Origin of the sequence: Streptomyces griseoruber (assembly GCF_001514205.1) — a bacterium.
Lineage (GTDB): Bacteria > Actinomycetota > Actinomycetes > Streptomycetales > Streptomycetaceae > Streptomyces > Streptomyces griseoruber.
This window is the reverse complement of the sequence record NZ_KQ948781.1, coordinates 113050-168862: the sequence shown is the minus strand read 5'-3', so window position 1 is coordinate 168862 and position 55813 is coordinate 113050. Positions and strand designations below refer to the sequence as shown.

General features: G+C 69.1%; 55 protein-coding genes and 6 pseudogenes (2 of these 61 running past the window's edge). 23 read left to right on the top strand and 38 right to left on the bottom strand.

Translation table 11 applies throughout. The features are described 5' to 3' along the window. Positions 1–105, top strand: the 3' end of a protein-coding gene (locus AQJ64_RS37330) for a class I SAM-dependent methyltransferase (protein WP_055634630.1). The gene continues 687 nt to the left of window position 1, outside the view; 105 of the gene's 792 nt are visible here — the last part of the coding sequence; its start codon lies off the left edge, out of view; it ends in the stop codon at positions 103–105. A 100-nt stretch (positions 106–205) separates the two neighbouring features. Here AQJ64_RS37330 and AQJ64_RS37325 read toward each other — a convergent pair. From AQJ64_RS37325 to AQJ64_RS52505, 10 genes and pseudogenes are all read right to left on the bottom strand, one after another. Further along, positions 206–1420: pseudogene (locus tag AQJ64_RS37325) on the bottom strand (IS701 family transposase); the annotation flags it as partial. 264 nt (positions 1421–1684) lie between these two features. Further along, positions 1685–2476: an MBL fold metallo-hydrolase gene (locus tag AQJ64_RS37320; RefSeq protein ID WP_055634631.1), complete on the bottom strand. Its 792-nt coding sequence runs from the start codon at positions 2474–2476 to the stop codon at positions 1685–1687. A gap of 65 nt (positions 2477–2541) precedes the next feature. Next, positions 2542–3333 (bottom strand): alpha/beta hydrolase, encoded by a 792-nt coding sequence (locus AQJ64_RS37315; protein WP_055634632.1) that lies wholly within the window; start codon positions 3331–3333, stop codon positions 2542–2544. Positions 3334–3344: 11 nt separating this feature from the next. Continuing rightward, positions 3345–4184, bottom strand: coding sequence for an alpha/beta fold hydrolase (locus AQJ64_RS37310; RefSeq protein WP_055634633.1), 840 nt, complete (start codon positions 4182–4184; stop codon positions 3345–3347). Between the two features lie 71 nt (positions 4185–4255). Then, positions 4256–5080: an alpha/beta fold hydrolase gene (locus AQJ64_RS37305; RefSeq protein ID WP_055634634.1), complete on the bottom strand. Its 825-nt coding sequence runs from the start codon at positions 5078–5080 to the stop codon at positions 4256–4258. Between the two features lie 94 nt (positions 5081–5174). Continuing rightward, complete coding sequence (locus AQJ64_RS37300) at positions 5175–5441, bottom strand: helix-turn-helix domain-containing protein (protein WP_244902711.1); 267 nt, start codon at positions 5439–5441, stop codon at positions 5175–5177. 412 nt (positions 5442–5853) lie between these two features. Then, positions 5854–6432 carry a DUF4253 domain-containing protein gene (locus AQJ64_RS37295; protein WP_244902710.1) on the bottom strand — a complete coding sequence of 193 codons (579 nt, stop codon included), beginning with the start codon at positions 6430–6432 and terminating at the stop codon, positions 5854–5856. Between the two features lie 243 nt (positions 6433–6675). Next, positions 6676–7089 carry a hypothetical protein gene (locus tag AQJ64_RS37290; RefSeq protein WP_055634637.1) on the bottom strand — a complete coding sequence of 138 codons (414 nt, stop codon included), beginning with the start codon at positions 7087–7089 and terminating at the stop codon, positions 6676–6678. 42 nt (positions 7090–7131) lie between these two features. Then, complete coding sequence (locus AQJ64_RS51890) at positions 7132–7260, bottom strand: hypothetical protein (protein WP_276206666.1); 129 nt, start codon at positions 7258–7260, stop codon at positions 7132–7134. Positions 7261–7321: 61 nt separating this feature from the next. Further along, positions 7322–7749: pseudogene (locus tag AQJ64_RS52505) on the bottom strand (winged helix-turn-helix domain-containing protein); the annotation flags it as partial. 63 nt (positions 7750–7812) lie between these two features. Between AQJ64_RS52505 and AQJ64_RS48615 the strand changes: the two are divergent. Beyond that, positions 7813–7917: pseudogene (locus AQJ64_RS48615) on the top strand (ATP-binding protein); the annotation flags it as partial. A gap of 33 nt (positions 7918–7950) precedes the next feature. On the opposite strand, the gene AQJ64_RS37285 reads toward AQJ64_RS48615, so the two are convergent. Both AQJ64_RS37285 and AQJ64_RS37280 read right to left on the bottom strand, forming a co-directional pair. After that, a complete protein-coding gene (locus AQJ64_RS37285; RefSeq protein ID WP_055634638.1) occupies positions 7951–8319 on the bottom strand; it encodes a hypothetical protein in 369 nt (122 codons plus the stop codon). 447 nt (positions 8320–8766) lie between these two features. Beyond that, complete coding sequence (locus tag AQJ64_RS37280) at positions 8767–9618, bottom strand: helix-turn-helix transcriptional regulator (RefSeq protein ID WP_055634639.1); 852 nt, start codon at positions 9616–9618, stop codon at positions 8767–8769. Positions 9619–9704: 86 nt separating this feature from the next. Here AQJ64_RS37280 and AQJ64_RS37275 point away from each other — a divergent pair, with 86 nt between their 5' ends. Next, the gene (locus AQJ64_RS37275; RefSeq protein ID WP_055634640.1) at positions 9705–10499 is read left to right on the top strand and encodes an SDR family NAD(P)-dependent oxidoreductase; all 795 of its coding nucleotides are present in this window, start codon (positions 9705–9707) and stop codon (positions 10497–10499) included. Positions 10500–10841: 342 nt separating this feature from the next. Here the strand turns inward: AQJ64_RS37275 and AQJ64_RS37270 are convergent, their stop codons facing one another. Continuing rightward, the gene (locus AQJ64_RS37270) at positions 10842–11267 is read right to left on the bottom strand and encodes a hypothetical protein (RefSeq protein ID WP_157880956.1); all 426 of its coding nucleotides are present in this window, start codon (positions 11265–11267) and stop codon (positions 10842–10844) included. Positions 11268–11594: 327 nt separating this feature from the next. Between AQJ64_RS37270 and AQJ64_RS37265 the strand changes: the two genes are divergently transcribed. The 3 genes from AQJ64_RS37265 (at position 11595) to AQJ64_RS37255 (ending at position 15966) form a co-directional block, all read left to right on the top strand. Further along, positions 11595–12743 (top strand): tyrosine-type recombinase/integrase, encoded by a 1149-nt coding sequence (locus AQJ64_RS37265; RefSeq protein WP_240512673.1) that lies wholly within the window; start codon positions 11595–11597, stop codon positions 12741–12743. Positions 12744–13135: 392 nt separating this feature from the next. Next, entirely contained in the window at positions 13136–15334 is a 2199-nt protein-coding gene (locus AQJ64_RS37260) for a site-specific integrase (RefSeq protein WP_159060331.1), read from the top strand. After that, the gene (locus tag AQJ64_RS37255) at positions 15331–15966 is read left to right on the top strand and encodes a hypothetical protein (protein WP_055634644.1); all 636 of its coding nucleotides are present in this window, start codon (positions 15331–15333) and stop codon (positions 15964–15966) included. Before AQJ64_RS37260 ends, AQJ64_RS37255 begins: the two co-directional genes overlap by 4 nt. An 87-nt stretch (positions 15967–16053) precedes the next feature. Here the strand turns inward: AQJ64_RS37255 and AQJ64_RS37250 are convergent, their stop codons facing one another. Further along, positions 16054–16914: an oxidoreductase gene (locus AQJ64_RS37250; protein ID WP_055634645.1), complete on the bottom strand. Its 861-nt coding sequence runs from the start codon at positions 16912–16914 to the stop codon at positions 16054–16056. Continuing rightward, a complete protein-coding gene (locus tag AQJ64_RS37245; RefSeq protein ID WP_055634674.1) occupies positions 16911–17132 on the bottom strand; it encodes an Atu4866 domain-containing protein in 222 nt (73 codons plus the stop codon). Before AQJ64_RS37245 ends, AQJ64_RS37250 begins: the two co-directional genes overlap by 4 nt. 208 nt (positions 17133–17340) lie before the next feature. Between AQJ64_RS37245 and AQJ64_RS37240 the strand changes: the two genes are divergently transcribed. Further along, the gene (locus AQJ64_RS37240; protein WP_055634646.1) at positions 17341–18183 is read left to right on the top strand and encodes a helix-turn-helix transcriptional regulator; all 843 of its coding nucleotides are present in this window, start codon (positions 17341–17343) and stop codon (positions 18181–18183) included. Positions 18184–18252: 69 nt separating this feature from the next. On the opposite strand, the pseudogene AQJ64_RS37235 reads toward AQJ64_RS37240, so the two are convergent. Both AQJ64_RS37235 and AQJ64_RS37230 read right to left on the bottom strand, forming a co-directional pair. Next, positions 18253–19290, bottom strand: a pseudogene (locus tag AQJ64_RS37235) (MFS transporter); the annotation flags it as partial. Between the two features lie 34 nt (positions 19291–19324). Further along, a complete protein-coding gene (locus AQJ64_RS37230) occupies positions 19325–19885 on the bottom strand; it encodes a site-specific integrase (protein ID WP_397805430.1) in 561 nt (186 codons plus the stop codon). 84 nt (positions 19886–19969) lie between these two features. Here AQJ64_RS37230 and AQJ64_RS49330 point away from each other — a divergent pair, with 84 nt between their 5' ends. After that, positions 19970–20194 carry a transposase gene (locus AQJ64_RS49330; protein WP_055634647.1) on the top strand — a complete coding sequence of 75 codons (225 nt, stop codon included), beginning with the start codon at positions 19970–19972 and terminating at the stop codon, positions 20192–20194. Positions 20195–20419: 225 nt separating this feature from the next. On the opposite strand, the gene AQJ64_RS37220 is transcribed toward AQJ64_RS49330, so the two are convergent. Then, complete coding sequence (locus AQJ64_RS37220; protein ID WP_055634648.1) at positions 20420–21277, bottom strand: helix-turn-helix transcriptional regulator; 858 nt, start codon at positions 21275–21277, stop codon at positions 20420–20422. 133 nt (positions 21278–21410) lie between these two features. Here AQJ64_RS37220 and AQJ64_RS37215 point away from each other — a divergent pair, with 133 nt between their 5' ends. Continuing rightward, the gene (locus AQJ64_RS37215) at positions 21411–22106 is read left to right on the top strand and encodes an SDR family NAD(P)-dependent oxidoreductase (RefSeq protein ID WP_055634649.1); all 696 of its coding nucleotides are present in this window, start codon (positions 21411–21413) and stop codon (positions 22104–22106) included. Position 22107: 1 nt separating this feature from the next. Here the strand turns inward: AQJ64_RS37215 and AQJ64_RS49860 are convergent. The 5 genes and pseudogenes from AQJ64_RS49860 to AQJ64_RS37195 form a co-directional block, all read right to left on the bottom strand. Further along, a pseudogene (locus tag AQJ64_RS49860) lies at positions 22108–22235 on the bottom strand (IS5/IS1182 family transposase); the annotation flags it as partial. 14 nt (positions 22236–22249) lie between these two features. Further along, positions 22250–22516 (bottom strand): hypothetical protein, encoded by a 267-nt coding sequence (locus AQJ64_RS37210; RefSeq protein ID WP_206189724.1) that lies wholly within the window; start codon positions 22514–22516, stop codon positions 22250–22252. Further along, the gene (locus AQJ64_RS51885) at positions 22468–22905 is read right to left on the bottom strand and encodes a transposase (RefSeq protein ID WP_055634650.1); all 438 of its coding nucleotides are present in this window, start codon (positions 22903–22905) and stop codon (positions 22468–22470) included. Before AQJ64_RS51885 ends, AQJ64_RS37210 begins: the two co-directional genes overlap by 49 nt. A gap of 162 nt (positions 22906–23067) precedes the next feature. Next, positions 23068–24030: a serine/threonine dehydratase gene (locus AQJ64_RS37200; protein ID WP_055634651.1), complete on the bottom strand. Its 963-nt coding sequence runs from the start codon at positions 24028–24030 to the stop codon at positions 23068–23070. Between the two features lie 77 nt (positions 24031–24107). Further along, the gene (locus AQJ64_RS37195; RefSeq protein WP_059203356.1) at positions 24108–25133 is read right to left on the bottom strand and encodes a carbon-nitrogen hydrolase family protein; all 1026 of its coding nucleotides are present in this window, start codon (positions 25131–25133) and stop codon (positions 24108–24110) included. Between the two features lie 81 nt (positions 25134–25214). Between AQJ64_RS37195 and AQJ64_RS37190 the strand changes: the two genes are divergently transcribed. Then, positions 25215–26159 (top strand): LysR family transcriptional regulator, encoded by a 945-nt coding sequence (locus AQJ64_RS37190; protein ID WP_055634653.1) that lies wholly within the window; start codon positions 25215–25217, stop codon positions 26157–26159. A gap of 480 nt (positions 26160–26639) precedes the next feature. Here AQJ64_RS37190 and AQJ64_RS37185 read toward each other — a convergent pair whose 3' ends face one another. Continuing rightward, on the bottom strand, positions 26640–27680 hold the full coding sequence (locus tag AQJ64_RS37185; RefSeq protein ID WP_055634654.1) for an SDR family oxidoreductase: 1041 nt from the start codon (positions 27678–27680) through the stop codon (positions 26640–26642). Positions 27681–27844: 164 nt separating this feature from the next. Here AQJ64_RS37185 and AQJ64_RS37180 point away from each other — a divergent pair, with 164 nt between their 5' ends. Beyond that, the gene (locus tag AQJ64_RS37180) at positions 27845–28669 is read left to right on the top strand and encodes a helix-turn-helix transcriptional regulator (protein WP_055634655.1); all 825 of its coding nucleotides are present in this window, start codon (positions 27845–27847) and stop codon (positions 28667–28669) included. A 67-nt stretch (positions 28670–28736) separates the two neighbouring features. Here AQJ64_RS37180 and AQJ64_RS37175 read toward each other — a convergent pair whose 3' ends face one another. The 4 genes from AQJ64_RS37175 to AQJ64_RS37160 all read right to left on the bottom strand — a co-directional run bounded on the left by AQJ64_RS37175 (position 28737) and on the right by AQJ64_RS37160 (position 34378). Then, positions 28737–31733, bottom strand: a complete 2997-nt coding sequence (locus AQJ64_RS37175) for a Tn3 family transposase (protein ID WP_240512674.1) — start codon at positions 31731–31733, stop codon at positions 28737–28739. A 113-nt stretch (positions 31734–31846) separates the two neighbouring features. Beyond that, complete coding sequence (locus AQJ64_RS37170; RefSeq protein ID WP_055634657.1) at positions 31847–32074, bottom strand: hypothetical protein; 228 nt, start codon at positions 32072–32074, stop codon at positions 31847–31849. Positions 32075–32154: 80 nt separating this feature from the next. Further along, positions 32155–32877 carry an Atu4866 domain-containing protein gene (locus tag AQJ64_RS51355; protein ID WP_063788746.1) on the bottom strand — a complete coding sequence of 241 codons (723 nt, stop codon included), beginning with the start codon at positions 32875–32877 and terminating at the stop codon, positions 32155–32157. A gap of 106 nt (positions 32878–32983) precedes the next feature. Beyond that, positions 32984–34378 (bottom strand): amidohydrolase family protein, encoded by a 1395-nt coding sequence (locus AQJ64_RS37160; protein WP_055634659.1) that lies wholly within the window; start codon positions 34376–34378, stop codon positions 32984–32986. Positions 34379–35402: 1024 nt separating this feature from the next. Here AQJ64_RS37160 and AQJ64_RS37155 point away from each other — a divergent pair. Beyond that, entirely contained in the window at positions 35403–35726 is a 324-nt protein-coding gene (locus AQJ64_RS37155; RefSeq protein ID WP_244902709.1) for a hypothetical protein, read from the top strand. 621 nt (positions 35727–36347) lie between these two features. Here the strand turns inward: AQJ64_RS37155 and AQJ64_RS37150 are convergent. The 4 genes and pseudogenes from AQJ64_RS37150 to AQJ64_RS37135 form a co-directional block, all read right to left on the bottom strand. Further along, entirely contained in the window at positions 36348–36887 is a 540-nt protein-coding gene (locus AQJ64_RS37150) for an NAD(P)H-dependent oxidoreductase (protein ID WP_055634660.1), read from the bottom strand. Between the two features lie 93 nt (positions 36888–36980). After that, positions 36981–37962: pseudogene (locus AQJ64_RS37145) on the bottom strand (aldo/keto reductase). 369 nt (positions 37963–38331) lie between these two features. Continuing rightward, positions 38332–38814 (bottom strand): nitroreductase family deazaflavin-dependent oxidoreductase, encoded by a 483-nt coding sequence (locus AQJ64_RS37140; protein WP_055634661.1) that lies wholly within the window; start codon positions 38812–38814, stop codon positions 38332–38334. 114 nt (positions 38815–38928) lie between these two features. Next, on the bottom strand, positions 38929–39774 hold the full coding sequence (locus AQJ64_RS37135) for an SDR family oxidoreductase (RefSeq protein ID WP_055634662.1): 846 nt from the start codon (positions 39772–39774) through the stop codon (positions 38929–38931). 246 nt (positions 39775–40020) lie between these two features. Between AQJ64_RS37135 and AQJ64_RS37130 the strand changes: the two genes are divergently transcribed. After that, positions 40021–40980 (top strand): helix-turn-helix domain-containing protein, encoded by a 960-nt coding sequence (locus AQJ64_RS37130; RefSeq protein ID WP_055634663.1) that lies wholly within the window; start codon positions 40021–40023, stop codon positions 40978–40980. 481 nt (positions 40981–41461) lie between these two features. On the opposite strand, the gene AQJ64_RS37125 is transcribed toward AQJ64_RS37130, so the two are convergent. Both AQJ64_RS37125 and AQJ64_RS37120 read right to left on the bottom strand, forming a co-directional pair. Next, a complete protein-coding gene (locus AQJ64_RS37125; RefSeq protein WP_055634664.1) occupies positions 41462–42580 on the bottom strand; it encodes a fatty acid desaturase family protein in 1119 nt (372 codons plus the stop codon). Positions 42581–42587: 7 nt separating this feature from the next. Then, positions 42588–43643 (bottom strand): ferredoxin reductase, encoded by a 1056-nt coding sequence (locus AQJ64_RS37120; RefSeq protein WP_055634665.1) that lies wholly within the window; start codon positions 43641–43643, stop codon positions 42588–42590. An 87-nt stretch (positions 43644–43730) separates the two neighbouring features. On the opposite strand from AQJ64_RS37120, the gene AQJ64_RS37115 reads away from it, so the two are divergent. The 4 genes from AQJ64_RS37115 (at position 43731) to AQJ64_RS37100 (ending at position 48064) form a co-directional block, all read left to right on the top strand. Next, a complete protein-coding gene (locus tag AQJ64_RS37115) occupies positions 43731–44870 on the top strand; it encodes a PucR family transcriptional regulator (RefSeq protein ID WP_055634666.1) in 1140 nt (379 codons plus the stop codon). A 567-nt stretch (positions 44871–45437) separates the two neighbouring features. After that, positions 45438–45776, top strand: a complete 339-nt coding sequence (locus AQJ64_RS37110) for a thioredoxin family protein (protein ID WP_055634667.1) — start codon at positions 45438–45440, stop codon at positions 45774–45776. Positions 45777–46658: 882 nt separating this feature from the next. Further along, the gene (locus AQJ64_RS37105; protein WP_055634668.1) at positions 46659–47738 is read left to right on the top strand and encodes a tyrosine-type recombinase/integrase; all 1080 of its coding nucleotides are present in this window, start codon (positions 46659–46661) and stop codon (positions 47736–47738) included. After that, positions 47735–48064 carry a helix-turn-helix domain-containing protein gene (locus AQJ64_RS37100; RefSeq protein WP_055634669.1) on the top strand — a complete coding sequence of 110 codons (330 nt, stop codon included), beginning with the start codon at positions 47735–47737 and terminating at the stop codon, positions 48062–48064. Before AQJ64_RS37105 ends, AQJ64_RS37100 begins: the two co-directional genes overlap by 4 nt. Positions 48065–48452: 388 nt before the next feature. On the opposite strand, the gene AQJ64_RS49320 is transcribed toward AQJ64_RS37100, so the two are convergent. Then, positions 48453–48905, bottom strand: coding sequence for a hypothetical protein (locus AQJ64_RS49320; RefSeq protein WP_055634670.1), 453 nt, complete (start codon positions 48903–48905; stop codon positions 48453–48455). 163 nt (positions 48906–49068) lie between these two features. Continuing rightward, on the bottom strand, positions 49069–49590 hold the full coding sequence (locus tag AQJ64_RS37090) for a winged helix-turn-helix transcriptional regulator (protein WP_206189727.1): 522 nt from the start codon (positions 49588–49590) through the stop codon (positions 49069–49071). A 99-nt stretch (positions 49591–49689) separates the two neighbouring features. Between AQJ64_RS37090 and AQJ64_RS37085 the strand changes: the two genes are divergently transcribed. The 5 genes from AQJ64_RS37085 (at position 49690) to AQJ64_RS37065 (ending at position 52895) form a co-directional block, all read left to right on the top strand. Next, positions 49690–50475: an SDR family oxidoreductase gene (locus tag AQJ64_RS37085; RefSeq protein WP_055634671.1), complete on the top strand. Its 786-nt coding sequence runs from the start codon at positions 49690–49692 to the stop codon at positions 50473–50475. Positions 50476–50500: 25 nt separating this feature from the next. Continuing rightward, positions 50501–50860: a nuclear transport factor 2 family protein gene (locus AQJ64_RS37080; RefSeq protein ID WP_055634672.1), complete on the top strand. Its 360-nt coding sequence runs from the start codon at positions 50501–50503 to the stop codon at positions 50858–50860. A gap of 212 nt (positions 50861–51072) precedes the next feature. Continuing rightward, complete coding sequence (locus tag AQJ64_RS49315; protein WP_055638118.1) at positions 51073–51351, top strand: hypothetical protein; 279 nt, start codon at positions 51073–51075, stop codon at positions 51349–51351. Positions 51352–51567: 216 nt separating this feature from the next. After that, a complete protein-coding gene (locus tag AQJ64_RS37070; RefSeq protein WP_055638119.1) occupies positions 51568–52038 on the top strand; it encodes a hypothetical protein in 471 nt (156 codons plus the stop codon). 122 nt (positions 52039–52160) lie between these two features. Then, entirely contained in the window at positions 52161–52895 is a 735-nt protein-coding gene (locus tag AQJ64_RS37065; RefSeq protein ID WP_159060330.1) for a hypothetical protein, read from the top strand. Between the two features lie 178 nt (positions 52896–53073). On the opposite strand, the gene AQJ64_RS37060 is transcribed toward AQJ64_RS37065, so the two are convergent. Then, a complete protein-coding gene (locus AQJ64_RS37060; protein WP_055638121.1) occupies positions 53074–53388 on the bottom strand; it encodes a transposase in 315 nt (104 codons plus the stop codon). Between the two features lie 64 nt (positions 53389–53452). Next, positions 53453–53899 (bottom strand): hypothetical protein, encoded by a 447-nt coding sequence (locus AQJ64_RS50290; protein WP_055638122.1) that lies wholly within the window; start codon positions 53897–53899, stop codon positions 53453–53455. A 1215-nt stretch (positions 53900–55114) separates the two neighbouring features. On the opposite strand from AQJ64_RS50290, the gene AQJ64_RS37045 reads away from it, so the two are divergent. Then, positions 55115–55813, top strand: the 5' portion of a protein-coding gene (locus AQJ64_RS37045) for a COG4705 family protein (RefSeq protein WP_055638129.1). 93 nt of this gene lie beyond the right edge of the window; the window shows 699 of its 792 coding nt (coding positions 1–699); its start codon is at positions 55115–55117; its stop codon lies off the right edge, out of view.

Genomic DNA, 55813 nt, shown 5'->3' with positions numbered 1-55813 from the left:
GCGGGGTTTGTCCTCACCGGCTTCGCGGAAGCTCCGCACCAATCCAACGCATCCGCTCAATACATGTCGAACTATTTTGCGACGCTGGCGGTCAAGCCGGGCTGACCCAGCCGTGGGGCTGGCCGAGACGGCCGTGTCTCCGAATGGCCAAGTGGAGCGCTGTGCCGGCCCGACCCCCGCTACCGGTAGTTCGTTAAATTCGGCGGTCGGGGCACGGGTCCGGCGCGCTGGCGTCCAGGGGCCCGGGTGGGGTGAGCCACTGATTTCAGCAGAAGGAGAAGGCGTAGTTGACCAGGGTCTGGTGGCGGCGGATGGCGCGGTCGGAGCGGACTTGGAAGTCGGCCCAGCCCAGTTCGTCCTTGATCTGCTTGTAGCTCTGCTCGATCCACGGCCGCAGGCCGTAGAGGCGCATGAGCTCGGCCAGGTCGGCGGGCGGGTGCGGGCTGGTGGCGGCGTGGGGTGCGTCGGGGTGGGGCAGGTTGGTGGCCAGGTACCAGGTGGCCTTCTCCGGCAGGGCGGCCGGATCGGTGGTGGCCACGACCAGGCGGCAGGGTGTGTCGGGGCCGTAGCCGCCCAGGCGGGCCTCGGCTGCCCACCAGGTCTCGGTGTGCCCGTCGCGGAAGTGACGCTCAACGGGCGTCCAGCCGCCTGGATGTCTGACATCGCGCCAGGTCAGGGCGTGTGCGGCTGCGATGGGGGTGTGCGGCTGGTCGGCGCGAGCCCAGGTAACGCAGTGCGGCTTGAGCGCGACCGGGTAGGCCAGGCCTGCCTCGCGCAGTGCGAGGTACCAGTCGTCGCTGACGGAGTAGGCGCAGTCGGCGACCACCGCCCGGCAGGAAAAGCCCGCCTCCTTCCCGCGGGCCGCGAGGGCAGCGGCCGGCTGCGGTTTCGTGCGGAAAGCCGGATCGGACCGGCCGCGGGCGAAGTGATGGGTCGGGGTATAGGGAGTCGCGCGCAGCGGGTAGTACACGCGGCCGTCGGTCCACACCGTGGTCACCGTGACGATGCCGTTGTCCGTCTTGCCCAGCCGGCCCGGCCACTGCCGGCCCACATTCGCGGTCGCGGTGCCGTCCTTGCGGTCCCCGGAGTCGTCGATCACGATGACCCCGCCGTCGTGCGGAGCGGTCGCCGGCTCCTTGCGCAGCAGTTCAAGCCGCCGGTCGTTGATCTGCTCGGCCTCCCAGGGCGACTCGGACAGGAAGAACTGCAGCCGCTGTACCCCCGGCTTCCCCGCACCGGCCACTGGCTCCGCCCCTGCCAGGCAGGTGATCGTCTTGTTCCGCTCTCGCGGCGACAGCAGCCCGGTCAGATACTTACGAAACCCTCGCCGCTGGGCCAGGCTGAAGAAGGGGTCGTCGAACTGGGCCGCGTAGTCCTCCAGCGGCCCCGGCGCAGGCGGACACGGACGGCGAGCGGTCATCTTCAGCCCCCAGCACGGCAGTTGGCCCCTATCACCGGCCTACGACCAACTCGACCCGTCGTCGACCCACACCACCGCCGAATTTAACGAACTACCGATAACCACAGGGCCCCCTCGGTTCCGGAAGCCGATCACCGCGCTGCACGCCGGGACGAGCAGGGGTGGGCCCGGTGGAGCAGTCTGGGGCCGGCGGGCGTGGCTATGGCTGGTCATGGTCAGTAACCGGTGTCTGGTTCCGGCTCGTCGCCTGGGGCGCGCTGTGGGTCAGCTGCTGATGTCCGTAGGGGTTCCGGTGGGAAGCCAGCGGAAGCGGTTGCGGATGTCGGCCGGGGCGCGCGCGAGTTCGTCCTCGATGGCGTCGCGGCCTTCACGGAAGTGGTGCCATCCCTCGTAGTGGACGGGAATGGCAGTCACCGGCAGCAGCAGGCGGCACAGCTCGACGGCCTGGGCGGCCGTCATGGTGTAGCGGATCGGGCCGGTGACGGGGAACCGTACACCGCCGAGGTGCATCAGCGCGGTGCCCACCTGCATGCGCTGGGCCACCTGCCGGACACCGTCGTACAGGACGGTGTCCCCGGAGATCCACAGCACGCCGTGCCGCTGGCCTTCCCACTTCAGAGCGAACCCGGTCACCTGACCGGTCAACGGCCGTGACAGCGGTGGGCCGTGGCGGGCGGGTGTGGCGGTGATGTCGATCGTGGGGCGGTCCGGGGCGTGGAGGCGGGTGGCCTGCCAGGGGATGAGACCGCGGGCGTTTCCGCCGAGCCGCCGGGCTGCGGCGGGGGTGGTGATGACGGCGTGGGCGGCCTGGAGCAGGCTGCGTCCGGTGGTGTCGAGGTTGTCGCCGTGGTGGTCGTGGCTGAGCAGGATGGCGTCGATCGGGGGCAGGTCGGTGGCGGCGAGGGCGGGACCGGTGAGCTTGCGGGAGGAGGTGCCCCAGCCGAAGGGGTAGGTTCGGCCGGGGGGATCGAACGTGGGGTCGGTCAGCAGCCGCCAGCCGCCGATTTCGATCAGGGTGGTCGGGCCGCCGATGTGGGCGATGCGGACATCGCTCATGCCGGACTCCTTCCGGGGCCCGGGACGGGCGATTGTGTCCCGGGCTCACAATTGGCAGGTGTGGGTCAGGAGTGGCCGAGCGCCCAGGCGAGGGCGTAGTCGGCGACTTCTTCCCAGCCGTCCTGCGCCGGCAGCAGGTGAGAGCGTCCTGGGTATTCGACGATCTCGGTCAGGGTGTTCGACTTGTAGTGCTTGGCGTTGGATCGTTGGATCTTCGGCGGCATCAGGTGGTCGTTCTCGCCGGCGATGAACAGCAGCGGCGCGCGGTTGTCGTTGCGGTAGTCGACGGAGGAGTCGGCGTGGCCGGGATGGATGTTGGCCAGCGCGCTGCCCCAGAACACATGGCCGGAGGCGGGAATGTGGTAGCGCTCGTACGTCGCCTTCGCCTGGTCTTCGGGGAAGGTGTTGGTGAAGGCGTAGCGCCACTGGTCGTAGGTGAATCCGACGGCCTTGTGCCGGTTGGCGGGGTTCTTCAGCACCGGGAACGTCGCTTTGACCTGGGACAGGGGGACGACGGCGACGCCTTCGGTGGGGGCGGAGTTCATCGCGACTCCGCAGGCGCCGTAGCCGTGGTCCAGGAGGATCTGGGTGAACACCCCGCCCGCGGAGTGCCCCATGAGGATCGGCTGGGTGCCGAGGCCGTCGATCAGCTTCTCCAGCGACGAGATGATCGCGGGGACGGTGAGCTGCTCGATGGGTGTGGGGTCGGCGTTGAGGGCCTCCACCTCCGCCTCGAAGCCGGGGTAGGCGGGTGCGAGGACCCGGAAGCCCTTGGCCTGGTAGTGGGCGATCCAGTGTTCCCAGCTGCGCGGCGTGACCCAGAAGCCGTGGATGAGGACGATCGTGTCGGGTTTCACGGGTGTGCCCTTCAGCGGGTGGCGGCGTAGGCGGCCTTGATGACGCCGGCGGCGGCTTTCGGATGGGAGATCATGACGACGTGCGAGGAGCGGATCTCGGCCACCTTGCTGCCGGCGCGCTTGGCCATGAACCGCTGGGCGGCGGGCGGGATGACCTTGTCCTGGGTCGGGATCAGATACCAGGAGGGGATGGTTCTCCAGGCGGGTGCGCCACTGGGGCCGCTGAGCCCCTCGACCGAGCCGGGGCGCTGGGTGGCCGCCATGAGACGTGTCTCGGCGGTGGGCAGATCGGCCGCAAACACCGCCCGGAACTTCTCCGGCGCGATATAGCCGTCGGTGCCCGGGGCGCTGCCGGGCAGCGGGTAGGGGCGAGGGATGAGCGCGGCACCCAGCTCGCTGCCGGGGAACTGCTGTGCCAGTTGCAGCGCGCTCTCGCCCTCGTCGGGCGCGAACGCCCCCAGGTACACCAGGGCCTTGACGCCTGCGTGGCCGCGGGCGGCGTTGGTGATGACGATGCCGCCGTAGGAGTGGGCAGCCAGGATCACGGGGCCGGTGATGGTGTCCAGCACGCTGGAGATGTACGCGGCGTCGCCCGCGGTGTCCCGCAGCGGGTTGGCCGGCGCGATCACCGGAAAGCCGCTCTGCTGCAACAACCCGATGGTGGCGTTGAAGCCGGAGGCGTCGGCGAACGCGCCGTGCACGAGGACGACCGTCGGTTTGGTTCCGCCGCCCGAGCCGGCAGTGCCGGGGGAGGCGGCCGATGCGAGGGTGGGTGCCCCGACGAGAGTGGCGGCGCCAGCCGCGAGCACCCCGCCCAGGACGCGGCGGCGCGGATGATGACCGGGATTCATGACGTGACTCCTTCTCAGACGGACAGGGCCGTGCATGGACGGTGTGACGGGGCTCGGTGTGTGGCGTCGGCTCAGGAGTTGAGGAATTCCAGCAGGTCGGCGCCGAGTTGGTCCTTGTGGGTGTCGGTGATGCCGTGCGGGGCCCCCGGGTAGACCTTCAGCGTCGCGTTCTTGATGCGGGCGGCCGACGCCTTGCCACCGACGTCGAACGGCACGACCTGGTCGTCGTCGCCGTGGATGACCAGCGTGGGCACGTCGATGGCGTCCAGGTCGGGGCGGAAGTCGGTGGCTGAGAAGGCCGCGATGCACTCGTAGGCGCCCCGGTGCCCGGCCTGCAGGCTCTGGTGCCAGAACGCCTCTCGGATGCCCGGGGAGACGTCGGCACCGGGCCGGTTGTTGCCGAAGAACGGCCCGTCGGCCAGGTCGTGGTAGAGCTGCGAGCGGTCGGCGAGCGATCCGGCCCGGATCGCGTCGAAGGTCTCGATCGGGACGCCGCCGGGGTTGTCGTCGGTCTTGAGCATGAACGGCGGTACGGCGGAGACGAGCACGACCTGGGCGAGTCGGGCGGTGCCGTGGCGGCCGACGTAGCGGGCAACCTCGCCGCCACCGGTGGAGAAACCGACGAGGGTGGCGTCACGCAGGTCGAGGTGGTCGATCAGGGCGGCCAGGTCGTCGGCGTAGGTGTTCATCTCGTTGCCGTTCCACGTCTGGGTGGAGCGGCCGTGGCCGCGCCGGTCGTGCGCGATGACGCGGTAGCCGTGGGTGGCCAGGAACAGTTGCTGGGCCTCCCAGCTGTCGGAGTTCAGCGGCCAGCCGTGGCTGAGGACGACGGGGCGGCCCGTTCCCCAGTCCTTGTAGTAGATCTGGGCGCCGTCGGATGCGGTGACGAAGGGCATGGTCTTCTCCCGACCGAGGGGGATGGTTCCGACCGTCCGATGGTTCGCCCGCCTGGTGGGTCGCCGCATCACGTGTGGCACGTAGTGGGCGCGGTCACCCTCGTAGGGCCTGGGCGAGCCGGCGTCGGGAGGGCACGTCGAGCTTCCGGAACACCTTGCGCAGGTGGTAGTCGACCGTGCTGGCGCTGATGATCAGCTGGGCGGCGATCTCGGCGTTGGTCGCGCCCCCTGCCGCCAGATGGGCGATCTTCAGCTCCTGGGAGGTCAGTGGCTCCCGTGCTCCTCCGGGAGCCTGGGACAGGTGCTCGCCGGTGGCGGCCAGTTCCCGGGCGGCACGCGAGGCGAAGGCGTCGGCATGCATCGCCTGGAACATCGCCAGGGACCTCCGCAGCGGCGCCCGTGCTCTGACCAAACCTCCCCGACTGACAGCCAGCAGTCTGCGCATGCAGGAGCGGGGCCTCCCGGGCCGGCCGGGTCACGATGGATCGCCGCAACGCGACACACGAAGGGCCCCGGCCTCGTACCAAGCGACACGACCCGGGTGGGACACGGTGTCTGCTGACACAAGCACGGCCTGGAGGGCGTGTTGCGGCCAGGGTTCGGCCAGGGTTCTCGGTTGACCGGTTGACCTGGTTGAGCCGATTGCGGGGGCGCCATCACGGCCTTGGGAGCAGGAGGCCGGGGTGTTCACGAGCGACTCTGACCAGGGGCTCACGAAGCGCTTGGAGATCGCTTCCCACAGGGCGGGTGATCGCTTCCCAGGCGGAGATGGATCAGTCCCACCAGAAGTCCCAGCCGTGGGCTCCGATGATCCGCTCGGTGTAGCCGGTCAGCGTGTACGGTCGGCCGCCCTGCCAGATGTTGTCGGGGCAGATGGCGAAGTGCTCGGCCGCGACCAGGAGAGCATCATCCTCGTTCATCGGCGGCGCGGCGATGCTGAGGTGCAGGGTGGAGAAGCCGGCCGCGATGACGCGGGCGCCGAATCGGTGCTCCCAGTCGCGGATGACCGCAGAGAACTTGGCCGTGTCGTTGTCGTAGTTGAGAGGGCCGCACCAGCCTGCAACCGCGAGGGCCTCGGCGCCGGTTGCGGCCGCGACGAGTCCCAGCCGGGACTGCGGACGGTCGGTGAGGAACACCTGCGCGTACTCGGCTGCCGGCTCGTCGGGGTCGGTTGCGCCCGAGCGAGCGGGAGCGATGCCGGGCCAGTCCTGCCCGAAAGGGGCCGTGACGGCGAGGCGCCTCTTGGCGGAGAGCATGTCGTCGTCTTCATCGACGGCGGTGTACGTCGCCCACCACTCCTCGAGGAGACCAGCCGGGTCGTGGCTCGCCGGAGAGGTCATCCGCTCGGGCATGAGCTCTCCCGAGCCCCACGGCCGGAACTCGTCGTCATCCGGGTCCAGCGCGTCAAGCAGCAACGGCCACAGGCCGGAGCGAGTGTGCTCGGCATGTATCTGGGCCCACAGTCCGGCCGTGGCCGGCCGATCGCTGAGCCACAGGGGCTGCACGTCTCCATCGCCCTCGTCGGATGTGATCATCCGTCCGGGCGGGAGTGGGGTCTCAAGGCTCAATCGGGGTTCAGGGTGCACGAGTGGATGCTAGTGCTGTGGCTTGGCGGGGCCGGATACGCGGTCGCGGAACTGCTGGTACGCGTGCCGGCCCGACGTCTGCCCGGCACTGATCAAGCCGCTTTCGGCACAGTCGAAAACCTTGCAGCCCAGAGTTTCGGCAAGCCGGAAGACGGGCGTGAGCACGTCGTCGCCGGAGCCCCGGAGGTGCAACATGATCGAGTCCACTGGGTCCTCGTCGCCGATGTTGAGTTCCATGGACCACGTGGGTCCGAGGAGTTCTCCCCAGGTCGGGTCCGTGAGATCGGCGTCGGGGACGGCCCGGGCAACGGTCGCGAGCACGTCATGGAGGCTGCCGAGCGGGGGCGGGGTGTGGTCGCCCGGAAGTTCGTGCACCGAGGTCACGTTGTCGGGCAGACGGAGGAGGAGCACGTCCCAGCTCATGGCGGCCTTCCGGTTGGAGATCGGGCAGTGGTTGCGGTGTTCTCAGATCAGGCGGAGCTGTTCTCCGGGCGGCTGCGGCACGAGCATGTTCTGCAGCCGGTGGATGCTCGCTCGCCAAGGGGCGCCGTGTGCCCCGTCCCGGAGTTCCAGCAGCTCGGACGACTCGGACATGACTCGGTCGAGTCCTCGGACGGCTGGAGGACGCAAGCTGCTGGGGTCGGGCATCGTGTACTTCGGCCCGCTCGGTGGCCCTGCGGGAGGGGACCTGCACGCTCCAGCCGATGCGGTGCAGCAGCAGGTCCAGCCCGGCCAGGGTGTACCCCACGCCGAACCGGCGGCGCACAACCGCGCCAGAGTCCAGCACTGGTCACTCCAGTCGGACGCGGCCGGAACTAAATCCAACGCCGCTCCCAACACGCGTAGTTGACCCAGGTCAAGCTTGCAGCGGGCACCGCCGGCCCCCTTGGATGCCAGGGCCTGCCGACCTCCCGAAGCCAACGCCCGCCGCCAGCGGTTCGCCGACATCCGAGTCGCCCTGAACCGCCGGGCCACGTCCCGGTCACTGGCCTCTGCCTCGATCAGATCAGCGGCCACCAACCCGACCCGCTCCTGCCGAGCCCGCTCCTCCGCCGTCAGCCCTCCGCCATCGGGATACCTCATCCCTCCGGCATGGCGCGGCCCACGACGGCCGTCACGACACACGTAACCCCCACCCTTAAAGATCTCCAGCGGCTCCTCCACCACTGTGACGTGATCTCCATCAACGGCCCCAGCTACCAGCTGAAGAACCGCCTCACCGCCATCGACCGCGACACCGACGCGGCCTGACGTCGAAGGCTTCTCACCAGCAGACCGACAGCTTTACTCGTCGAGGAACCGATACGCCCCGCTCGCGGCTCGGATCACCACGATGCCGTCGCGGACCTGCCACTCACTCATGCCGTCGACCTCGTGGCTGACGATGAACAGACCGGTGATCAGGTCATTGTCGTCATCGGAGGCTGGAATGCGCGCCACGCTCCGCAGTCGCTCCAGAAACCAGTCGACGGACTGAGCGCGCATTTCGGCCCCGAAGAAGACCCAGTTGCCGAAGTTGTACTGCCTCGGGGGAAAGGCCCAGCCACCGCTATACGTCTGATCAGGATCGTCCGATGCAACGATCTCCCTGACTTGGGCAAGCTGCCGATCATCGCACTCCAGCCAACCCCTGATCCTGACGAGGACACCCACGACGATCGCTCCCCCTACGCTCCAGGCGCCATTCGATGGACGCCCGCTCCGATCGTCGGCACGATAGACGTGATCGGATTGATCAAGCAAAGCGTTCAGCCCTCCGCCCAGCGGTCAGACTCCGCGCTGGCAGCTGAGCCCGATCATCCGTATGCGGCGGCTGGGCACTTCAACGTACGCGGACAGCTGCGGCTGCGGGGGAGCGTCCGCCCCAGCGGATGCCCTTCTCGCTGCTATACCTTGCCGCCCCTGGCCTGTGGCAGCAGTGGACCGATGCCACGCCGAACGTGATCCGCAAAGAGCCCTCGGGAGTGAGATCCCGGCCACGGAGACGTCGGCCCAGTTCGGCGGACGTCCCCCATGGCGGTGCCGGACGAGGAGACCACGGCGGACCGGATCAGCAAGTCGCCCTGTCGGCGAGGGTGCGCGCGGCGGCCGGCTGTGACGCTACCGCGGGTAGTGACTGGCCTCTGTTCCCAGGACGTTCAGGAGGGCGAGTGCCTCGGCGCCAGGGGATCCCGGTGGCGCGCTGAAGAGCACGAGGTACTGGTCGCGGTCGGTGAGGCTGAGGGTGTCGCAGTCGACGGTGACCTCCCCGACGGTCGGGTGGCGGAAGCTCTTGGTGAGCATCGGCGCGGCCTGCACGTCGTGCCGTTCCCAGAGCCGGGCGAAGTCGGGTCTGGCATAGCGGAGTTCGTCGACGAGGCCGGTCACCGCGGGATCGGTGGGGTAGCGGGCGAGGGTGGTGCGGAGCTGCATCACGACGCCCAGCCGGAAGCCGGCGGCGTCGGAGATCCCGTAGAGCGTCGTATCGGCGGGCTGCGGTCCGGGGAAGGCCCGGCGGGCGAGGTTGCGGTCCTCGGGGGCGAGCGGGGCGAAGTCCTCCATGAGCGCGGCCGCGAGGTCGTTCCAGGCGAGGACCTCGCACGCGGCGGACATCACGAAGCCGGCCGTCTGCGGCAGCCGCTGAAGGAGCGCGAGGATGCTCGGGCGGACGTCGCGCCGGTGCAGTCCGGTACGGTTCGGCGCGGTGCCCGCGAGGACGTGGAGGTGGTCGGACTCTGCGTCGGTGAGCCGCAGCGCTCCCGCGATCGCGGCCAGTACGTCGCCCGAGGGGCGTGGCGCCCTGCCCTGCTCGAGGCGGATGTAGTACTCGGTGGAGATGTGGGCGAGGACTGCCACTTCCTCGCGGCGCAGACCTGGTGTGCGGCGTCGCGGGCCGGAGGGGAGGCCGACGTCCCGCGGGCGGAGCCGCTCGCGGCGGCTGCGGAGGAACGCCCCGAGCTCCTGTCTGTTCATACGCCCAGTGTGCGCGCGGCGCGGCGGCGGATCCTGGTACAGGCTGTGCCTGTATCCGGTCCGGGTGCGGCCTGACGCTGTTTGGCATGACGAACTACACGAACAGCACCGACAGCGCACCCGTCGGCCTGCTCACCGGCAAGGTCATCTTCATCACCGGGGCCAGCCGCGGCATCGGGGCGGCCGCGGCCCGGCTCTTCGCCTCCGAGGGCGCCGCCGTCGTGCTCGCCGCCCGCAGCACCGACGCCCTCGAGACCATCGTGAAGGAGATCCGAGCCGACGGCGGCGCCGCCGACGCCGTCACCCTGGACCTAGCAGACCCCGCGAGCATCCGCGCCGCTGTCGACCACGTCGACAAGCTGCACGGACGGCTCGACGGCGCCTTCAACAACGGCGCGGTCCCTCAGCAGCAGTTCGGCCCGGTCGAGACCACCAGCGACGAGGACATCGACAAGCAGTTCGCCGTGAACTTCCGTTCGCACTGGACCGCCATGACCGCCGAGGCCGCGCTCATGCGGCGGGGCGGCGGCGGGGCGATCGTCAATACCTCGAGCATCGGCAGCCGCCGCGCGAACCCCGCCCTGCCCGCCTACGGTGCCATGAAGCGCGCGCTCAACAGCCTTACCGAGACCGCCGCGGTGAACTGGGCCGGTGACCGTGTCCGGGTCAACGGCATCACCCCCGGCGGGACCGCCACGGAGATGATCGACACTTGGGAGGCGGCGACTCCCGGCATCGTCGAGCAGATGACCGCGACGATCCCGCTTGGTCGGATGGCTGAGCCCCGGCAGATCGCCGAGGCGGCCGCGTGGCTGCTCAGCGACCGGGCCTCGTACGTGACCGGCGCGATCGTCCCGGTCGACGGCGGCGCCGGCGCCTGAATTCGCTGACCGGTCGCTGCGGCCACGCCAGCCGTCGCAGGTCAGGCCCGTCCACAGATCGTTGTGCTCGATCAGCGTCCAGGCCGAGGCCGTGTGGGCACGCCCAGGTCCACAGTCCATGTCGCGGCGGCCCGGTGGGCCCGGGCGCGCTTGCTGCGCAGGAACCTCAGGGTGAGGTCGACACCTCGACCTCACCGCGCCGGCCTTCGTCGACGCGCGTTGGCGGCGGGCCAGCAGGCCAGGCCTCCAACGCGTCGAGCCGGGGCAGCATCTTGGGGTTGATCGACAACATCGGGCATCGGATACGGGCTTCTCTGAACTTGCCCCGGTGAGGTGATCGAGTCAGAAGCGCCCGTGTTCGCGGTGGAGTTCGTGGTAGCCGCGAAAGTCGAAGAAGCGCAGGCCGTCGATCACTGCTCCAGACAGGATTTCCGGCAGGGTCCATGGGTGGGTGGTGTAGTCGTCCATTGCCACGCCTCCATGCTCAAGCAGCAGAGCGATCATTTGGTGAACCTCTGCGGTGCCGTCGATCCGCCCGGAGATGTCGATCTCCACCGCCCACGTGGGGTGATGTCCGATGGCCGCTTCGAGGATCGCCACATCTTCGGGATCCCAGTCGGAGAAGAGGTAGCCGGTCTGCTCATCGTCGATGTTGATGTAGAGGTTGCCGTCCAGAGTCCACGGATCGCGCTGCTCGGGCAGATGCCGATCGAGCGAGGCGACGGTCTCAGCTCGCTCACCTGTGGGGAACACGAAGACGCTTCGCATGAATTGGAGCATAGGCAGTTCAGCTTCGTGGCGAGCATGGATTTTCAGGGACGGTGCTGGTGCGTCGATGCAGTGGTGCGGTCGGCGATGCGCGCCGGCGAGGCTTCTGCGCACGTACTCAACGCGTCGACTCACTCGTACTGATCGTCGTAAGACCGCTCAGTGAGTAGATGGGGTCGGCCGTAGGTCGACCTATTGGTTCTCCACGACGGGCGCCCGCCGTGGGTGGCCGCTATGTGGCAGCTATCAGATAGTTCGGCTGGGCGTCCCGGGATTCTCGATTCTGTGGGTCTGGTCCTACGGCGCCCGTAGAGTCCCAGCGTGATCATGCTGGCGCCGATGCACGCGGAGATCGTGCGCGTCCCGGTGAGCGACGAGCTCGCTTACTGGACGGTCTTGGCTGGGCCCACTCTGGCTGTGGTCGGCGATGTCGACGACCATCTTCGTCACCTGCGGTTCGGTCGGGCCCGCGAGGAGTCGACGACCAAGACCTACGCCGGTCACCTGAAGCGGTTTCATGTCTGGGCGGATGAGCGCGGATTCTCCAGGCACGAGGCTGCTTTCCGGCTTCCGGCCTATGTGATGCACCTGCGGACCACACCGCGGGCGACCAGCGGCCGTGGGTACGGACGGCTGCCGGAAGATGCGACGCTCGCGCCGGCCCTGGCTGCGATTCACGGGTTCTACCTGCACTTGGCAGACCTTGGGCGCGTCGAGGCCGCGGTCGTCGACGCGCTGTTCACGACCGTCCCGGCCCAGTCGGGCGGGGCCGTCGCGGTCAGGCCGCGCATTCGTGTGGATGCGCGGCCGAGTCACGCCTCGGCGCGGCCGCCGGCAGCGACCCAGGAGGAGTTCACCAAGGTCCTGGAGGCGGCAGAGACCGCCCGGGACCGCTGCATGGTGGCGATCATGGCCTGCTGCGCGTTGCGTGTCGGGCAGCTGGTGGCGCTCAAGCGCGAGGACATCCACTTCATTCCGGCGGGCCGCACGGTGCCTGAGTGCTCCTACCTGCAGGGCTCTCACCTGCACTTGCGCAAGCGCGGCGGGCATCCGAAGGGCGCGGCCAACAAGAACCGCGGCACCGTCATCCTGCCCGTGCCCAGCCCGGTGGAGATGCTATACGCCGACTGGCTGCGGGAGCGCAGGACTGTCCGGCGAGCGGGCGCCAGCCCGTGGGCCTTCGTCACCTTTCCCGGCCCCACCGGCGCTCCCGGCAGCGAAGCGCTCAGCGCCCGTCGGGTGCAGGACCTGCTGGCCGGCCTGTCCACACGCGCCGGCCTGCGCCACCTCCACCCGCACATGCTCCGGCACACCTTCGGCGAGACAGCCGCCGACCTGGACATCGCTCGCGATGTCCTCCAGCGTCTGCTCGGCCATAGCGACGTCACCAGCCAAGACGTCTACCGCACGGTCTCCGACGCCAAGACCGTGATCGCCGCGAACGCCGTCTCCGACCGGTTCTTCGGACCGTCATGACCTCACCGGCCCCGAGCCTGCCCTCCAGCGCCTTGGCGCCCGAGCCGGACTGGGCGTACCTGGTCGAGCACGGACTGGATCGCGCGACCCTTGAGCTGCGTTTCCCGCTCGGGGCCGACTGGCACACCCTGCGGGCGTGCGCCCACCCCGCCTGCGACCGCCCTGCGGAAACGTCTCCTTGGCTGTGCTGGCGGTGCTCGGCAGCCTGGCAGAAGGCCGGTTCACCCGGCGACATCAAGTCCTGGTGCTCGAACGCACCCGCGCCTGCCCCGCGCCGCATCTTGGGCGAGAAGCCGTGCGCGGTCGGCTGCCCGCGGCCGGCGGAGGCGAGCGGGCTGTGCAAGAGCTGCGCCGGCGCTCGAAGGGTCGCGGGGCTGACGGTTCAGGAGTATTTGGCCACCGGTCCACCACCGCGTCCGGGGCTGGGCGAGTGCGTCGTACGGGTGTGCTCGCGCTGGGCGATGCAGAAGGGCACGCGGCTGTGCACTCCGCACCAGCGGCAGTGGGCCCACGCGGGCAGACCCGATCTGCCGCAATGGGCACTGTCGGCACCGGCGATCTACACCACCATGGGCATCGTCCCCCTGGGCGACCTCGCGGAAGCACTGCGCGTCCAGGTCCTGCGCGGCTACGAGACCCAGCTGCGGCAGGGCGGCCGTGTCAGCCCGTTGCAGGTCAAAGCCGCCATCCGGTGGCTGGTGGACCACTCGGTGACCGATCTGCTCGCGGCCGACCTCCCCAGAAAGGGCCAGAAGACGACCTTCCTTCGTCTGTGGCAACGGTCTCTGCCCCTTCTGGATGCCGATCGCGACGTGGAGCACTCGCGTACGGTGATCCGTCTCAACGTGCTCAACCCGCGTTACCGGGGTGGCACCGTCGACCTCAGCGACGTGCACGCCCCGTGGCTCCTGCACCTTGCCCAGCAGCACGTCCTGCTGCTGGCCTCCTCCGAGTCCTCCCCGGCCCGGCTGAAGTCAGCCGGCTACGCGGCCCGCTGGTTCGCGATGTTCCTGCGCACCCTGCCGGACGAGGGACGCCAGCCGGCGAAGGTCGGACGGGCGGGCATGACGCTGTACCTGCAGTGGCTGGCCGAACGCGCCCGCGACACGGACGACTACGAGGCCCTGGCCGTCGACGACCCGCGGCGCGCGGTGGTCGGGGAGCGTCTGCTGCCGTCGCTGGCCGGGGCCGGTCCGCTGTTGGTGACCCCGCAGCGCCACTGGGACCTGGTGCACACCTTGCGTGCCATCCTGGATCAGGGCCGGGCGTGGCTGGCGGAGGCCGGCGCGGGCGGGGTGCACCTGCTGGCGCAGGAGGTACCGCCGTTCCCGGAGCGCGATGACACGGACAGCGAACTGGAGGGCCGCTCCCAGGACGCTCTGCCGGAGACGGTGTTCCTAGCTCTGATGGCCGAGGACAACCTCGCCCTGCTCCCCGACGGCACGCCCCGCGGCTTCGTCGAGCTGTCCCTGCGGGTGGGCCGGCGTCCGTGGGAGGCCCGGCATCTGGAGTTCGACTGCGTCGAGTGGCACGACGTCGACATCGAGGCGCCCGACGGCAGTGTGCAGCGCCGACGCTACCCCTTCCTCGTCTATTGGATGCAGAAGGTCCGCCGACGGCACAAGCTGCCGCTGCACCTCACCGATGTCGAGGTGATCTCCCGGCAGCAGGACTACCTGCGCCGGGAGTTCCCGCAGTGGTTCGACACCGAAGGCCGACCGCTCTCGCAGCGGATGCTGCTGTTCCCCACACCGCGGCGCTCGCGCGCGAACAAGCTCGGGGAGCGCCCCTATGACTCCAGCACGAGCCGGTACTGGCTGGAGGTGTGGATGGACGGCATCACCCAGCTCGTCGACGAGCACGGCCAGGACTTCGACCGCTCCCGCGTCTTCCCCTACGCCTTCCGGCACACCTACGCCCAGCTGCGCGCCGACGCCGGGGTGCCACTGGAGATCCTGCAAGTCCTCATGGCTCACCAGGAGCCCTCCACCACGCAGATCTACTACCGAGTCTCCCACCCCCGTAGGGTGGATGCCGTGCGGGCCATCGCCGCCAAGTACCAGTTCGACATCTCCGGCGGCCGGCTTCGCGCCCGCACCCCGGCCGACGACCTCGCCGACCGCGCCCGCGCGGGCGTGGGCCAGGTCCCGGTACCCGGTGGGACGTGCCACGAGATGAACAACGTCCGCGCCGACGGGCACGGCTGCCCGGTCTACTACCGGTGCTTCTCCTGCAAGTTCTTCACCACCGACTTCACCCAGCTCCCCGACCTGCGCCAGCTGCGCGACACCAGGGCCGAGCAGCTCGCCCGGCTGGAGGCCGCCTACGGCAGCGTGCTCGTGCCGGGGCCACTGGGCCGGGCGAACACGGAGCTTCTGCGCCAGGAACTCGTGCAGATCGACGAACTCATCAACAAGTGCGAGACGGACCTCGGCTCGCTGACCGAGGAGGACAAGGCCACCGTCGAGGCATGGCTCCACAGCCGGGACCGGTTCCTGACCGTGATCCCCGTCGCCGCTGTCCTGGCCGGCCGCCAGCAGCTGGCCCAGCCGACCATCGACCCGATCCTGCTGACCGGCGAGGCCAAGTGACCGGCGCCCGCATCCCCCAGGCACCGGCCTCGACGAACCGGGCCGCCGGGCGAACGGCCGCCCTGGACGCGGGCCGGCAGGCCGCCGCGGCCCGGCGCCGGGCGGACAGCGAAGCGTGCCGGCAGCGCGTGCTGGCCGTCATCGCCGGTATGCGCAAGACCCGCGGGCCGCTCTCCGACGCGGAAATCACCCGACGCGCCGCGGTCAACCCCCAGTACCTGCAACGGCACCAAGACCTCAAGGCCGAGGCGGAAGCCGTCCGCGCGCACCTCGACCGCGACCGGACCCGGGCCGCGACCGCAGCAGCAGCCCGCCAGGACGCGGGCCTGGCGGTGGAAAACCGCATGCTGCTCGAACAGAACACGGCCTTGCGCCGCGACCTCGAAGCAGCGAGAGCCGAGCTACGCGCCGTCCGCGTTCGCGACCTCGCCGCCGACGTGCTGGGCGACCTGGCGTCGGCACCGAGCCGAAACGGCGAGGTTGAGGTTCTGCGCAGAGAGCGGGACCAGGCCCTGGCCGCAGTGCGACGCGCGGACACAGAACTGCTGGCACTGCGCAACGTCGTTCAACGCCTCATGGTGGAGAACACCCGGTTGCTGGGGAGCGAGCAACAGCCGTCCGGCCACAGCTGAGACGGGCCCGGTTCAAGAGTTCAGGGCAGTCCTGTTCTCGAAGTCAGCAGCTCCGATCCCACTGAAGCAGAGGCGCCCCCTCTGCCCCTACCCGCTGGTGGTGCCTTCTTGCGGGAAGTCGGTCGAGCGGGCGAGGTCCTCCCACGCATTCAGGTCACGGTCGACGGCGTCGCGTCCGGCGCGGACCAGGCGCAGTGCGTCGGAACCGAGGACGAGGTGGGCGGGCGGGTCGGGGGCGTCGAGGATGTGCAGGACGGCGGCGGCTGCCCTGGCCGGATCGCCAGGCTGTCGGCCGCTGGCTTGCTGGCGGGCGGCGCGGAGGGGTGCGAAGAGGTCGTCATAGTCGGGGACGGTCCGCGGCGTGCGGATCATCGAGCGTCCCGCCCAGTCGGTGCGGAAGGAACCGGGCTCGACGGCGGTGACGTGGATGCCGAAGGGGGCGACTTCCTTGCCGATGGCTTCGAGGATGCCTTCGAGGGCGTATTTGCTGCCGCAGTAGGCGGAGACGCCGGGGAAGCTCACCAGGCCGCCCATGGAGGTGACGGCCAGGACGTGCCCTCGGCGGCGTGCGCTCATGTGGGGCAGGACGGCGTGGACGGTGGCGGCGGCGCCGAAGACGTTGACGTCGAACTGGGCGCGCAGTGCGGACAGCGGGGTCTCCTCGAAGGTTCCCTCCAGGCCGTATCCGGCGTTGGCGATCAGCACGTCGATCGGGCCCACGGACCGCTCCACCTCATCCACCGTCGCGCGGACCGCCGCGTCGTCGATGACGTCGAGGACGCGGGCATGCGCGCGCTCGGGGTGCAGGGCGGTGAAGGCGGTCGCGTCCGCCTCCTTGCGGACGGTGCCTACGACGGTATGGCCGGCGTCGAGGGCGGCGGTGGCGAAGGCGCGGCCGAGGCCGCTGCTGACACCCGTGATCAGGATCGTCCTGGTCCTGCCGGTCATGCCTGGTCCTCCTTGTGGAGGACGAGGTGCTCGTGGAAGAGGACACCGTCGCGGATGTCGCCGGTGGCGGTGAAGCCGGTGTCGTCGACGTAGTCGAGGTGGCTGCCCGTCACGGTGTAGCGGCCGGTGTAGGCGCTGCGGCGGGAGCCGCGGGCCTCGTCGTAGCGGCCGTCGGCGCGCAACTCCTGGCGGATGTGCCCGTCCGCGGTTACCCACATCCCGACCACGTCGACGGCGTCCACGGCACTGCTCTGCTGCCCGGCGGGCTTCTGCGGCGGGTTCGACTGGTGTCTCACGATGTGTTCCTTGTCGTTCGCGGGATGGTGACACCACCTTCGGCGGGTCGTGGAACGGGTGCCAGGACGAGTCGTGCCGGGGTACGGCGCACCCAGGCACGCCGGGCAGGGGGCGGCTTAGCCTGGGAGGGTGACCAGCAACGATCTCGGAGATTTCCTGCGCGCCCACCGCGCCCGCCTGCGCCCCGACGACGTCGGGCTCGCCTCGTACGGCGCCCGGCGGGTGGCGGGGCTGCGAAGGGAGGAGGTCGCCGTCCTGGCGGGCATGAACAGCGACTACTACGCCCGCCTTGAGCAGGGCCGCGAGCGCGGCCCGTCCGCACAGATCCTCGAAGCGATCAGCAGCGCGCTGCTGATGGACGACGCGGCCAGGGAGCACCTGTTCCGCCTGGCGGGCACCGCGCCGGAAGGTGAGCGCCCCCAGCCGAGAGAAGCGGTGAGTACCGCGCTGCGGCAGCTGCTGGACGGGCACGCGAACGCCGCGGCGTTCGTCCTGAACCCGGCCAACGACTTCCTGGCCTCGAACGCGCTGGCCGACGCCCTGTTCTCACCGTTCGAGACCGTGGACAACATGGCCCGCATGACGTTCCTCGACCCCGCCGCCCGGAGTTTCTTCACCCGGTGGGATCGGGCGGCGAAGGCGGTCGTCGCCGGGCTGCGCCACGCCACGGGTCTCGACCCGCACTACGCGCGCCTGCAGGAGTTGGTCGCGTCGCTGGCCGAGGAGAGCGAGGAGTTCGCCGCCCTGTGGTCCTCGCACACCGTCCACGAGAAGTCACGCGACGGCAAGGAACTGCTCCACCCCGATGTCGGACACCTCGATCTCACCTACCAGACCTTCGACGTACGCGGCGCTCCGGGCCAGCAGCTGGTGGTCTACCACGCCGTCCCGGGGAGCACGAGCGCGCAGGCGCTGGCCCTGCTCGGGAGTCTCCACGCGACCCGGAGCCGGGAGAACGCCTCGGAGCGGTAGACCGGAGGCACGCACAGGGGAGTCCCCCGCACCCCAGGGTGCGGGGGACTCCCCTGTGCGTGTCGGCTGTTACTCGGTGGGCTGGTGGCGCGTGGCCGGCCAGGCCAGGGCGGCGCCCAAGAGGAGTCCGGCGGCGGCGACGCGCAGGATCGTGCTGAAGCCCTGTCCGGTGAGGACGCCGGCCAGTTGGGGTCCCAGGCTGGCGCCGATGAACATGCTGCACGCGTAGAGAGCGACGGCCGCGCCGCGTGCGTGCGGGGCGGTGGCGTTGACGGTCTCGACGACGGCGGGCGCCGCGGCCGCGACGACGGCCACGAACAGCAGCAACGCCACCGCCAGCAGGATCGTGTGCCCGCCCAGCACCGAGGCGGCCGCCACGGCGACGGCGGCAGTGCCCAGGGCGAGTACCAGCCGCTTCGGTGCGGTGAGCCGTGACAGGAGGGGTGCGAGCAGCGGGACGGCGACGAGCGCCGGCAGCGCGCTGGCCCGCAGCGCGAGGATCGCGGTGGGGTTCCCGGAGATGCCGGGCGGTCCCGCGACGGCCACAGCCGTGTAGAGGGCGACGAAGGCGGCCATCAGGGTCACGGTGGCCGCGTACAGGGCGACCAGCCTACCCCGTCGCAGCAGTCGGGGCATCGCGGCGAAGGCGTGCAGCAGGCCGCCTCCGGTGTCCGGGCGCGGTGTGGGGCGCAGGGTGCGGCGCACAAGCAGCAGGCTCAGCGCCATGAGGGCGGCGCTGAGGAGGAATACCGCGCGCCATCCGGATCCGGCAGCGACGGCTTGGGCTGCGATCTGCATTAGGACGGCGGCACCGAGCATGCCGCTGGTGACGCAGGTCAGGACGATCGGGCGCCGTTGTGGCGCGATGTGGTGGGCGATGTAGGAGAACGCGGCCGGTGCGAAGGCGGCAGCCGTCAGTCCCTGGACGACGCGCAGGACGACGGCCCATGTCAGGTCGAGGGCCGTGCCGGCCGCGGCTGTGGCGGCCGCGGCCGCCACCAGTCCGGCGGACATCACCGCGCGTGGTCCGTGGCGGTCGGTGAGCGGGCCGGCGATCAGGAAGCCGGCGGCGTAGGCGAAGCCGAACGCGGTCGCGGTCCAGGTGACCTGCCCGGGTGTGGGGGTGCCGGTAAGAACGCTGTCACCAGCCGCAAACGATAAGTGTCACGTGCGGCGACGCGCGGCCGGGTCGCGTTCCGCGACGTGACGGGCGACCGCGTCGACTCCGGGTCGGGCGTATCGCTCCTGAACGGACCGAGGCGTGGCGGGAGCGGGCCAGCAGCATCGGGGTGGAGGTGCCGTCCTCGGCGTCGTGCGTCAGGGCGCTGTGGCGTAGTCGGTGCAGAGTCCAGCCGTCCAGGTCCTCGATGTCCTCAGGTGAAGCCAGCGGGTTGGCCAACAACCGGATGTTCTCCTCGAAGATCTCCTCTGCCCGGCGGTAGGAGAGCCGGGCCCGGCCGGTCTCGGGGCACACATCCAACGTCGACGTCCAGGCAGGGGCCTTGCGGTCGGTGAGGAACAGCGGGCCGCGGGTACGATGGGCGATGAGTCGGGACAGCAGCCGGGCGGTGCCGGACTGCCAGTGAATCCACCCCGTCGCCCCGCCCTTGGCAGTGATCTTCCCGCGTTTGTCCTGCGGGTACAGGTCTTCCACGTTCAGGCACAGCACCTCGTCGGCCCGTGCGGCGGACTCGTAGAGCATCTTCCACTGTGTCTTCTCCCGCAGCGCGACGTCCAGGCGCCACAGGGCGGCGATCTGGTTCTCGGCCAGTGTTGGGCTGGGGCGGTGGGTGAGCGCAAGGCGTACAAGACCGACCTGACCGATGCCGAATGGGTCGTGATCGAGCCGCTGATCGCGGCGTGGAAGGCGCGGCGTCCGTCGATCTCCAGGCACCAGGGGCGCTACGCGATGCGGGAGATCGTCAACGCGCTGCGGTACCAGAACCGGACCGGCTACCAGTGGGAGTTGCTGCCGCTCACTGCGCCGCTCCCGGCCTTCCGCGGCCGGTGAGCTTCCAGCCGGCGAACCGCGAGGCAACGGCGGGGGTCGGCGGCAGGGTTTTGTCCAAGCCTGATCCGATGGGCATGGACCACCCATCGCTGGGACGAACGCCCGAACCCACGACCATGAAGGCACGCCCATCTGGCGACCTCTCGTCGGGGTTGACAGTGAGCCGTCGTCGGTGGCCGGTACACCGGGCTGCGGGCCAAGGGGGTGGGATGCCCCTGCCGACTGCTATCCCGGGGTGCCGTCTTCGGTCATGGTCTGGGTTCCGATGACGTTGAGGAGCCGGAGCCGGTCGGCGGCGTCGCTGCCGGGAGCGGCGGTATAGGCGACGACGCGCAGATCGCTGCCAGGAGCTATGAGCACGTCACAGTCGAAGGTGAGTGTGCCGACGTCAGGGTGATGGACGGTCTTGGTGTCCGACTCATGGACGCCCACGATGCCCGTGTCCCACAGACGTACGAAGTTGGTACTGACGCCCCGCAGGTCCTTGATCAGGGAGCGCAGGCCGGCATCGGCGGGGTAGCGGGCGGTGGCCGCCCTGAGATCGGCGACCACGGCCGCCTCGAACCGGGCCTCCTGCTCGGGGGTGTGACTGACCCGGCTGGGCAGGCCGGCGAAGTGCCGCCAGACGATGTTGCGCTCGCGTCCGCGCAGAGCGGATGCGTCTCCGAACAGGGCCGCCCACAACGGGTTCCACAGAATCAGGCTCCAGGCGGCGTCATGCACGCTCAGGGGTGAGCCGTCCAGCTGGTCGAGCAGCCTTCGGACCCCTGGTGGGATGTGCGCCGACAGCTGCCCGGGGCCCGGCGCCGGCTGGCCCGCGAGGAGATACAGGTATTCGCGCTCGGCTGCCGACAGCCGCAGGGCGCGGGCCAGCGCGGACATGACCTGCGTCGACGGGGAGGTGGCCCGGCCCTGTTCAAGGCGGGTGATGTAGTCCACCGACACGCCGGCGAGCTGGGCCAGTTCCTCGCGGCGCAGTCCGGCGGCTCGCCGTACTCCGCCCGCGGGCAGGCCGACGGTTGCGGGGGCGATCCGGTCCCGCCAGCCATGCAGGGCTCTGCCCAGTTCCCTGGATTCGCTCATCGTCCCAGTATCGCGTTGCCGTGCCCGGACAGCCTGGTACTGCCAGTCCACTGGCTGAGGCGGGCACTGCCTGTCCGTGCGTGGTGCGGGGAGGGTGGAGGCGTCACCACCCCACCGAGCACGGAGTGAACACATGACCACCACATTGATCACTGGAGCGAACAAGGGCCTGGGTTTCGAGGCCGCCCGGCGCCTGACCGAGGCCGGGCACACCGTCTACGTCGGGGCACGCGATGCACACCGCGGTCGGGAGGCGGCCGAGAGGCTCGGCGCCCGCTTCGTTCAGATCGACGTCACCGACGAGGATTCCGTCAAGACTGCCGCCGAATTCGTCCGCGCGGACGCCGGCAGTCTCGACGTCCTGGTCAACAACGCCGGGATCGTGGGCGCGCGCAAGCCGGTCGGCGAGGTCACCGGGGCCGACATGGCGACCACGTACGACACGAACGTCTTCGGCGTCGTGCGCGTCACGCACGCCTTCCTGCCGCTGCTGGAAGTGAGCAGTGCCCCGGTCGTCGTCAACGTCGGCAGCGGTCTGGGCTCGCTGGCGGCGACCTCCGACCCCAGCCGGGTGGAGTTCCACGTGACGGCGCTGGACTACAACTCCTCCAAGACCGCGCTGGTCATGGTCACCGCGCAGTACGCCAAGGCTTTCCCCGCCATCCGGTTCAACGCCGTCGACCCCGGCTACACCGCCACCGACCTCAACGGTCACTCGGGCACTCAGACCCTCGAGGAGGGCACGGAGATCATCGTCCGTATGGCCTCGATCGGCGCCGACGGCCCGACCGGCGGCTTCTTCGACAGGACTGGCCCGGTCGTCTGGTAGCCATCCGGTCGCTGATGCGTTGGCGATGGCAGCCCGGCAGGCGGGGTGGGTGGCAAGTCGGCGCTCAGGCAACAGCGCGGAGGATTGATCCCAGAGCGGCTCGGTCAGCCACGATGGCGGGACAGGCACAGATCTCCCGGTGGTCAGGCTGAGGCGGATTCCCGAGTTACCGCATGGTCGAGCGAGGTGGGGCACGACTCCTTACCCGGGTGTGTGGCGAGATTGATCAGCATGTCGAGGCGGCGGCCCGCGTCCTGCAATTCGGCGACCTTCGCTTTGATACGGGAGCGCTCGTCGAGCAAGCGTTGCAGCAGCTCGGGGTCGACGTGGCGGGCGTCGATGGCGGGCCGGAGGACCGCGATCAGGCGGCTGCCGAGACCAGCTGTGTAGAGCTGCTGGATGATCCCCACACGGTCCACGGCCGACTCTGGGTAGAGATGGTGGGCGGGTCGGTGGCGCTGCTGACCCGCAGCCTCAGGCCGGACAGGTGGTAGAGGACCTTCCGTCCGTTGATCCGCACCAGTTGGTTGTCCGGATACAGACCCTTCATCTTCTGTTCGGTCCCCAGGGCCTGCCGTACCAGTAGCCTGCGCAGGCGGCGCGGTTCCAGCCAGCCGTGGTTGACCGCGTCGTACATGGCTCCGTGCTCACGCCGGTGCTCGGCCGTGAGCGTCAAGTCGATCAGCGACGTTACCGGGCCGTCCGAGCACAGCACCGCGTCGGTGAGCTCGAAGAGCGCATCCGCCCGGGTGTAGAGGCAGTCGTGGAACTGGACACGAAAGTGGGACAGAACACCCAACGCGGCGTCAGCAGACTGTTCAGCGGCGGGACTCTTCACCAGCGGCCGTTCCTCCACGCGACGTTGCTCGACACCTCGAAGCGTGAAGAACGGCCGCCCTGCTGTCCCGGGAACGAACCAAGATCAGCGGGTCAGGTGAACGGCCGAGGTTGAACACCAATCTCAGCAGCCGATACTCGACGAGGGTGCTGTGTTGGCTCCTGAGACGACGACGGTGGCCCCGTCCGGGAAGTGTTCGGGGTGGGCGAGCAGCGCGGCGAGAGCGGTGGCTCCGCCGGGTTCGGCCACGATGCGTAGCCGCTGCCAGAGGAGTGCGCGGGCGGCGGCGATGTCCTCGTCTGCGACGGTGAGGGTCTTCATGCCGAGCGAGAGGCCGACAGCGGTGGCGATGCGGCCCGCCCGGCGGGCACCCAGGCTGTCCAAGGCGATCCCGCCGACTTCCACGTCCACCGGTTCCCCTGCCTCCAGCGCTGCTGTGAGCGAGGGCGCTGAGGACGGTTCGGCTGCGGTTACGCGGTTGCGTCCGTCCAGCGCCAGGGCGACCCCTGCGTACAGGCCTCCTCCACCGCACCCGACCAGCACGGGCTGCCCCTCCGGTACCTGCTTGGCGAGCTCCAGGCCGAGCGTGCCCTGCCCTGCCACCGTCTGCGGGTCGTCGTAGGCGTCGATGTGGAAGGCGCCCTCGTGGCGGGCATGGTCCTGGCTGGCTGCCAGTGCGTCGGCGTAGAAGCCTTCGACGCGGCGCAGGCGTGCGCCGAGGGATTCGATGACGTCGGTCTTGGTCCTGGGTGAGAAGTCGGGCACGAACACGGTGGCGGGCAGGCCCGCTTCGCGCGCCGCCCAGGCCACGGCGGCCCCGTGGTTGCCTCCCGACGCGCAGCAGACGCCGGCGGTCGGCGCGCCGCGTTCCGCGGCGCGCAGGAGGGCGAGGGCGTTGGACGCGCCGCGGACTTTGAAGGAGCCGGTGTGCTGGAGGAATTCCAGCTTCAGATTGACGGGGATGGGCACGTCCAGTTCCCCGGCCGCCACCTGTATCACGGGTGTGCGGCGCACTACGTTGCGGATCCGTCTGGCTGCAGACGCGATGTCGTTCAAGGAGGGGATGGTGACGGGCTGTGCGTTCATGGGCGGTGTCCAAGGGAGCCGGGATACCTCTGAGTGAGGATGGGCATATCGGTCGTGCCGTCAGGCGTGGCACGCGACTAGGTGAACGTGGTGGGCAGGTCGGCCGAGGGGGATGGGCTCAGACTGTCGTTGGTCTGTACGGCGCGGCGGGCCGTGGTGTCCACGTGGAGGCGGAAGACGTCGGGCCGCGCGTAATGGCCGACGGGGTCGAAGTCGTAGCGAGCGCGCGGGATCAGTCCCATGTCGAGGTCCGCGGTCAGCAGGACCTCCTGATCCAGGACGGGCCCGGCCAGCACTTCGCCCAGCGGGCCGATGATGCTGCTGCCGCCCCGGGAGATGAGTTGCTCCGGGTCGTCACCGTACGGCGTGGGGTGATCCGCCGGGAAGTCCCTCGTGCGCAGGCATTGGTTCGCCGCCAGCACGAAACACCTGCCCTCCATGGCGACATGGCGCATGGTCGCGTGGTGGCTTTCCCTGCTGTCCGCTGTCGGCGCACAGTACAGTTCAATGCCTTGCGCATACATGGCCATCCGCGTCGCGGGCATCATGTTTTCCCAGCAGATCACGGCCCCGAGCCGTCCGAGCTTCGTACGGTGCACATCAAGGGTTGAGCCGTCGCCGAACCCCCAGATCATCCGCTCGGCGCCGGTAGGCATGAGCTTGCGCCGCTTCCCGAGCAAGGCTCCTGTGTCGGAGAAGAACAGGACCGAGCAGTAGAGCGTGCCGTATTCCCGTTCGACGACGCCGATGACCAGGTGTGTGCGGGCACCGGCCGCCAGTTCGCCCAGGCGGTCCGTGACCGGGCCGGGCACCTCCACGGCGCCGTTCCAATACCGGGCGAACTCGTCTCGTCCGACAGTGGTCCGGTCGCCCACCACACCCCCGAACGCCGATCCCTTGGGGTACCCGCCGATGAATGCCTCAGGGAACACCACGAGATCCAGGTTCCGCTCGGCTGCCTCGGACAGCCACCGTTCCACCACACGCAACGTGGCCACCGGATCGAACGGAACCGGGGCGGCCTGCACCACGCCTGCCCGAACGACACTCGCCTGGCCGGGACCTGTGTCCGGGCTGTTGTAAGTGCTGTCGTCACTGGTCATACCTGTGAGAATGCATTGCCTCCACCCTGAAGCCAAGTGCGAGGTTCTTCAATAATCCTGAAGCATCACTACACTGAGAGGATGAATGAACGGCAGTTGCAGATCTTGCGGGAGCTCGGCGAGCTGGGAAGCGTCACCGCGACCGCCGAGGTGCTGTTGATGACTCCCTCGGCAATCTCCCAACAGCTACGGCTGCTGCAACGCTCGATCCCGGTCCCACTCACCGAACGTGACGGACGGCGGTTGGTGCTCACCGATGCCGGGCAAGCCCTGGCCAGTGCGGCGATCGAGGTGGAGACCGCGCTGGCCAGAGCACGGCACACCATTGAGGAGTTCGTCGACCAGCCGGACGCAGAAGTGTCGGTAACGGCTTTCCACAGTGCGGCCGCCTCGTTCTTCCCACTGCTGCTTGCCCAGGCCGGCCCTGGACGCCCGCAGCTCTCGCTCGCCGACGAGGACGTCGCGCAAGACCATTTCCCGCGACTGACCCGGGACTACGACCTCGTACTTGCCCACCGTCTCGACCAAGCGCCACCGTGGCCGACTACGGTCACCACCAGCACGCTGCTGCGTGAACCGCTCGACATCGCCCTGCCGACCGACCACCCCTTGGCCGCCAAGCGACGCCTCACGCCGGGAGACGTCGCGGATCAACCCTGGATCACCGTCAACGAAGGCTTCCCGCTGATGGCCACCATCGACGCCATCGCGACCGCCGCGAACCGGCGGCTCAACATCGTCCATCGCATCAACGAATTCGCGGTGGTCGCCGAAGCCGTTGCCGCCGGAGGCGGCCTGGCCCTGATGCCCCGCTGGACCACACGCCCGCACCCCGCAGTAATCCTCAGACCGCTCAGCGGCGTGCACACCCGACGCCGTATCGATGTGCTCCACCGCCCTGAACGTGCGGCACGGCGAGCCGTCCGGATGGTGCTCACTGAACTGCACCGTGCGGCCGCAACGATCCAGAGCCGAGACGTCGGCGCGGGTTCCGACGCGAAAGAAACACTCGCTGACGAAGCCTGAAGCGGCAAGTTGCCATCGGAGATCCGGTCTCGAACGGCTGCGCATGGCGAGGGCCGGGCACCGTTACCGAGACGGCCAGGTCCAGGTCCAGGTCCAGACGACTGTTCATATCCAGCTCGAACCGGCCGTATGGGTCCACGTGGGTCCACAACAGTGGGGACAGTGCCCGCCGGTCCGCATCGGTGAGCTTCTCTGCCCACCAGGTCGCCGTCCTTGCCCCGGATCTTCTTCAGCTCGGCGTCCAGCTCCTTGTCGACCTTCCGCTCCGCGCGGGTGTTGATCTTCAGAACGAGCTGGATGAACGGGTCCACCAGCGAGACAGGCGCAAGCCGCACCCCGTCCCAGCTGTCGCCTCGTGCAGCCCATGTGTCACATCCACTCCATCAGCCCCGACTGAGCGACGAATCCGTGCCGAGAAATACAGGAGGAAGCGCATTTTGAGGGAGGGAACGACCTCCGAGGGGTTCCGTCGCACGACCGTCAGCTCTTGATGAGCTTCTTGGCGAGCATGCTGCGGGCGGAGGAGATGATGGCTTCTTCCGTTGACCGGGGCTGCCAGTCCAATACACGACGCGCCCGGTCGTCCGACACCTTCTTGACGTAGTTGAGGTCTGCTGCGACCGGCCGGAACTCCGCGGAGAAGACAGCAGCCAGCCGGACCACCATGTCGGGGATGGTGCGGGTCGGCACCCGGTGGGCGGCGTCGCCGAGATGCGATCGCAGGATCGATCCGATCTGGTGCATGGACAGCGCCGGTCCGCTGGCGAGCAGGATCCGCTGACCGGCGGCAGTAGGGCTGGTCATGGCTGCGACGTGGGCCTGAGCCACGTCACGGACGTCGACGATGGGGACCCACATGTTCGGATAGCCCGGCATGTCGCCGTTGAGGCTGCGTTGCACGATGTGGCTGGCGCCCGAGATCTGCGTGCCCAGCACGGGGCCCATGACCGCGACCGGCAGCAGCGTCACGAGCTCCATGGCACCGCCCTGTGAGGCCGCGAAGTCCCAGGCATCGCGCTCCGCCAGAATCTTGCTCCTGCCGTAGGCGTCCACGCCTGGTCCGTCGAGCACCGACCAGTCGTCTTCGGTGAACGTGCGGTCGGTGTGCTTGTGTCCGAAGCCGACCGCGTGGAACGCCGAGGTCATCGCCACCCGCTTGACGCCTGCGTCGCGTGCTGCGCGCAGCACGCGCAGGGTGCCCTCGCGGGCCGGGCTGATGACGTCTTGCTCGTTCTTGACCTTCCCGGTGTGCAGGGGCGAGGCCACGTGGAGGACGAAATCGCATCCGCTCATGGCGTCGGCCCATCCGGCATCGCTTCTCAGGTCTGCGGCGACGAAGCTGAGACGTTCGCCGCGGGTCATCCCGGCGTCGGTGAGGGCCGCACGCACAGCAGGTTCACGCTTCAGAGAGCGGACGGTGGCGTGCACGAGGTATCCCTGCTCCAGCAGCTGGAGGATGCAGTGCCCGGCAATGAAGCCGGACCCGCCGGTGACGAGGACACGCTGTTCGGGGATCGGCATTGCGCCCGCCCTCACTTCCAAGGGTTCGTGGCCTGCCTGGCGGCAGCCGGAAGATCGTGATGCTTTGATCCTTGCGCCGGCCGGCGTGCCGAGCCAGATCCCTGGGCATCCAGGGGAGTGGCAGGACCCCCTCACGCGAGCCGGAGGCGGCATAGCGTGAAGGCATGAGTGAACAGCCGAACCTGCTGGGAGAATTTCTGCGAGCTCGGCGCGAGCTCGTCACCCCGGAGGAAGCAGGCATCCCCGTCGTGGGCGTGCGCCGGGTACCGGGCCTGCGGCGTGAGGAAGTGGCCATGCTGGCCGGCATCAGCGCCGACTACTACCTGCGCCTGGAACGCGGCCGGGACCGCCGCCCCTCCCTGCAGGTCCTTGAGTCCCTCACTGGTGTCCTGCGCCTCGATGACGACACCAGGTCCTATCTGTTCAGCCTGGCCGCCGACCGTCCTCGCCGTGCCCGGCGCCGGCGACGGGAAACGGTTCCGCCCAGCACAGCGCACTTTCTGTCACTGCTGCCCGTTCCCGCCTTCATCGAGGGACGCCACCTCGACGTCCTCGCCGCCAACCCGCTCGCCACCGCCCTCTCCCCACGTCTGGTGACGGGCGGCAACCGGCTGCGGGATGTCTTCCTCGACCCCGGCGAACAGAGCCTGTTCTCCGACTGGGAGGGGGCCGCGGCAGCGCTGCTGGCCGGCTTCCGCGAGGCAGTCGGCACAGACACAGACGACCCGCGCTGCATCGAACTCGTCGGGGAACTCTCCCTCGCCAGCCCGCTCTTCCAAAAGCTCTGGGCCCGGCACGACGTACGTCCCCGTGGCAACGCGACCGTGTGCTTCCAACATCCGCAGATCGGGGACATCACCCTCAGCCGGGAGAAACTCCACATCACCGGGACCGACGGCATGATGCTCGTCGCCTTCCACCCCGCCCCCGACACTCCTGACGAGGACAAGCTCGTCCTGCTCCGGTCGATGACCGAGCAACTGGCCTGAGCCCGTCACACCCCACCCACAGCGCCTCGCGAGCACGTGGACGGAAGGCTCGCTTACCGGCGCGGGTTCACGCGTTCTCCACGGTGGACCGGGCGGCCCGGGGACCGGGCACGGTCGCCGCGGCGAGGTTGAGGCGGGTGTCCATATCCAGGTTCACCTCACCGTACGGCCGGACGTGGGACCAGAAGAGCGGGGTCAGTCCGCGCAGGTCGGCGGCGGTGAGGAAGTCAGACCATTCCGGTTCGTCGAGGACGTCCTGGAGCATCAACGTGTTCACGTAGACCAGGGCGGATTGCAGGATGCGCAAGCACAGGACGAACATTTCCTGCTCGTCGCGCCGGTTCGAGGCGATCTCTCCGCCCTTGCCGTAGGCGATCACGGAGTTGGCACCATTTGACGACTCCATCACGTTCAGGCCCTCCTCAATCTCCCGCTGAAGATCGCGCAGTCGCAGGTAACGGGCGACGAAGATGGTCTTCTGCGCGCGGCCGACTTCCAGCATCGCCGCGTAGGTGGGGTGTGAGGCGTTGCGGGTGAAGCGGCGCAGGATCGCCTCGGTCGACGCGGTCCGCGTACGGATCGCGGTCGCGTACTTGATCATCTGGTCGTACTGCTGTGCGATGAGTTCCCAGCGGATCGGGCGGGTCAGCGCAGGGGCGAGCCGCGGGTAGGCGTCCGTCTCGCCGGCCGCCGGCCGGTACAGCTTCGCCCTGTTGATCCGCTTGATCCTGGGCAGCAGGTCGAAGTTCAGCAGCCTCGTGATGCCGAACCCGATTTCCGACTGGCCATGGCTGTCGGTGTAGTTGGCCTCGACGTCCATGGTGGTGCCGTGCCGCATCGCGCCCTCGACCATCGCGGCGACCTCAGAGGCGGTGCAGTTGATGAGCTGGGAGTGGATGGCCAGGGACTTCTTCTCCACGTGCCAGTAGATGAGCACCCCGCGCCCGCCGTAGCGCGAGTGCCACTCGGTGAACAGGTTCTGGTCGTAGGCGCGCACATGGGTGGAGTCGGAGGCGACCGCGGTCGAGCCTTGGCCCCACAACTCGGTGCTGCGGGCGGCGAAGGTGGCGTTCGCTATGTTCACGGCGATGGCGCGGGCGGCCTCCGCCGAGAGGTAGCGGCGGCGGACGTAGCGCAGTTCGTCCTCGGTGTGGCCGTGGCCGCCGGAGGCGACGGCCTTGATCCCGGTGTTCGTACCGTAGGCGTAGATCACCAGGAGCAAGCGTTCGGCCAGGATCTCCGCCGAGAGGGTGCCGCCGCCGGAGACGGAGGTGACGGCGTCCAGGCAGCCGGTGCGCAGCACCGCTTCCTTGAGCATGTCGATGAGCGGCACGACGCCCCACCGGCGCTGTACCTCGTTCTTGATCCTGCGCAGGTTGCGCGGCTCGGGCTGGGCCTCGGCCGGGGTGAGCCGGATCGCCCCGGACTTCCGCTCAGCGATGTCCAGCCAGCTCAGCTTGGGCATCCGGTCGTTCAGCAGCGTCAGCTCGGTGGTCATCTGCTCGCGCAGCTCGTCGACGAAGACGGCGGCATCCAGGGGCTTGCGCAGTTCGCGGTAATTCTCCTCGCGCCGCTCGGCGAAGTCCTGGGGCAGGTCCTCATCAGGGTTGCGCCACTTGTCGGCGCCGACGACCCAGATCTCCTTGCACTTGAGCTGGTCGCGCAGGGCCTGGAAGGCGACAACCTCGTAGACCATGCGCACGACCCGGCGCCGGCCGCGCTTGTCGGTGCGGTGGACGACCTCGGCCCAGTCCCCGCCCATCGCCTTGTGCACCGGCACCGTCTGACCCAGCGGGTAGTACGTGGTGTTGCCCGCCGCCGCGTACCGGGCCACCAACGCCAGGGCCTCGATCACGGGCCGGTGGGTATGGTTGGACGAGCGGAACTCCAGCACGTCCAGCAGCTTGATCAGCCCGCGCCGGTAGTGGTTGGTGTACGACGCCTTCAACGTGGTCTGCACCGTGCGCCGGTAGACCGGGCCACGGGTCTTGAACTCGTGCACCAGCTCCCGCAGCGTCTGCTCACCGCCCGACACGGCCGGGTAGACGACCTCGCGGACCGTGCCCTCCGGCTCGCCGATCGACGCCTCGGCGAGCTTGAAGAGGATGTTCTCCCTGCCCGACACCTTCTTGAACGCGTTGACCAGCTGCTCGGTGACCTTCTTCTCCGCACGCGCACCGATCCGGTGCACCGTGGAGATCAGCAGCTCCACCAGCGTGTCCGTGATCTCCCGCTCCCGCTCGTGCAGCAGCGCGGCCAGCAGCGTCACCCGCAACGGCAGCGGGTGCGTGCGCAGATGGGAGGGCGACTCCACTGCGGCCCGCGCCCGCCATCCGGCCACCACCTTCGGCGCGACCTCGGCGAACAGATCCGGCGGAAGCCCGATCGCGCGGACCGCCAGCAGCTTGTCGATCTCGGTGAGCATCGTCTCCAGGCTGACGTTGCCCGGCGCTTCCTTGATCTTCCCCAGGGCCGGCACACCGTCCTCGCCCTCACCAGCACCGGCGTCACCGGGTTCGGCGTCGTCCTCCTGGTCGGCGCCGGCGACCAGGGCCACGATCCGCTCGATGCTCTCCACCGTGATCCGTGCCGAGATCCGCGCCGTCAACATCTCCTCGGCGACCCGCAGCGCCGCCCCCACGATCCGATCACACCGCCCCGGGGTGGGAGGCTCAATGCACTCCGTACGACAACGGGCCAGCAGCTCCACCCGCACCTGCTCCGGCCGCCGCTCCCTGCACGCAACGTGCTCGGCGAGCCAGGCCGCCAGCTTGTCCGCGTCCGCGACACTGCACTCACGAAAGCCCAGGTGCCCACGGATCTGCGCACGGTGGTACTCGACCGTCCGACCGCTCCACTCATACGCGTCCAGGTCGGACGCGGGCACCTGTACCTGCCGGGCGACGAACTCCACCGCCTCGCCCGGCAGCTCGAACCGGCCACGGGGAAACCGGCCGTACTGCGTGTAGAACTTCAGTAACACGGCGAAGCCCAGTCGCGTCGCACCGCGCTTGCCGGACGCAAGCCCCTGCTCGTCCTTCAACAGCGTCCAGTGCTCGACCATGTCGTCCAAGTCCAAAGAGGTACGGGCCACAGTCGTCGATCGTCCTCTCGGGGCTTCACCCCGCGCAGCTGTACGACCCCGGACTCACCCACACGGGTGACACCTCCACAAGATCACCGCCGTTTGCGGCTGGTGACAGCGTTCTTACCGGCACCCCGTGTGGTGTGCAGGGAGCGAGCCATGGGGTTGAGCAGCGCCAGAACGGTGTACATCTGGCCGACGACCAGGATTCCGAGCGCGGTCAGCAGCGTGATGGTCGACGCGGTGGGGGCCCAGCCGGAGGATGTGTCCGGTCGCCGGGCTTTGGCCTGGTGCCGGGGGGAGAGGGCGGAGCGGGACATGAGGACTCCGGGCGCATGGAGCCGGCCGATCGCACCATGGTGGCGCGATCGGCCGGGAGAGGAACGTGGGGGCGGGTTGTTCAGCGGCGGGTGAAGCGGTATCCGGCGTGGTGCAGGATGCCGTCCTGGAATTCGCCGAAGGCCCAGAAGCCCAGGTCGTCGAGGTAGTCGATGCGGTCGCCGGTGATCCAGTAGCGGCCCTGGTAGGCGCTGGGCCGGTCCCCGCGGGCCTCGTCGTAGCGCCCGTCGGGCAGCAGTTCCTGGCGTACGAAGTCGTTGTCGTCGACCCACATCCCCAGGAAGGGGTGCTCCGGGTCGTGGGCGGGCTCGCCTTCGGGAGCTGGCCCGGCGGTGCCGGCGGTGTCCAAGGGCTGCCCGTTGTAGAGGCGGACATGTCCGGCGTTGAGCAGGATGTCGAGGTGGGTGCCGCGGGCCGGTATCGCGCCGGCGGGTGTCCCGGGGGTGTCGGCCAGGCGCAGGACGGCGATGTCCGCGCTCCGGCCGGGGGTGAGGGTCGCGCCAGCGTGCGGGGCGGTGAAGTCGGCGGCGGCGGGCAGGACGAGGGTGCCCGCACAGTCGATGACGATCATGTCGTCGTCACCGGCCGCGGTCAGCAGACCGGGGCCGATGCCCACGATCACCGTGCCGCCGATCAGGACGTCGGCGTTCTGCCAGTCGCCCAGCAGCGGATCACCGGTGATGACGGTGCCGCCGGTCAGCAGCAGCGGCCGGCTCTCCGGCATACGCAGATCACGCAGCACGCTGTCGTTACGACGAGGGCTTACCCAGGGGGCGAAGGACATGTCAGTACCTGCTTCGGTCACAAGGAGAGGTGGGAAGGCGGGCCCCGTCCTGCCGTCCGGAGGGTGCGGGGCCGGGCGGCAGGACGGGCGGGCCGTCGGGGCGGGGTCAGACGGCTGGGGTGTTCAGCACGTATGCGCGGGAGGCGTGGACCTCGGCGCGCAGGGCGGGCAGGGCGACGTCGAGGACCTGCCCGTTCCACTTGCGCGGTGTGCCGTTGATGAGGACGGCGCTGATGTTGCGGGCGTCGGAGCCGAGCACGACGGTGCCCACCGCGTCGTTGAGCGGCATGTTGTTGAGGTCCTCGGCCTGGATGACCAGCAGGTCGGCCTTCTTGCCCGGGGTGAGCGAGCCGGTGACGTCTGCCAGGCCGTTGGTGCGGGCGCCCTGGAGGGTGGCGAAGTCCAGGACGTCGTGGGTGGTGATCCGGGACGGTTGTTCATCGGTGCCGTGGACGGCGTTGACCGCGCGCATCCGCTGGATGGCGTGCAGGGCCCGCATCTGCGTGAATATGTCGCTGACCAGCGCCACCTCCACATCGATGCTCAACCCTGGCCGCACGCCGACGGCCAGGGCCTCGTCGATCGCGGGGATCGCGGTCTCCAGCCCGATCTGGGCGTCCGAGGTCGGGGCCAGAGCGATCGTCGTACCGCTGGCCCCGATCGCCTTCCACGCCGCCCGGGTGAGGCCAGTGGCGTGGATGAGGGTGAGGTCCGGGCCGAGGAGACCGTGCTTCGCCCAGTTCAGGACGGCCGTCGAGGAGGAGGCGCCGAAGACGGCGTCGACGCTCACCCCGATGCCCAGGTCCTTCGCCGTGCGGGCGAGTTCGGGTCCGTAGGCCAGGGCGGGTCCGGCGATTTCGTCGGTGGCCAGGGCGGCCAGACGCAAAGTCAGCAGCTGGTCGTCGCTGGCGAAGTAGGTGTCCTTGAGGCGGGCCAGGTCACCGGGCCACTGCTTGTCCCAGTCCCCGAAGTGCGGGCCCATCGAGGCGTGCACCCCGCGGATACCGGTGTCGATCAGCGCCTGGACGGCGGCGTCGGAGTGCTCGGGGGTACGGGAGTTGTGGGAGAAGTCGAGCATGGTCGTGATGCCGCTGTCGATCGCCGTCAGCGCGGCCAGCTTCGTGCCGACGTACATGTCGTGCGGCCGGTAGACGGTGGCGTAGCCGGCGAGGGTGGACATCACGTAGGCGCCGAGGTCGTCGACGTCCGGCATGATCCGGCGCAGCTGGGTCTCCCAGGCGTGACGGTGGGTGTCGACGAAGCCCGGGGTCAGGATCGTGCCCGCCGCGTCGACGACCACCGCACCGTCCCGGTCCAGGCCGGTGCCGATCGCGGTGATCGTGTCGCCCTCGACGAGCAGGTCGGCGCCGTGCAGGACACCGAGACCGGCGTCCATGGTGACGATGGTCGCCCCGGTGAACAGGATGCGCCGGTTCGGATCGGCAGACCGCTGCTGAAGCCGTTCGAGCACGGCCGGACTGGTGGTGTCGGAGGAAGTCAAAGGAGGTCCTGTTCATCGGGCCGGGGCGTAGGGCCCTGGCCGGCTGGGCGATGACCTCAGCCTCGGCCCATCCGGCAGGAGCAACCAGGCCGCCGTTTGCCCAGGAACAGCACACCCCGGCTCATATCACCTCGTGGCACCACGACGCGCAGGAACCGGTCGTTGCCGTCGTACGGCATCGTCGAGGGTGACCACTCCACACCTCATCGCTATGACGAAGCCTCAGTCACCGACACACCACACATGGACAACCGCTGACAACCCTGTCTCGCCTGACAGTGGTCAGGGTTGACAGCCATGGCTCGCAACTGGAGCTCGGGGAACCATCCAGTCCATCAATGCATCGACTCACAGATCTCGTGTGGTGTGAGCTGCAATGATGACTGTTCTCGGTGCACAGAAGGGACCTGACCTGGAGGCCCTCGACTTCGCCCAGCCGGCCTCCCCGCTCCGCCTCGGCGATCCGGGCGATCAGGTTGCGGATGTCGGTCAGCCGTGACCGTTGGGCTCGGAGGGGCAGCCGTTCCTCTTCGCGGTGTGGCTGGCGTCGTCTCCGTGGAACACGCAGGCTGCCCACGCTCGTGATCTGCGCACGTTCTTCGACTTCTTGTGGTTTGCGCGAGGAATCCAGTTGGAGGGATGTGACGGCGGATGACCGCGCGGCGTACGAGTGGTGGCGTCGGCGGGACGACCACGGGCCGCGTGTCGAAGACGGCACCCGGGACCGGGAGGTCTCCACGGTCAACCAGGTCTCTCTGTGGGCGATTGAGCAGGACCTCGTACGGGCGAACCCGATCCGACAACGTGCCGCGGCCGCATGGTCGCCCTGGGCCGGCGGCACCGGGCGGGGAGCCGTGCGACAGGTTCCGGCCGAGGCGTCGCACACGGGGCCGCGGTGTGAGGTGAAGTGGTTGCCGCCCGCGCGTACCGGGTGTGGCGGAACGTGGGGCAGTGCGGCTTCGATGCAGGGGAGCTGCCTCGGCTGTCGTTTCGTGGCCGGTGGGCGCCGCGGAACGCGGCGTACGTGGACCGCATGGTCCGCACGGGCCTGCGGTTGTGCGAGCAGTCGGCGCTGACGGTGTTCGAGCTGCCGGAGATGCCGTCTGCCGGGTCGGGCGTCGTCAACGCCCGTACGGTGCTCGAAGCCCTGCAGCTCGCGGCGGTATTTCTCGCTGCCGGCCAGCGCGACGACGAGCCGCCTCTCGCCATCGACACGGAGCGAGTCCGCGAGAACAACGGCCCTACTGGACTGTTGGACTGTTGGCCCATCCTCGTCGGCCTGGAACGCGGCGACGTGCGGTTCGGGACCCTGGAGGAGCGGCACCTGTGGAGGAACCTGAGCAACTGACGATGCTCTGGCTGTCCACGATCACAGTTTCGGGGCAGCCCTTCCAGGAAGTGGGACCGGCGGCGTCTGCTGGTGGCGACGCCTGATGGTGGGTGGGAGCCGGTGATGGTGTGGCTGTACCAGTGGCGCCCTGCCGATGAGCATGTCGGGCTGGAAGCAGGTCTTCGCCGACGCCAACACCCGCTGTGACGCACAGGGGGTCCAGTTGCGGGCGACGCCGCACATGATGCTGCGCCATTCGTATGCGGTGATCACCCTGGAGCTGCCGTGGCGGGGGCATGTGCAGGCACTGGGCGAGATGAATGAGCAGGAGCGGCTGACGTATCAGCGGGTGTTCGGGGATCCGCTGAACTGTTCTACCAGCCCGAGCGTGCCCTGTGCCGTACCCCCTCCGGCCCCGCCGAGACACCTGTCGTCTCCGACTGCCAGCCCCTGGCCTGCCGCAACGCCGCCCTCACCCCCGCCAACCGACAGGCCCTGGCCGACCACCTCGCCGACCTGGACCACACCTCGCCGACGGCGACCGCCTCGCCCCTATGTCCCGCTACGGTCTCTATGTCCCGCTACGGCCTCGAAGGACAACGCCGCGAGACAGCCGCGGCCGTTGCCCTTCGAGTGCGGTCAGGCGGCGAAGGAGGCAAGCAGTTCGTTGTACTGCTTGGCGGCGATGTTCAGGTCCTGGTCGGAGAGGCCGAAGGCGGTGCCGTACAGCTTGACCATCGGCTGGATGTCGAACTGGCACAGCCGCAGGGTCGCGTGCCAGCTGCTGAGGAGGGCCTCCAGGGTGGTCTTGTTCGCGCCTTCGGGGGTGTAGTGCTCGGCGGGGACGCCGGCGGTGACGGCGACGACGGCCTTCTTGCCGGCCAGCCGCGAGGCAGAGCCGTCCATGGTGAAGGCCCAGCCGAGGGTGAGGACCTTGTCCTGCCACTGCTTGAGCAGTGGGGTGGTGTTGTACCAGAACACCGGGTGCTGGAAGACGATCACGTCGTGGTCGGCCAGCAGCGCCTGCTCGGCGTCGACGTCGATCTGGAAGTCGGGGTAGGTGGCGTAGAGGTCGTGCACGGTGACATGAGCCAGCTCGCGTACGGCGTCCACCAGGGCCTTGTTGGCCTTCGACTGGGACAGGTCGGGGTGACCTACGACCAGGAGAACCTTGGACATGCTGAGAAAACCTCTTCAGTGATCAGTGAAATGGGTGAAGGGAAGCGGGTTGGTCGGGGTGCGACGGGTCAGTACGCCGCGGGGGGTGTCAGATCACCGGTCGATGGTGGCCATGTTCGCCTCGTCGTGGCGCTCTCCCGCGGCCGGTGTGAGGTTGTTCAGGCGGTCGAGCTGAGCGGCGCTGAGTTCGATGCCGTCGGCGGCGGTGTTCTCCTCGACGCGTGCGACCCGGCGGGTTCCGGGGATGGGGGCGATGTCGTCGCCGCGGGTCAGCAGCCAGGCCAGCGCGGCCTGGGCCGGGGTGGCTCCGATCTCGGCGCCGATGGCCTGTACTTCGTCGACGATGCGCAGGTTGCGCTGGAAGTTCTCGCCGGTGAAGCGCGGGTTGGTCTTGCGCCAGTCGTCGTCGGTGAAGTCGTCGACGGTGCGGATCCGGCCGGTCAGCAGGCCGTGCCCGAGCGGCGAGTAGGGCACGAATCCGATGCCGAGCTCGCGCAGCAGCGGGAGGATCTCGGCCTCGACGTCACGGGTCCACAGCGAGTATTCGGTCTGCAACGCGGACACCGGATGCACGGCGTGCGCCCGGCGGATCGTCTCGGGAGAGGCTTCCGAGAGGCCGATGTGGCGAACCTTGCCTTCGGCGACCAGCTCGGCCAGCGCGCCGACGGTCTCCTCGATGGGCGTGTTCGGGTCGACGCGGTGCTGGTAGTAGAGGTCGATGTGGTCGGTGCCGAGCCGCAGGAGCGAGCCTTCGACCGCGGCCTTCACGTTGCCGGGGCTGCTGTCGATCACGCCGGGGCCGCCACCGGAGTGGGAGACGAGACCGAACTTCGTCGCCACCACGACGTCGTCCCGACGGCCCTTGATCGCCTGGCCGACGATTTCCTCGCTGTGGAAGGGGCCGTAGATCTCGGCGGTGTCGATGTGGGTGACCCCGAGGTCCAGCGCCCGGTGGATGGTGCGGATCGACTCGGCGTCATCGAGCCCCCCCGCCCGTGGTGTACATGCCGGCCATGGTCATGGCTCCCAGTCCGATGCGGGAGACATCGAGCCCGCCCAGTGATACGTGCTTCATCAGGTACTCCTTTTCGTGACGGCCGTCAGGCCGGTCTGATCACAATGGGGTGCGCCACCAGCCGGCGGACCGTGCCTCGGTGGTCGGCGCGCTGCCGGCGCGGGCGCCGTTGCCGGACAGCGGGTCAGCGCCGCAGGTGCACCCGGCGGCCTCCGGCCTCGGCCGGGCATGGTGCTCAGGCGTGGGTGTCGTCGTAGGCCAGGCTGCCGAGGACATCGATGCCGCGGTCGCCGGTGAGGTGCTTCGTCCAGGCGGCCGGGCGGGCCGACCATGGGGGATTCGAGCTGGCCGCTGTCAGGTGGGGTCCGACGCTGGTGTTGCCAGGGCCAGGCTGCGGGGGGATTCCGCGGCTGAACCGGCTGCGCCGGGTCAGTGCTCGTGGGCCGGCGGCTCCAGAACGAGGACCGGGATCTCACGGTCCGTGTTCTTCTGGTACTCGGCGTAGTCGGGGAACGCCTCAACGGCTCGGGCCCACCACAGGGCCTTCTCGTCCCCGGTCACCTCGCGTGCCAGCATGTCCTGGCGCACCGGGCCGTCCTGAAGCTCGACCCGGGGGTCGGCCACCGCGTTGTGGTACCAGACCGGGTGCTTGGGAGCTCCTGCCATGGAGGCGACCACGGCGTAGACGCCGTCGTGCCCCACCCGCATGACCGGGGTCTTGCGGATCTTGCCGCTCTTCGCGCCCAGGGTGGTCAGGATGACGACGGGCAGGTCCCGGAGCCTCTCGTCTTCCTCCCGTGCGACCAGGACACTCAGCGTCGTTCCCTGCGTACCGCCGGAGCTTTCGTACAGCTCCACCTGGTCCCGTACGAACTGCGCCTTGCTCGGCTCGTACTCGCCTTTGAGGGGCATGCTGACTCTCTCCGTGCTCTCCGTGCTGTCCGTGCTCTGCGTGCTGTCCGTGCTGTCGAAGCGCGCACCCGGTGCGGTCCTCCGTCCTGGCCGGGGCGCGGGGCGTGGTGGTGCTCAGGCGTGGACGCCGTCGTAAGCCAGGGCGCCGCCCAGCGCGCGGGATGCCTCGGCCTGGGCGAGGAGCTCCTTCGCCTTGGCCTCGGCAGCCTCGATGGCGTCCGCACCGGCGACGAAACGCAGCAGCGGCTTCTCCTGCTGGGCGATGGTGAGCAGGGCGCGGGCGAGCTTGGCGGGGTCGCCGGGCTGCTTGCCGTTCATGCTCTTCATGTCCTCGATCCGGGGTGCGGTGCGCGGGGCGTAGTCGTCGATGGACAGCTCGGGCCAGGTGGTGGAGCCGTCCACGAGGAGTTCGGTGCGGAAGTAGCCGGGCTCCACGATCGTGGTGTGGATGTTGTACGGCTCGACGTCGTAACGCAGGGACTCCATCCAGCCCTCTTCCGCGAACTTCGAGGCGGCGTAGGCGGAGGTGAACTCCATGCCGACCAGCCCGGCGGTCGAGGTGACGGTGATGACATGGCCGGCGCGCTGCTTGCGCATGATCGGCAGTACGGCGCGGGTGACGTTCATCGGGCCGAAGAGGTTGGTCTCGAACTGCCGGCGCATCTGCACGGGCGAGATCTCCTCGAAGTAGCCGGTGAAGAGGTTCCCGGCGTTGTTGATCAGGACGTCGATGCGGCCGAAGCGGTCGACGGCGGCCTGCACGGCGGCCTCGGCGTCCTCCAGGCTGGTGACATCGAGCCTGGTGACCAGCAGATTGTCCTGCGGACCGCCCAGGGTCTTCTCGACCTCTGCGGGGCGGCGGCCGGTGGCGACGACCTGGTGGCCGGCGGCGAGGGCCTCCCGGGCGATGTCCGTGCCCAGACCGCGTCCGGCACCGGTGACGAGAATGACCTTGCTCATGAGGGGCTTCCTTTCAGGCGCCGTGCTCCGGCACCCGCTGTGTGCGGGGGTGATGCATGCCGCACCGACGGCGCCTCAGAGGGGGCTGGGACCGGCGGCACGAGCACCGTCTGTCTGGACGGTTCACACCGCCGTGGGCGGTGCACCACCAACAAAACCGGCTGTCACGCGAGGGTGGGAGTCCCTGATGAGGGGGTCACTGACAGGGACCCCCAACCCGGCGGATGCGCTCGTAGAGTGAAGCGCATGGCAGGCGGAAAAGACCCCAACGGCACAAAACGCGACATCCGCGACGATTTCCGAGCGGAGATCCGGGAATTCCTCGGCACGCGACGGGCCAGGGTCACCCCCCAGCAGGCCGGACTGCCCGTGTACGGCGGAGAACGTCGGCGGGTCACCGGGCTGCGCCGCGAGGAGGACGCCCTCCTCGCGGGCATCTCCAGCGAGTACTACACCCGGCTGGAGCGCGGCAACGCCACCGGAGTCTCCGAGAGCGTCATCGACGGCATCGCCCAGGCACTTCAGCTCGACGAGGCCGAACGAATCCACCTGCTCGACCTCCTGCGCGGCGCCGGCACGACCCGCCCGCCACGTCGCCGCCCGGCCCAGCAGCGTGTCCGGCCCACGGTGCAGCGCGTCCTCGACTCGATGAGAGGCACACCCGCGTTCATCCTCAGTGGACGCGGGGACATCCTGGCCGCCAACCACCTCGGGCGTGCCCTGTTCGCCCCCGTCTACGCCGACCCGGTACGGCCGCCGAACAACGCCCGGTTCGTCTTCCTCAGCCCGCACGCGACCGAGTTCTTCCGCCACTGGGACGAAGTCGCCAACGACACGGTCGCCATGCTGCGCGCCGAGGCCGGCCGCGATCTCTACGACCGGAGGCTGACGGACCTGATCGGGGAGCTGTCCACCCGCAGCGAGGAATTCCGTCGCCGCTGGGCGGCCCACAACGTCCGGATGCACACCACGGGCGTGAAGCTCCTCCACCACCCGGTCGTCGGCGACCTCGACCTGCCCTTCGAAACCTTCCCACTCCCCGACGGCCCCAGCCAGTTCCTCCTCACCTACACCGCCGAGCCCCACTCACCCTCGCAGGACGCCCTGAACCTGCTGGCCAGCTGGGCCGCGACCGACGACGGCATCGAGCGGTCCGAGTCGGCCAACGACTCCCAGCCCGCCGACTCGGGCGAGACGTCCGACTGACCGACGAGTCCCGCGAGTGCGAGATCCATCCACACGGGCGTGGTCTCCCTGCCGGACCGGTCCTGCCGGCGGAGGGTGCTCTCCTTTCGCCGCATGACCGTCCGACGCGATGCCCGCCATGACTTCGGCTCACCCGCCCGTGCGGGCAGTAGCGCAGGGTCGGCCACCAGGGGGTGAGCATCGGTTCCGGCAGTGTCCACGTCACAGCCCATGCCTTCCACCCAGCCCGCCCGTCGGCAGACCGAGTGCGTGTACGCACCCGGCTACCGGCCCGACCACGGCAGGTCAGCGCACTGCAACACCCCGCCGGGGGCTGTGTGCTGAGCTCCTGGCGCACGTCCAGGCGGCGTAGCCGGGACCGGGCTGCCCGGGTCCCGTGTCGTACGGTCTGATGTCGCGGCCGCCCACCGTCCGCAAACGGATCTCACCGACCCCGGCGGTGCCGCCGGTACGGCCGAAAGATCTGAACCCCTACCGGGAATCAGGCCGCGACGAGCTCCTGCTCGCGGTCGGGCGTCTTGACCTTGGGCTTCTTGTTCGGCAGCGAGAGCCGGAAGACCTTGCGCCACGCGGAGAACACCTGCTTGGGCAGCGGCCCGGTGACGTACTCCAGCTCGTACTTCTCGAACAGCGCGCGCACCTTCACCGCGACCTCGGCGTACCGGTTGCTCGGCAGGTCCGGGAACAGGTGGTGCTCGATCTGGTGCGACAGGTTGCCGGTCATGAAGTGCATGGCCCTGCTGCCGCTGATGTTCGCCGAGCCCATCATCTGGCGCAGGTACCACTGGCCGCGCGTCTCGCCCTTGATCGACCGGCGCTCGAAGACCTGCACGCCCTCGGGGAAGTGCCCGCACATGATCACCGAGTGGGACCAGATGTTGCGGACCAGGTTCGCGGTGAACGTGGCGGCGAGCGTGGTGAGGAACGACGGGCCCGACAGCAGCGGGTGGATCACGTAGTCCTTGAGCACCTGCTTGCGGATCTTGCGGCCCACGGCCTTGGCCCGCGCGCGGAACTCCGGGTTCTTGCGGCGGCGCTTCTGCAGGTTCCTGCCGAGCTCCAGGTCGTACGCTGCGATGCCGTACTCGAAGAAGCAGGCGTTGATGAAGTTCCACAGTGGCTGGCCGAGGTGGAACGGGTGCCACTTCTGGTCCTCGTCGACGCGCATGATGCCGTAGCCGAGGTCGTTGTCCTTGCCGATCACGTTGGTGTACGTGTGGTGCAGCTCGTTGTGCGAGTGCTTCCACTGTTCGGCCGGCGAGGCGTGATCCCACTCCCAGGTGGTGGAGTGGATCTTCGGGTCTCGCATCCAGTCCCACTGGCCGTGCAGGACGTTGTGGCCGATCTCCATGTTGTCCATGATCTTCGCCACGGACAGACCGGCGGTGCCGAGCAGCCACGCGGGCGGGAAGATCGAGAACAGCAGCACGCCCCTGCTGACCAGCTCGAGCTTGCGCTGCGCCGAGATGACCTTGCGGATGTACGCGGCGTCTTTCTCGCCTCGGCTGGCGATCACCTCGTCGCGGATCGCGTCCAGCTCGCGGCCGAGCTCCTCGATCTGCTCCGCGGTCAGGTGGGCGGTGGGGTCGGTGGCGGTCAAGGTGCTCCTACCGTTCGATGTCGCAGGCGCCCGCCGCGGCGGACACGCAGGTCTGGATGAGGACGCCCGGCTCGGCCTCGGTGATCTCGCCGGTGCGCAGGTCGCGGACGGCGCCCGCCTTGAGCGGCGTGATGCAGCCGAAGCAGATGCCCATGCGGCATCCGGAGGGCATGAGCACGCCGGCCTCCTCGCCGACGTCCAGCAACGGCGTGGCGCCGTCCGCGTCGACGGTCCTGCCGGTGGCGCTGAACGTGACCTCACCGCCGTCGCCGGCGACCACGATGCTGGGCCGGAAGCGTTCGGTGTGGAGGCGCTCTTGCACGCCGTGCTTGCTCCAGTGCTCCTCGGCGGCGTCGAGCAGGCCCGCGGGCCCGCAAGCCCAGGTCTCGCGCTCGGCCCAGTCGGGCACGAGTTCGTCGAGACGGGCGATGTCGAGCATGCCGTCTGTGTCGGTGTGCACCTCGGTGAGCCGCAGCTTCTTGTCCGCGACCAGGTCGTGCAGTTCGCTGCGGAAGATCACGTCTTGCGGCTGTGGCGCGCAGTGGACCATGACGACGTCGTCGAACTCGGTGTCGCGCAGCATGCCCATCACGGGCGTGATGCCGCTGCCGGCCGTCAGATAGAGCACCTTGGCGGGCTTGGCCTGCGGCAGCACGAAGTCACCGGTCGCCTGGTCGAGCTGGATCAGCGTGCCCGGTTTTGCCCTGCGGACCAGGTGGTTGCTGACCTTGCCGTCCGGGATCGCCTTCACGGTGATCGTGACGCGGCCGTCCTGGCGGTCTGTCGGCGAGGTGATGGAGTAGGCACGCCACAGGCGCACCCCGTCGACGTCGACCCCGATCCGCACGTACTGACCGGCGGTGTGACCGCGCCAGCCCCGTCCCGGCCTGATCACGATGGTCGCGGCGTCACCCGTCTCGGGGTGCACGGCCTCGATGCGCCCACGCAGGTCAGCGCCCGCACGCAGCGGGCTGACCAGGTCGAGGTAGTCCGACGGCAGTAGCGGCGTCGTGACCATCTCCAGCAGTTTCCACGCCCTGCTGCGGAGGGCTGTACTCGTCATGACTCCAGCTTGCTGCGCCGCAGGGCGTAAAGTCCTGACCGCAGGACGTGAATCTGGTCGGCTGAACTGTTCGCAGGGAACAAAAACGTGAGCCATGCAATCCGGAGGGCCAACGAACTGGCCCTGGATGAGACGACGGTCACCGCACTTCGGGCCGCACTGAAGAGCACCGCCGACGAGGTCGTCCAGGCGATCATCGACGAGGTCCCTCCCTACGCCAACGCCCTCTCGGGCCACATGGGCGCCACCATCCGCCGAGCCGTCCGCACCGCCCTGGGGCACTACCTGGACCGCGCCAGCGGAAACGCCACAGGCGGCGACGCCGGCGACGCAGCCTACGAGCTCGGCCGCGGCGAGGTCCGCGACGGCCGATCGATGGACGCCCTGCTCAGCGCCTACCGCGTCGGCGCCCGCGTGGCCTGGCGATGCCTGGCAGCGGGTGCCGTACCCGCAGGTCTGCCCGCCGCCGAGGTCGCCAAGTTCGCCGAGCTGACCTTCGCCTACATCGACGAGCTCTCCGCCGCGAGCGCCGCGGGCCACGCCGACGAACTGGCCGCCCGGGGCAGGGCCCACGAGCGCCACCTGGAACACCTGGCCCGCGACCTCCTCGCCGGCGCGAGCCCGGACATGCTGCTGGCCTCTGCTCAACGGGCCGGGTGGCAGCCTCCGGTTTCGCTGACCGCGGTCCTGCTGCCCGCCGCCCAGGCACCCCCTGCCTACCGTGCGCTCGACCCGAGCACCCTCGTCCTCGACGATCTGCCGGACGCCACCGGTGTGCTGCTCGTCCCCGATGCCGACCGGTCACATCTCCTGCGGCAGCTGACCGACCGCACCGCCGTGGTCGGCCCGGCCCGGCCATGGACTCGTGCGTCCGCCTCGTACGCACGAGCCGTACGTGCGCGCTCCCTCTCCTCTGATATTCGCGACACCGAGGACCACCTGCCCGAGCTGGTGCTGAGCGCCGACGCGGACGCGTTCGCAGACCTGCGTGCCCGAGCCCTCGCACCGTTGCGGACCTTGCCTGTCGCGACCGCACGGCGGCTGGAGGAGACGTTGCGGGCGTGGCTGCTGCACCAGGGCAGGCGGGACGAGGTGGCGGCGGCGTTGTTCGTCCATCCCCAGACGGTCCGGTACCGGATGTCGCAGCTGCGGGAGCTGTTTCCGGATCTCGCATCGCCACACCGGGTCCTTGAACTGACCCTGGCGGTTGGTCTTCGGGGCAGCTGACGTGTACGTCGACCGTCCACGACCGCGTCCGTGGGCGGTTCAGGAACCGTGCCTCGTTCTCGGTGCCATCAGCTGGCTCATGCCCCGGGGAAGAGCGGTACTGGCCGGCTGAGAAGCTGAGACCGGGGGTTGATGTGAAGACCGGACAGGGCCTTGGGAAGCCCGTCGGGGGCGCTGTCTCTGAGAAGCGGGGTGGCGGATACGGCTCGACCGGATCCGGTGGAAGATGCGCACCGGTCCGCTCGTCGACGCGCTCATCGAACATCTGGTCGGTGATCTGGGCGGCTATGCTCTGGAAACGGCTTTCGTGTCGTCGTGGAGGGCGCTGTTCTGGCACGAGCTGACCCACGGGCGCGCGGCGGGCTGCAGCTGGGTGACCGGCGGGGCGCGGCCAGGCCGGTTCACAGGGGCGGGGGGCCGGGCCGCTCGCGCCGGGGACCACCGTGGTTCTGCGACGGCCCCGTGCCTCCCTTCCGACAGGTCACCGGACATCCGACCGGGCATCCCTGGCGCACCGCGCGAGGGATGATGGGGATGGAATGACGGAACGTGAGGTCAGGAGCTTCCATGACGAAGCGGGTTCACCGACCCCGTGAGGACGCGGAGTTCGATTTCATCCTCGGGAGGAGCGGAGTTCCGGTCCTCGCATACTTCACCGGGACATGGCCCAAGGCAGTCGAGGCCTGCCGGGTGATGGACCTCGTCGTGGGTGGCATCGCCGACGACTACACGGGCCGCCTGACGGCCGTCCGCGCCGACATCACGCGTTGTCCGGCCGCCACCGAGCGATACGGGATCACCGGAGCCCCGTCCTACGTCCTGCTGAAGGAGGGAGAGGCGGTGGCGCACGGCACGGGGCCCATGACCATCGCCGAGGTACGGAAGTTCCTGGACGGCCACCTCTGAGCGTCCGCTGCGGCACGCGGCCGCGGCGCCCGTCACGTCTCGTCCAGGGGAGCTGCGCCGCCTGAGACACCTTGGGGGCTGAGACGCCCCCACAGGTCACATGACGCCGTTCAGCGCGGTCGCGTCCGGCAACTGCACGGCCCCGGCCGGCGTGGCGAACACGACACCCCACTGGACCACCCCGATGGAGGGGTCCGCGCCGCCGACCAGCCGTGCTCGATCATGTGCCGGTAGGGGGCGACGCGGGGCTTGCTGGGCTGGGCGGAGCTCGGCCACTGGTGCACGACTCCTGACGCGATACCGGCCAGGGACCGGTTCCCCGGAGCCGTGCAGTTCGCGACGACCAGGGTGAGGCAGCCCGGACCGCCCTTCCCGTACTGCCGCAGCACGACGAGTTCGGGCTCGTGCTGGAGGCCGGCGGACGTGTAGGGCTGACCAGTCATGGAGGCACGGGCGCGCGCCGCGGACTTCCGAGCGTGGTTCTTCGTCATCGGTGCGTCCGTCACAGCCCGCGGCCCATGACCCGCCGGCCGGACAGCACGGACAGGACGGAACACGCGCTGATGCGGAGCACCTTCGGCCTTGCGTACGTCGCGTCATGGGACAGGACGGAGGCCTTCGGCCGGACGGGGGCGCCCGACCATAGCCCCGAGCTCTTCAGGCGGCCAAGTACGCACCACCCGCCCGGGTGAACGCCCACCGAGATGAGTGTGCGACATCCCGCGAGTTCACCTGAGCCCCGCTGAGTCCCTGTGCCCGTGGCCAGCGGGTTGTTCCTCCTTCGGGGTGCTCCGCGGACTTGTGACGTAACTTCGGGATTCTTGAAGCGTTCTCACCTCGTCCGACCGATCCACAGTCGGGCCGAAGGTGAGGGGGCTCGGGTTGGCGGCGCTGGCAGTCGTACGGGGCCTGCGCGAGCACTGGGCGTCCGCGTCGGCGGAGGAACTGGAGCAGTTCGAGACCGACGCGCTATACGGGTTCGTCCTCGCACGCGCCTCGGCAGGACTGGCTGACGGCACGATCCTTGGGGATGTCGGGCATCTGGACCAGATCAGGTCCTGGTTCGGGCGACCGCTGTGGGACATGGAGCCGGCCGACGCCGACGCGTACTTCGGGAAGGTGCTGCGTGGCTCGCCGAGCGGCACCCGGCTGGCCCGATCACAGGCGCTGACCACGTACTTCATGTTCCTGGAGCTGCGGCACAAGGTCGAGCTGCACAGGATGACCGGCCGGGTCATCGAGTGCCCGATCGACGAGATGAACCGGCCGCGCGGCACGAAGGACGCCCAGCTGCGGATCCCGCCGAGTGAGCCAGAGGTCGGAACGCTCTTCGCCGGCTGGGGTGGTGAGCTGGCCATGTGCCGAAAGTTCGCTCCTGCCGCGCGGAACTACACCGCCTCGAAGCTGCTGTCCCAGGTCGGCCTGCGGGTGAGCGAGGCATGCGGGCTCGACCTGGACGACATCAAGTGGGACCTGGGCCGATTCGGCAAGCTCCACGTCCGCCACGGCAAGGGCGCCCGCGGATCGGGCCCGCGTGAGCGGATGGTGCCGCTGATCAACGGCGCCGACCGGACCCTTCGGCGGTTCATCGAGGACGTCTGGGGCCAGTTTGACGACGACCACACCCGCCCGGGCGCCCCGCTGTTTCCCTCCGAGCGGAAGAACGCCGACGGCTCCTCGCGTCGGGCTGGCGACGACGCCCTGCGAGGTGGACTCAAGGACGCGGCCAAAGCGCACCTGCCCGCTTGGGGCGAGAAGTTGACCCCACATGTCCTGCGGCATTTCTGCGCGTCCCAACTCTACGGAAACGGGCTGGACTTGCTTGCGATCCAGGAGGTTTTGGGACATTCATGGATCGCCACGACGATGCGATACATCCGCGTTCAGCAGACCCGGGTCGAGGACGCCTGGGTCGCCGGGATGGAACGGGCTGCGTGGCGGCTGGAAGGACTGATCCGATGAGGTGGAACCTGCGGCTGACCGCCGCGAACAAAGGGGTCTGGAAGGCTTCTGAGCTCCAGCGGAGCCTGGCCGAGCACGGGTTGGTGATCTCGGCGGGGAAAATGTCCGGTCTGTGGTCCGGGCGGCCCGTCTCGCTCAAGTTGGAGGACCTGGACGTCATCTGTGTCGTCCTCGGCTGTGAGATCGGCGACCTGCTGATCCCCGAGCCGGAGAAGGTCAGCCGCCCGGGGCAGGCGGAGACGGAACGAGCGGCGGTCCGTGCAGGGACCGCCGCACCGGCGGTGATCCCCAAGCGCCGGGACGGCCGGTCGCTGCCACCGCAGTGAACTGGTGGCACGCTTCCCGAAGGGCTACGTCAAGCCCACCAGCTCCTGCCCAGGTTGCCTGGCCTGGGGCGACTTCCGCGGTCGGCTCTGTCACACCAGCTACATGTTCGGCCGCAGCCACGAAACGGCCGTCTGCATCGGCTGCCGGCGAGTCCAGCCGCTGAAGTGCGAGTACTGCCGTCTGTGCTGGTGCCAGGCCCGGCTCGACGCCAGGACCGCCACCGGCATGCCGACCGTCAGCGGCGAGGTGATGACCCCGTGGCTCCAGGCCGTCCGCCATCACCAGCTCTTCTTCGTGGGACTGCGTTACCGCAGAGGATCGGCTCTCACCGCCCTGCACCACGTCAAGGCGCGAGAAGCATCCCGCAGGCCGCCGCCCGTGTCGCGCTCACGGCCGAGAACCGGTTGGAGGCAACTGCCGCTGTTCGAGCAGGTTCCGCGTGACTACGGTCGGCTCGACCCGGCCGCCGCCGACCTGGCCAGCCCCTGGCTGGCCTGGGCGAAGCACCTCGCCCACCAACTCGCCGAAGCCCGGGGCTGGGGACGCGGCATCCGCTTCGCTGTCAACCGCGGCCTGGCCATCGTGCTCACCGGATACACCGAGGGCGACGTCATCCGCCACAGCGAGATATTCAGCCCGCTCCGTGCCCTCGACCTGCGGGTTGGCCACGTCATCACGGTCCTTGAGGAGATGGGAATCTTCCTGGACGACGAGGAACCCTTCTTCGAGCGATGGCTCGCTGAGCGTCGGGAAGGCATCGCCCCCGGCATCGCTGCGGAAGCCGAACGCTGGACCCGAGTTCTGCGCGACGGCGGCCCCCGCAGCCTGCCCCGCCAGCAAGCGACGGTCCGGCTCTGCCCCACCGGGCACGCCCAGCGCTGTTGGCGTGGTCGAACCGCTACGACCACCTGCTCAGGCCGACGACAAGCCGGTGCCGCGAGGCTGGTCAGGTGCAGCCCGTGCTCGCGGCCCTGCTTCAAGGCTGTACGAGAATCTTCCGGGCCTACTTCGCCTCTTCCGCGGGAATGGCCGGCCGTGCCGCGTAGCGGCTGCGCATCGCGTCGCTGGCTGCGGGGCCCGCGGTGAAGACGTAGGCGGCGCTGTCGTCGAGTCGGCGGCCGGTTTTGGCGTCGACGACGACCGGCTCGACTTCCTCGCCGCTGTGCGCGTCGACGAGGATCATGCTGCGCTCCGTCGGCGTGAGGCGGGCGTTGCCCCACGCGGCCAGGGCGACGATCACCGGGCGCAGGGAGCGCCCGAGTTCGGTCAGGACGTACTCGTGCCGGACAGGGCTGGTCTGGTAGGGCCGACGCTCCAGCAGACCGTCCGCGAGCAGGGTCTTCAGCCGGGTGGTGAGCATGCTGGAGGAGATGCCCAGGCTCTCCTGGAACTGGTCGAAGCGGGTGTAGCCGTCGAAGGCGTCGTGGAGGATCAGCAGTGTCCACCACTCGCCGACGTGTCCCACCGTCGTGGACAGCGGGCACTCCCGGTCCTCCAGCCTGATCCGGCTTGCCACGGCGACCATCCCCTCAGTTACTGCTAAAGTCGAAGTTAGTAGCTTCTATTTTAGCATTCGAGACGGGAGCGGCGCCTCGTATACCCGCGCCCGGGAACGGAGCACAACGTGACCACATCCATCAGCGAATCCCTCGAAGGCCGACGCGCTCTGGTCACCGGCGGCACCAAGGGCACCGGAGCCGCCATCGCCCGGCGCCTGGCCCAGGCCGGCGCGACCGTGCTGGTCACCGCCCGCAGCCGCCCCGACGACGTCGAGGAGAAGACCTTCATCGCCGCCGACCTGTCCAGCGCCGGAGGCGCCGCCCACGTCGCCTCCGAGGTGGACGCCCGCGTGGGAGGCGTCGACATCCTGGTCAACACCCTCGGCGGCTCCGAGGCACCGGCAGGAGGATTCGCCGCGCTCGGCGAGGACGACTGGGCAAAGGAGCTGAACACGAACCTGCTGGCCGCCGTCCGCCTGGACCGCGCACTCCTACCGCACATGCTCGCCAAAGGCAGGGGCGCGATCGTGCACGTCACCTCGATCCAGCGCCGCATGCCGCTGTGGAACGGCACCCTGGCCTACGCCGCCGCCAAAGCCGCCCTGACGACCTACAGCAAAGGACTGGCCAACGAGGTGGCCCCCCACGGCGTCCGCGTCAACACCGTCTCACCTGGCTTCGTCCAGACCTCGGCCGCCGACAACCTCGTCGCCCGGATCGCCCACGATGCCGGCATCACCCAGGAAGCGGCGCTGGGCCGACTCATGGACTCCCTGGGAGGCATCCCGCTCGGCCGTCCCAACCAGCCCGAGGAAGTTGCCGAGCTCGTCGCCTTCCTCGTTTGCGACCGCGCCTCGGCCATCGTCGGCGCCGAACACGTCATCGACGGCGGCACGACCCCCACCGTCTGAAATCGCCACCACCATCAGGAGCGTCATGCACGACAACCAGCCCCGGACCATCACCCCGGACGACCTGCCCGAGGTGATCACCCGCTACCTCACAGCGCACCGCGCCCACGACACCGCCACCGCGGTCACGACGTTCACCGACGACGCCACAGTGATCGACGACGGCAACACCTACCAGGGCAGCGCCGCGATTGAGCGGTGGCTGGACCGATCCGCCACCGAATTCACCTACACCATCCACCTCACGAACGCTCAGGAGACCGACACGGCCCACTACATCGCCACACACCACCTCGAAGGCAACTTCCCCGGCGGCACCATCGATCTCCGTTATCGGTTCACGCTGCGCGACGACCTCATCGAACACCTCGCCATCGAACCCTGAGCTCGCTCCCACACCACCTGTTCCCGCCCACGAGAGAGACCCCACCCACCCCAGGCCGCCCCGTCCCAGCCCTCGTGCCGACCCAGCCACCCGACCAAGAGCCAGCCCTCAAGTTCGGCATCCACCCGCAGGTCAGCACTTGCACGCCTGAGGAATCAAGGCGAGCAACTCCGGGGCCACCCTCAGCACAGGGTGAGGAGATTCCATGGATCATGCGGCCCCGCGACACCCTCACAGAGAGCCAGGACAAACGACTGCTGGAGGTCCGGCTCGCCTGCCCGGACATCACCGGGGCCTGCGACCTCGCCCGCACCTTCGCCGAACTCGTCCGTCACCGGCGCGGATACCTGCTGCTGGAGTGGATCCGCCAGGCCGAACAGGACGCCCCCAAGCCGATGCAGGGCTTCGCGAGCTTCCTCCGCCAGGACCTCGATGCCGTCACCGCCGGCCTCACCCTTCGTGGAGTTCAGGCGTCGTCGAGGGTCACGTGAACCGGGTGAAAACGCTCAAGAGAGCCATGTATGGCCGAGCGTCCTTCGAACTCCTCCGCACCCGCATCCTCCCCCTGCCATGAAAGCCGAGTAGGTCCGGAGAAGGATCGACGGTCATCCGGCACGTCGCCTACAGTCAGGCTGTTTACGAATGATCAATCTCAACTGCATCCCACCTCTACGCGGCCGACGACACCGACAAGGGGAACTCCGCTGGTGAGCACCGATCCGGAGCGCACGCTGCACCATGCTGTGGACGTCACGGCGGACGACGCCTGGGCGATCATAGATTTTCTGTTGCCGCGTCTGGAGTCACTGGAACGCGTCCACGATGACGGCACGGAGGAGCACCGCACGGCCGCAGCCCTCGCTGAAGCTGTGTCCGCCCTCGTGCTGGCGATCGAGTCAGAAATCCGAGGCCCCCACAGAGGGCGTCTCCGCAACCGCCCGGCCCGACCGCCCGCTCCGAGCCCTTCGCCGACCGAGGACGAGCGGATCGCTGAGAAGAAGCGGCGGCTCACCATGATCGCGGAGTACTGGAACCAACTCTGCGGCATCGTGCGCCCCTGGCGTGAGAGCGAGGGTTACGACCGGGCCCGCTGGTACCCGGTGACCTTCCTGGACACGGCTGCTGAGGTGGAGTACCACCGGCGCGTCGCCGAAGCCGGCCTCCGGAACGTCGAATAGACGTGAACTCCGTCACGGAACTGCGGACAGAGCCAGATTGGTTCTGGCCGCGATTCCGTGAAGGATCTTGGAGTCTCTCGGCCAGGTGCGGCCCGTCCGGAGTTGCCTGGTTGGATGGACGCATGACGGATTGGTCGACACTCACCGACGCGTGCGGTTCAGCAGGGCACGTGCCTGCTCTCTTGAACCGGTTCGAGGCCGATCCCAGCGGTGTGTGGTCCGAGCTGATGGACCACTTGTGTCCGCAGCTGGACACCGCCTTCACCGCTAGCTTCGCAGCACTTCCGCGCTTGGCCGAGATCGCGACCGCGGCCAGCCCGGAGACCCTGGGCGAGGTACTCTCGGCGGCGGGAGCCATCGCTTCCTGTTCGCCCGGGTTGTCCGAGCCCGACAGCCCTCTGACGGTCTTCTCGGCTCCGATTGAGGTTCTGCATGACCTCACCGACAGACGCCTGAGTCAGACCGCCGAGGCCGAGGAATACGTCAACCTGCTGCAGGCCCTGCTCTCCTTCGAGGGCGTCGAGATCTGGGACCGCTCCTTGGACGGCCTGCATACTGGGGAGTATGAGGTCGACTGCCCCTATTGCGGCGTCAACGTGTTCGTCGTAATCGGACAGGACGACCGCTTCTGCTGCACCGACGACTACGCGCTGCAAGCAGTGCAGAAGTCACCCCTCCAGCCAGCGCGAAGGCAGCAGCTGGAAGGGCTGCCGCGCAGGTTGTTCGCCCGGGCCTTGGCGGACGGTCAGGAGGGCCTGGCTCATGGCGTCCGTTACCTGTTCGGGCGGGCCGCCTGCCCGAACTGCGGGACCGACTTCTCGGTGGCCGAGCGGGTGATGGCCGGCTGGATTCCCTGACCGGCCCGAGGCCATGCGCGAGCGAGGATTCGGGTCCGTAGCGGTCGGAAACCGGCTCCCTGGAGCAGGTGCAGCGATCCGCGATCTCCATGGCGTCCGGCGCGGCTTCCTTGATCGCCTTCGTGTAGGCGCTGGCACGGTCCCGGCAGATGATCTTCGCGCCGGGGTGGGCCGTCAGTCAGGCGGCGAAGGTCTCCGAGGTGCGGTCGGGCAGGACGTCGACCACCCGCCCGGCCTCGACGTCGACCAGGATGGTGCCGTACCGGGACCCGCGGCGGAAGGCGAACTCGTCCACCCCAAGGACCCGCGGTGCCCGCTCCGGTGCAAGTGGCTCCACCAGCAGCCCCACCAGCAGCCCCACCAGGCAGGTCCGGCCCGCTGGCAGGTTCAGGTTGCGGCACAGCCGCTCGCCGGCCCGGCCGCCCAGCTCGACGGCCACCGTCGTCAGCCACTCCTTCAGCCCGAGACGGAAGCGTCGGTAGCTTTCCGTCAATTGGTCGACCTGCTCGACGAACGTTTTACGGGCGCACGAATTATCCCCGGGGCTGTCTCACCGCTCAGGCACCGGAAGCCGTGGAGTCATTGGATACGAATCCGACTTTCCGGCAGATCTTCGCGATCCGCCTGTCCCGCCGGACGGGATCGGATGGTAGTTCCCTGTACCTCCCGCGCGAACTCCACGAACTCCAGGTGTTGAAGAAGTACCGCTCGGCATACGTGCTGGACGAGAGTTCTGCGTCGATGCGGTGAATCAAGCGAATGGTGACAGCGGCGAGGTCACTCGCCTGCTCCATGCTGTAGGAGATCCGCTGCCCTTCGGTTATCTGCGTCACGGTGGGGTTCCTGCGTCCACCGACATCGGCCCGAGTGAGCCCGGAAGCGTTGGGCCAGGCGGTTTCCGCGCGCTTGCTGGCCCTGCCGCCGGAGTGCATGAACAAGTTCCTGATCTCTTTGTGGGCGTGGGCGTGGGCGAGAGGCCGAGGATAGCCCCGCATCCTGAGCATGAGGTCACCTTTCGACAGGGGATTGGGAGGAGCACGCACGAGAATGGCAAAGGTGCATTTTTTTCGGGACAGCAGGCGCCGTGTGCGGACCCGCACGCTGTGTCGGCGAGGTCGTGGGGGGTGCAGAATCCTTACCTCATGGACCATCTGGATGAGTCGGTTTTCCCACCCGTCCGGTCCGGGGCACTGGTATGGGCAGGCATTTCAGCAATCCACTCGGAGGTGGAAATGAGACGATCCGTATGTGGCTTGGCAATGGTGGCTACGCTCGTGGTCGGGGCCGGGCTCGGCTTGGCGCAGGGCGGTGCCGACGCTGCGGCCCGGGCCCCGTTCCTCCGTCAGTCTGTGGACCGCAGCCTCAGCCCCGGGGAACTCGCCCGGATGGAGGCGCCGTGCCCCTTCGGCACTGTGCCGACCGGTGGCGGATTCAACACTGCCGAAGACGGCGGAGTCGTTGCGCAGTCGTCCTTCCCCGAGGCGGACCGTTGGGTGGTGGTGGTCAGGAATACCACCAACGTGTCCAAGGCAGCGATCGCGACTGCTATCTGCTCAACCGAATAACCGACCTCAGCGCGCACGCAGACGTGCGGCACTCCCACGCAGGGTGCCGCACTCCTTCACGCAGTCTCCGAGGCGGAGTGCCTTTCACCGGTCGACCGGCAGCTGCACGAGACCGTGACCGCCCAGGTGGGGCCCGCGAGCACGGGAGGGAGCAGGTCCGGGTCCGACAGGCGGTGGCTGCCAAGGCCCGAACCACAGCCGCGGCCGCGCACCCCGCCGTCGATGGGCCGGCCCCGGCCGGGTGGCCCGCCCCGCGCCGCTCCACCCGGCCTCCCGGTACCCACCGCGCCCGCGCCTCAGCCGGAGGCCGACGACGGCGACCGGGACCTGGTCCTCGAGGACCTGACTCGCGAGCAGGTCCTGGACCGGCGCACCACCCGCGCCGCCCGCGACCACCAGGTCGTGGCCGACCACATCGACCGATACAGCGAGCACTCGGCGTCCGCGACGAAGGCCCTGGTGAACACGGTCGCCAGGCCGATGCCGGCAGACCACTGGTACCACCGGCCGCACGCTGCCGACCAGTGCATCGGCCACTGTGTTCAGGTCGCGTTCAGGTCCGGCTGGGCCTCGGGCAACTCCCGCACCGGAAGCGCCAAAACTCTGGCAAAGGGGTCTGGGACGAGAGCCGGGCCTCATGTCATCGTGCCTGCCATGTCGACTGATCACCTCACTCATGACCGGCCCGCGGGCCACGTCCGTCACGCGGCGAGCAAGGTGCCGGAGGTGACCGTCTACTTCTGGATCATCAAGGTGCTCACGACCGGCATGGGCGAGACGGCCTCCGACTGGCTTGCCCACCTGCTCGGCCCGATCCCCGCGGTCGGTGTCGGCGGCATCGCCTTGGTGGCCGCCCTGGCGGTCCAGTTCGCCGTCCGGCGGTACGTGGCCTGGGTCTACTGGACGGCGATCGTCATGGTCAGCGTGTTCGGCACGATGGCCGCCGACGTCCTGCATGTCGGCCTCGGCGTGCCCTATGCGTTCTCGACCCCGTTCTTCATGGCCGCGCTGGCTGCCGTCTTCGTCCTCTGGTATCGCAGCGAACGCACTCTGTCCATCCACAGCATCCACACCCGGCGCCGCGAGACCTTCTACTGGGCCGCCGTGCTGGCCACCTTCGCGCTGGGCACCGCCGCGGGCGATCTGACCGCCACGATCGGCTTCGGCTACCTGGGTTCCACCGTCCTGTACGCAGCCGCGATCGCCGTTCCGGCCGTCGCTCACCGCTGGGGCGGCCTGAACGCAGTCGTCGCTTTCTGGGCGGCGTACGTCATCACCCGCCCGCTCGGGGCCTCCGTCGCCGACTGGATGGCCGTCGGCCACGATCGCGGCGGACTCGACCTGGGCCTGGGG

Coding starts and splice junctions, on each gene's coding strand:
- AQJ64_RS37320 (WP_055634631.1), bottom strand. CDS start 2,476: ATGAGCGATGTCCGCATCGCCCACATCGGCGGCCCGACCACCCTGATC.
- AQJ64_RS37310 (WP_055634633.1), bottom strand. CDS start 4,184: ATGAATCCCGGTCATCATCCGCGCCGCCGCGTCCTGGGCGGGGTGCTC.
- AQJ64_RS37305 (WP_055634634.1), bottom strand. CDS start 5,080: ATGCCCTTCGTCACCGCATCCGACGGCGCCCAGATCTACTACAAGGAC.
- AQJ64_RS37300 (WP_244902711.1), bottom strand. CDS start 5,441: ATGCATGCCGACGCCTTCGCCTCGCGTGCCGCCCGGGAACTGGCCGCC.
- AQJ64_RS37295 (WP_244902710.1), bottom strand. CDS start 6,432: ATGCCCGAGCGGATGACCTCTCCGGCGAGCCACGACCCGGCTGGTCTC.
- AQJ64_RS37290 (WP_055634637.1), bottom strand. CDS start 7,089: ATGAGCTGGGACGTGCTCCTCCTCCGTCTGCCCGACAACGTGACCTCG.
- AQJ64_RS51890 (WP_276206666.1), bottom strand. CDS start 7,260: ATGTCCGAGTCGTCCGAGCTGCTGGAACTCCGGGACGGGGCACACGGC.
- AQJ64_RS37280 (WP_055634639.1), bottom strand. CDS start 9,618: ATGAACAGACAGGAGCTCGGGGCGTTCCTCCGCAGCCGCCGCGAGCGG.
- AQJ64_RS37275 (WP_055634640.1), top strand. CDS start 9,705: ATGACGAACTACACGAACAGCACCGACAGCGCACCCGTCGGCCTGCTC.
- AQJ64_RS37270 (WP_157880956.1), bottom strand. CDS start 11,267: ATGCGAAGCGTCTTCGTGTTCCCCACAGGTGAGCGAGCTGAGACCGTC.
- AQJ64_RS37265 (WP_240512673.1), top strand. CDS start 11,595: ATGCTGGCGCCGATGCACGCGGAGATCGTGCGCGTCCCGGTGAGCGAC.
- AQJ64_RS37250 (WP_055634645.1), bottom strand. CDS start 16,914: ATGACCGGCAGGACCAGGACGATCCTGATCACGGGTGTCAGCAGCGGC.
- AQJ64_RS37245 (WP_055634674.1), bottom strand. CDS start 17,132: ATGTGGGTAACCGCGGACGGGCACATCCGCCAGGAGTTGCGCGCCGAC.
- AQJ64_RS37230 (WP_397805430.1), bottom strand. CDS start 19,885: ATGCTCTACGAGTCCGCCGCACGGGCCGACGAGGTGCTGTGCCTGAAC.
- AQJ64_RS37220 (WP_055634648.1), bottom strand. CDS start 21,277: ATGAGCGAATCCAGGGAACTGGGCAGAGCCCTGCATGGCTGGCGGGAC.
- AQJ64_RS37215 (WP_055634649.1), top strand. CDS start 21,411: ATGACCACCACATTGATCACTGGAGCGAACAAGGGCCTGGGTTTCGAG.
- AQJ64_RS37200 (WP_055634651.1), bottom strand. CDS start 24,030: ATGAACGCACAGCCCGTCACCATCCCCTCCTTGAACGACATCGCGTCT.
- AQJ64_RS37195 (WP_059203356.1), bottom strand. CDS start 25,133: ATGACCAGTGACGACAGCACTTACAACAGCCCGGACACAGGTCCCGGC.
- AQJ64_RS37190 (WP_055634653.1), top strand. CDS start 25,215: ATGAATGAACGGCAGTTGCAGATCTTGCGGGAGCTCGGCGAGCTGGGA.
- AQJ64_RS37185 (WP_055634654.1), bottom strand. CDS start 27,680: ATGCCGATCCCCGAACAGCGTGTCCTCGTCACCGGCGGGTCCGGCTTC.
- AQJ64_RS37180 (WP_055634655.1), top strand. CDS start 27,845: ATGAGTGAACAGCCGAACCTGCTGGGAGAATTTCTGCGAGCTCGGCGC.
- AQJ64_RS37175 (WP_240512674.1), bottom strand. CDS start 31,733: ATGGTCGAGCACTGGACGCTGTTGAAGGACGAGCAGGGGCTTGCGTCC.
- AQJ64_RS37170 (WP_055634657.1), bottom strand. CDS start 32,074: ATGTCCCGCTCCGCCCTCTCCCCCCGGCACCAGGCCAAAGCCCGGCGA.
- AQJ64_RS51355 (WP_063788746.1), bottom strand. CDS start 32,877: ATGTCCTTCGCCCCCTGGGTAAGCCCTCGTCGTAACGACAGCGTGCTG.
- AQJ64_RS37150 (WP_055634660.1), bottom strand. CDS start 36,887: ATGTCCAAGGTTCTCCTGGTCGTAGGTCACCCCGACCTGTCCCAGTCG.
- AQJ64_RS37140 (WP_055634661.1), bottom strand. CDS start 38,814: ATGCCCCTCAAAGGCGAGTACGAGCCGAGCAAGGCGCAGTTCGTACGG.
- AQJ64_RS37135 (WP_055634662.1), bottom strand. CDS start 39,774: ATGAGCAAGGTCATTCTCGTCACCGGTGCCGGACGCGGTCTGGGCACG.
- AQJ64_RS37130 (WP_055634663.1), top strand. CDS start 40,021: ATGGCAGGCGGAAAAGACCCCAACGGCACAAAACGCGACATCCGCGAC.
- AQJ64_RS37120 (WP_055634665.1), bottom strand. CDS start 43,643: ATGACGAGTACAGCCCTCCGCAGCAGGGCGTGGAAACTGCTGGAGATG.
- AQJ64_RS37110 (WP_055634667.1), top strand. CDS start 45,438: ATGACGAAGCGGGTTCACCGACCCCGTGAGGACGCGGAGTTCGATTTC.
- AQJ64_RS37100 (WP_055634669.1), top strand. CDS start 47,735: ATGAGGTGGAACCTGCGGCTGACCGCCGCGAACAAAGGGGTCTGGAAG.
- AQJ64_RS37090 (WP_206189727.1), bottom strand. CDS start 49,590: ATGGTCGCCGTGGCAAGCCGGATCAGGCTGGAGGACCGGGAGTGCCCG.
- AQJ64_RS37080 (WP_055634672.1), top strand. CDS start 50,501: ATGCACGACAACCAGCCCCGGACCATCACCCCGGACGACCTGCCCGAG.
- AQJ64_RS49315 (WP_055638118.1), top strand. CDS start 51,073: ATGCGGCCCCGCGACACCCTCACAGAGAGCCAGGACAAACGACTGCTG.
- AQJ64_RS37065 (WP_159060330.1), top strand. CDS start 52,161: ATGACGGATTGGTCGACACTCACCGACGCGTGCGGTTCAGCAGGGCAC.
- AQJ64_RS50290 (WP_055638122.1), bottom strand. CDS start 53,899: ATGCTCAGGATGCGGGGCTATCCTCGGCCTCTCGCCCACGCCCACGCC.